We start from the raw sequence: 57671 nt of genomic DNA, 5'->3' as shown, positions 1-57671 counted from the left end.
GGTGTTCAAGTGTTTTTGCGAGTCAATAACCACATGGGTAACAGTGCCAACGGAGTCGTGGTAATAGTTTACGACTTTGTCCAGTTCACTATGATTTGATAAGGCGATCAACCTAGAGTCAACCGATGAGAGTTTTATATCTCTGTTCGATAGCAGCGTAATCTTGTTGGTGTTTGCAGTATTTAAGAGTAGGTGCTCAGATGCCAAGCTTGTTGCGATAGTTGTCATGTCTCAAACTTCTTATGTTCATTGATGGGTAAGAAGTGGGATCTTTTGTTATTTATATATACATAAGAGAAATCCCACTTTTTAGCAGCATGCGATGCATGCTAAGAAAGCGAGTTATGCAGCTAGCGCTGTATAATAAGTCTCTTCAAATAACGATTGACGTCTTTCGACTAGTTCAGAAACAAGATCTCTCAGGTCTTTACCAAGAGCCATTGCAGCGATTATGGAGTCGATTTCGTGAGAGAGAAAGCCAACGGAGTTCGCACCCAGGGGGATCGAAGGTGGGAAAGTACCATCATTGATCTTGCGGTGAAGAGTTGCTTTGGAGAATGGAACACGTGCTAGAACGTCATGCTTACGTTCGATCTTGAAGTTATTGCTCATAGAAAACCTGTGTTTTTATGCTTATTAATCAAGCGGTTGTTGAAATTTAGGTTTTTAAAACTATGAGTACTAGTGCTCAGCGAAATGCTATTAAATGAGCGATAAAAAAGTAGGTAATAAGTTGCTATCGATAAAGTAGCAAACTTCAAGTTTAATTTAGTTTCACTTTCTCCTTTCAAGTCAGTCGGTTGATACAGAGTGAGTCTCTGAACGACGCAGAGAGACTAGATCGAATATCTTAAGTCTGTAAAGAAAAGCCATGAAAATTACATGGCTATTGTGATTTGTGTCACGTGGTGGTGTTTAGTTATCCAATATAGGCTTTGCGATAGTATTAGCACTTTTGGCTGCGTCATGGATGAAATTGCTCCACCATTGCATGATTTCTCTTCTCTCATCCAGATATTGGGCGTTGTTGTAGATATCTCGGATCGTATTTTTATCAACATGTGCCAAAGACAGTTCGATAGCATCTCGATTAAAGCCCTGTTCGTTTAAAGCTGTACTACCAATCGAGCGCATACCATGACTGACTAGTTTCCCCGTCAATCCCGCTCGCTTCAGAGCTGTGTTAACGCTCTGGGTGTTAATATGCCCGCTTTTACTAGTATCGCTGGCAAATACATATCTTTTTCCCTTGGAAATCGGCTCCATGAACCGAAGAAGTTGTATGGTAGCATCTGAAAGTGGGATTTTATGAACTCTGCGGCTTTTCATCTTTTGCTCAGGGATGATCCAGAGTCTATTGTCGAAGTCTATTTCATGCCATTGAGCTTGAGCGCTCTCTGATGGTCTAGTCAAAGTATGAAGCTGAAACTCAAAAGCACATCGCGTCATTAGCTTGATGTTCGCATTTGACATTGAATTCATTAGTACTGGAAGCTCATCAGGGGCGAGCGTTTTCATATGCTCAACTTTAGGCTTCTTGAATGCGTCTTTAATTCCTTGCAACGGGTTTGAATGTATAACACCACAGTTCACTGCGAAAACCATGATATCATTCAAGCGCTGACAGACTCGTTTAACTGTTTCTAATGAGCCTTTCTGTTCTAGTGGCCGTAGTTGCTTAATAACAGTAGGAGCAAGAAGATCGCGAATCGGTAGCTGCCCTAGATTTGGAAAAATGTGGAGCTCTAGTGAGCGCCAGATATCTTTTGCATAACCGAGAGTAATGGAGTGTTTTTTAACTTCGAACCATTCTTTAGCGACATGTTTTAACGTTGTTTCAACTGCTAATTGTTCGGCAGTCGCTTCATTGTTTCGATGAGTCTGTGGGTCGATTTTTTCAGCGACAAGCTGGCGGAATTCTCTGGTTTTCACCCGTGCTGACGCTAGCGTAATATCGGGATAGATACCAAGACCGATATTTTTTCGTTTCTTGGTAACAGGGTGCATGTAGTTAAATATCCAAGACTTTGTACCGTTTGGTTTGATACGCAAAAGTAAACCATTACCATCGCCAAGACTGTATTCTTTATCTTTAGGTTTTGCTTTACTCACTTGTGTGGGTGATAAAGGTTTGACTATTCTCGCCATTTTTATTTCTTCCTTGCTTAATGTAACACTGAAAGTGATGTTCTAAGAGTCGTGTTACATTGAATGTTACTTCATGGAAGAGATTAGATGAAATTCAGTGAGACGCCTTGATACTGATCAATTAAGACTTTTCAAGGGTTTAAAACCAAAAACGGGACGTCCTGAGACGTCCCGATACACGTGTTTGGTGGAGCTGGCGTGTGTCTCACAGGTGGGCGTTTCTGTTTGTTTTTGTAAATAAGTTTTTGATTTTAAATGTTTTAATTTTGAGCTTGGTGGAGAGTGTAACACCCGTGTGGCTCACTTTTCAAGTTTTGTGTGGCTCACCTATGAACACGCATTTCGCTTGTTTATTTTCAGGTGTTTCGATTGAATGAAGACCGTTTTCGGACGCCAGTTCAACTCCCAAAAACAAAAACAGTCAAGTTTGACTCATGGTTCTATCTTAAAGTCAACAAAAAGATCAAAAAAGTTCTTGACTAAGGATATGTTTATTGCTAGTATAGCGTCCACAGTTTGAGAAGAGACATTCTTCCAAACACACTATGTTTAAGTGGTAGTGAATTGTTCTCCACTTTTACACCAAAATAAGCAAAGACGACTTCTTTTCATTGCCATTGTGTGCAATGAATAAAGTTCAAAAAATTGTAAAGACATTGGGTTTGCCTCAGTGTTTTGCTTTGAGATTAAATCTGTCTTACCGATACAGATCTGTCTTGATATTTTTGAACACGGTTTTCTCTGCTTTAACACTGGTTGTAAAAGAGGAGAAAACCAATGAAAAAACCATTAACCCACATTGCTCAATGCTTGCTTTGCCAAGCTCATTCAAAACACAATACTACTCGTATTGTCACTCACTTTATCGATCACGTTCATATCGCTATTACCTTTACTGGTAAGGCTCGATCACGTCTGACGATTAGCATTTCATTTATCTTCCCTTTTTATTTTTGGTCTCCGCCATAATACAAAGTTAATTTTTTAATATTTTTATTTAATACACATTTTAAAAAATAACGCCTGTATGGGGTGGGGATTGTTACAACCAAAAATTGACTAATTGGAGAAGAAAATATGTCATATAACCTTTATAAAACTAAGTTTGAAACAGCAAGAAACAATTACTTTATAACTAGGGAGTTAAAAAAACTATATGGTAAAAATAATTATTCATTCAGGGATTTTATTAACATACATAAAAAGTATTGTATTTTACATGAACAAGGTGAAATTGATTTAGGTCATGATAAACCTCATGAGTATGTTTATTTTATGCTTGAAGAAGCTTATTGGGAGTCAAAAGGAAGACAAGTTGTTTTTATCGAAAATAAGGAATTATTTCAAAGTTTGAAAGGTTCAAAGTTTGATAACTTTAATAATGTCGATTTTGATTTTCCATACAAAACATTCTCTATATGCTTTCCTAGTGGCTGCTACTTATCTGGAATGGAGGTTAAAAATTGTTTGGTGAGTATTATGACCGTAAGAGAGTTATTAAAGATCTGGGAGGTAGATAGTAATGATTATAGTGAAGAGTGTTTAAATAGGACACATATTAATGTTTATACAACTATGAAGTGCGGAGATATAAGAAGTATTAAGCTCGACACCGAAGATCTTACCCAGTTGAACAATAAAAGTGAACCAGGTTATGAGCTTTTTAAGTTTGTTTTAAAGCTATTTGCTTATCACTCTGCAACGGAAGGGAAAAAATTAGTGAAGGGTTTTCCCAAGTCTTGCATTATCGCACCAAAAGATAAAAAACTGAGTCAATACAAACCATTGAGAGTGAAACCGACTAATAAGAAACACGAAAAAATAAGAGGGGGTAAAAAGATAAAGTATAGAGTTCCTTATTTTAGGAACTTAAAGGCAGACAGATATTACAAAGGTGACTATCAAAACTGCAAGAAGGGCAGTCGCTGGGTGTTTGTCAGAGAAGTAAATAAAAGCAATTCTATCAATTCAATGTTGAATTAATAATATTAAACAAGAGGAAGTAATTATGAGTAATATACAGATATTTAATGCGGATTGTCGTGATATTTTGAAAAACTTACCCGATAACAGTGTGGATTTGATTGTGATTGATCCACCTTATTTGCTGGAGAACACAAAAACAGGTGGAGGGAGTAAACTCAATAACTCTCTTCAAAATATATTTGATAAGCTTGAAGAGAACAATCTAACTAATGGTTTTGATATGAGAATATTAAACGAGTTGGTAAGGGTTAATAAAAAAATCAATATGTATCTATTTTGTAATAAAGCCCAGTTACCAATGCTTATGAGTTATTTTGTAAATGGTAAAAAGTGTAGCTTTGATTTGATTAAATATCATAAAACTAACGCTGCGCCTACATTTAGTAATAAATATAACTCTGATACGGAATACGTTCTTTATGTTAGAAAGGGGGGCTACTGTAAACCAGCTTGTTATGAAGACGCTTCGACATTATATCAGGACGCAATGAATACAGGCGAAAAACACCGTTGGGGACACCCTACTGTGAAGCCCTTGCCATTGGTTGAGCGATTGATCAGAAACAGCAGTAAAGAAGGTGATACTGTGCTCGATTGTTTTCTGGGTAGTGGCACCACAGCAGTCGCTTGTAAGAAGTTAAACCGTGATTTTATCGGTGTTGAAAGCAATAAAAAATACTTTGATATAGCCATTAATCGAATCAATACAAAGGAGAACAAAAATGGGACGAATTGAGTATAAGTCAAATGTTAAGTCTAATTGCTGGCATTGCCATTCTAACGATTGCGATTTGACTGATTTTAAAACTGGGTATGGAAGAGTATCCGCCGTCGTCACCTGCAATGTGTGTTTCGCTAAACAGATTCTTAGTTATGAAAGTCCTCGTGCAGTTATGATTACGCAAAGTGATAAAACGGTATATAGAGAATGTATTCAGAAAATTGAGCTGTGGTCGTTAAATACGCTCCACAACCAATGGCTCAATAAGGTCGAACAATCGGGAAAGGTGAATGAAGAAACCGCTGAACAAGTCGTTCGTGATTTTGGTGTGACATACCCGTTAGAAATCTTTCACCTATTGCCGAATTACGCCAGATTATTGGTGGTTGAGAGCTTGGACTGGCACGACGAATTATCGCTTCAAAACCTTTATATGATTGAAGACGAGCTGCGGAATGAAGCCGAGACGACGTATGATTTAGGTTGGTTTATCGACGTCATTTTACGAGAGAGGGGAATACTCTAAACGACATTTCAACGGATTGCAGCAAAGCCCATTTATGGGCTTTTGCCGTTCTTGGACGGTCATACGCTCAGTCCAGCCCTACGACCCACGCCAATGTGCTTTTTTCGCTCTTCTTGACACGCTGATTTTTCTGACGTTATCAGTCGTTCAATTTCTCTCGAAAGGCTTTTGCTCAACTCATTACTCACTTCCACTCTTTGGTCTGAATCGGTCACTAATTCTATGCCGTTGCTTAAATATCTGACCCCGATAATCGACTGATTCACTAAGAGGTTGAGAGTCGGATCAAAACTGGCTTCATCACAAATTACTTTCTGTAAAGCCGTTTGGCTCTGCTGTGAAAAATCGAGATAGTGAGTTTCTTGTTGTAGCTTTAATTTGTGCTGCTCAACACGGTCAGAAATGTAACTTTGTGCTTGTTTGGCTTGCTTGCACACTGATAGCAAAGCTTTCTTTTGATCAGCAAATTGCTGCGTCCAGCTTTCCAGATATTCAGCGTGAGAATGGAACGTTTCTAAGCCTTGATCAAGACACATAAAAAGTGTTGCTGTCTCTGCAATAAGCTCTTCTTTTGCATACGCTTGAGAGCCAAATGGATTGCCTAACTTTCTGCCCAACTGTTTGCCCGACTGTTTGCCCAACCTTGATGGATGACCCGTGCTGTGGCTGATCTCATGAAGAATCAGAGCAAAACGTGCTTTGTCACTTTTAAACTTCTCTCTTGGTGGTATGACGATATGGTCTTCTTTAACGCTGTAATAGGCTCTGTCTTCGTCTTTTTCAATGACAGGCACTCCCATTGCTTCGATAATCATTTTTGCCTGATTGACAAACGCTTGGTCTTTTTCTGACTCAACCATTGTCTGCTTGGCGAGAGCATCTTGTTTGGCAAAATAAGGCTGCTCGTCAATATAGGATTGCGGCAATAGGTGTTTGATTTTCTCTAGGGCGAAAACTCTATATCCCTTTAAACCACGTCTTAACTCAAAGCCGTTGTCTCGCATTTCTTTAAAGCTCATACCCTTAGTGAGCTTTTCGAATTGCGCTTTGCTTATCCTCTCACCATCTTTCTTGTAGTTTTCCAGATATTTAACGACGACGCTTTCAAGTTTAATGCCTTTTAGCGGCTTATTTGGTTCAAAGTCCTCGGATTGCGTTGGTAGCTGGTCTTTGTGTTTTTCAAGCAGCTCTTGGGCTTGTTTAAACGTGGCGTATAAAGGGATTTTGGTTGCCATTTTTTGTTGGTCAGCTAAGAGCATAATAATGTTTATACCGCTGTATTGGTTTCCAAAAAAACTGATAGGTAAGGCGTTAAGCGTAGAGCGATAGAATGACACGTCTACGTCATTATCTGAGGTTGGTTTTTCCCCTTTCGGCTTTGAAAAATAGTCGAATAAACGGTCAAGTATTTGGTCTTGCTGGCTCTTTTTTGCGGTAGTGCTGCCAGTTGCACTCAGTCTTTTCTTTGTCATTGATACACTCCTTTTAGTGGGTATATCGATGTCATATCATTGATTTATTTTTATTCAACTTATTGAAAATAAGTGCTTTTATTTATTTCAGTAGGTAAAGGGATTTTGAGTCTTTGTTCGCTTAAAAAATTGCTCTGAGCTTGTTAAGGGCTCGTTTTGTGGTATCACGAATAGAGAAACAGGAAGAAAAGCAATGAGAGAGCAGTATACTGAAAAAATGATTCAAAAAAGCATCGCTTTACTGGAAGCGAAACCCGAATTATTCGAGCAATTTTTGGCATTTTCAGCCCGTAAAAACGCAGAGGATGATAAAGCTTATATTCAAGATTTGTTTAGGTTTTTCTATGAGCAAGACGTGATACGTCCAGAGCTTATTCTTGATAAGACGCACGTGTTAGGTCGCAATCTTTTAGCCAGTATTGAGCAGTTCAATCTATTTAAAGCAGCGTTGATTGAGTATCAGAATGCCGAGCAAATCGGTTTGTATCTCGCTCAATACGATTTGGGATTGAGTGATTGGATTTTCAACACGGACGCACAGGCGATGAAGCTCAATCCAGACAGGAAAAATGACTTAAACCTCAGCTTACTCAACAACAATGTCGTTATTGGAACTGATATTGATATTTCTTTGCTTGACCCGTTTAATAACAGCGACCCTTTTCTGGCTCAATTCAACGATAGACCATTACCAACCTGTGATTTCTCTTCTTTCTATCCAGCGGAATGGAATGACGGGGTATTGAGCTTGTCTGCTGTTGCTGATTTAGCTTGCAAAGGTGAAGAAACACCTGTCCATATTTCAAAGCAACTTCAAGCTTACAGGCAACGACAAACGCAGCTTGTTGAGCTGGATAAAAAGATTAAGCAATTAGCGCAGCCCGTATCTCCCTCACATTACTATCAAGAAGGAAAGTCTCGACCTTTCGCTATGCCAGAATTGATCGGCAGTATTGATCATATCGTGCTCGATAAAATCCCAAGCAGTGACGAACTTCTCAATGCTTTACTGGCTTGTCAAAGTAAGCATATCAGTGCTTTTCCTTATACTGTCCAAGGGGTGTCAAACTTGAAAAAGGCAGTAGCGGTGATTGAACGTGATCAGTTGTTCGATGTGAATGCGGTGACTTTCTCGAAGAAGATCGACCAACGTGTGATTGACGCAGTCTACACCCCAGAAAAGCCACCACTTAAAGAAGAGCCGTCTTGTGTCTTTGATCTTGACCGAGAATACCAAAATGAATTGGATAAAATTAGAGAAGAGATTGCTCATATCAAGCAAAACAAACTGGCAGCACAGCCGAATCAGATCTATCCAAGGATGAAACCATGACAGTATTAGAGTTGCTGACACTGAGTTATTTTAGTCCTGTTTTTGGGGCAGATATGGAGCGTGTAGATACTCAAAGACAGAGGGAAGAGGCTTTCATTCAAGCGTTTCTATCCGCTAATCAACCTTTCGTGAACAGTATGTTTGAGCAAGTGTTAAAACAAGTGGAAAGCGACCTTTTACTGCACAATAAAGCCGTGGATCAATCGTGTTTAGCTGAGGCGATGAATGTGGTGTTCGATACCTATCTACATTGTCAGTTTGTGCTTCAAGACAAACCGCTCTCATATTGGTCAGAGTATCGAGAGCAGGACGCAGAAACGCTGTTACACAGATTATTGAGTGATCTTGCTCTGACGAAGCTTTATGTGGCGTGTGAGAGCGTCGTGCAGCAAGCGTTTTTACTTCCTGTCTCGACACAACCTAAAAGCCGCAAACCACGCTTAAAACGAAAACCTTAATTTGGGGTTAATCTTTCTCGGTAGGTTCACCCTGAGGACTTGCTTAATCACTTGAATCAGCCTGAAAGAGCGTTAGTATGTTTAAAACCTATAACCGAATTATGTGCTTATGATTGTCTTTAATTGCACCAAAGCTGCTGCTGATTTTTTTACCGTGACTCGAAGTGGTGAAAAACTCACTTGCCTAACACCAGCACCAGATAAAACAATTACAGAGTCGATAGAAAAAGATCTTTCTCGTGTGAGTTTTAGTTATGATGATGACTTAAAGCGAACAGAAGGTTTTCAATGGCAGTGGGTGGTTCATTGCGTTTCAATAAAGCGTAAAAAGTATTTTCTTGTTATGGACTTTGATACTCGTTATTGCTTGGCTTTTGCCGCAGGGAAAAAAGGCGACGAGATCCACTTCTTGAATCAGTTTGAAGAGCAGCTTAAAGCTAATTTTCGCTATTTTATCGATGTAAACCAATCTTCTCAGGAAGTTGCATCAGAGTTTATTGATACGTATGACCGATACATTCAGTCGGTAGCTTTTCATAAGAGAAATGATCGAAGTGTTCAGGCTCATTTAAATGAAGTAGCTTGGCATTTTGAAGGTTTATGCAGCGAAGTTGGTATGCTCTCCAATCGGATGGATTTTTTACGTTTTAGCGTTACCGCTGGCAGTATCCCAAGAAAAAAGAAGGGAGATAAATCTTACTTCTACGCAAAAGATAATTTTTACCAATTTTGGTTCGATCACTTTCAAAGTAGTCGTGAAACTGCGAACAATAATGTGATTGAAATGTCGAATTACCGATAACGTTACCCAGAGTTAATTGCCTGTGATAAACAGGCTTTGATGATAAACAATTCAGGAAACGTAATGCGTAGATTGTCTCTTTTAAAGCACGGAGTTGTGTTGGTGAAAATCAAATCAAAGCTCATTGCTTCCAAGACTAATGTTTCAAAATCACGGTCAGTCTCGTGCTGGTAAAAGGATTGAAACTGATTATAGATTGCGTCTAAGCAATAGTCATAATCCGTCTCGTTCTGGTAGTAAATGACTTTGAGAAGGCTTGTTACAGAGCGATAATCTATCCCGACAAGGCGCAATTCTTGTTTGAAGCGTTGCCATAACACCGTATTGGCTTTAGCGTATTGAATTGCTGCAAGCAATGGTTTGGCATAGACGCTTAAAACGATATGAAAGCGAGAGTGTTGCTCCACCATTAAATCAAACACCTCGTCATGGCTGTAACTGCGATTGATATCAATGTGAGTATCTTGATAAATCTGTGATGTGAGCCTTTTATATTCATTCGCTTGCGCCTTTCGTGCGTCTCGAAAGTGCTTTCGGTTACTGGCTGTGCGACGTTTTTTCAATTGGAGCTGCCAATATTGAGTCAGTCCAGTTAAATAAACCACGTGTCGGTATTGTTTGAGAAACGCTGAATAATCTTTACCTGTAATGGCGTATACGTGTTCTATGTCGAGAATGGACGTGTAGTTGTTCAGTTGATTTAGCAGCGGCTTCACTTGTCACCTCGCTTCAATATCTCTTGAATGATTTCGCTGACTTCTTTTTCATAGGCAATGGCTTGCTGGGCCTGATACTGGTGCAATAGCGGTTTAAAAAACTGTATCAAAAATAGTGAATCAGCGTCGGAAACCGAATCACAACTGAGTAATAGGCGTCGGTAATCAGAATGCCTGATAATTGGCAGTTGTGGCTTTGAGCGGAAAAACTGGCGATTGAAACTCTCTTTGGGTATTCGCTGCTTCTTTAATGCTTGTTCAAACAGGCTCTTAAAGTCGCTGTCATTGATAATGAAATTAATGACGCCTGATACGTCACCGTTGTGTAATTCATCCTCTATCTGATTTAGTGTGTCATTCATTACTCCTCCTTCAATTGGCTCTCTATATCTCTTACCACGACTAAGTTAATTTGCAATATTTCAGGGCTGTGGTAAGTCGATGGTATGGAGCTAAGACAGGAGGAACGGCATGAGTAGGCAGCGATTTTTTAGTGAGATAGAGCAATTAAACCAACATAAAGATTTTGAAGGTTTGAGGGTCGAAGAGAGAAATAATTACGAATTGGTGATCACTCAATTTCCCGACAAACTCAAAAACGCACAATCAGCAACGGGTGTAAAACAGAGGTTAGCCCTTGTTACTCATAAGCTTACGCAACTTTCTCAACGATATGATTTACCTTTTGTCGTGCACTATTCAAAGGTAGACATTGACCGTCTATATCAGCAGATAAAACAGAATCACTTCGCCTTATTCCATTTCAATTCTTCGTCACCAATGCCAAGTCGCTGCACGTTCACTGTCACCAGTGAGTTTTTAAAAGGCTGTCGTGACTATCTTCACATAGATTGGAGAAGGGCGTTTACAGCGGATTTATTGCGTTTTGAAGGGCAAACGCTGACGCTGATTTCTGAGGAGGGGGAGCTACTTTTCTGCAACGATGATCAAGGCGAGATTAGTAAGATTGAAACTCAAACGCTCTATGCGCTTATGTATGTGATTAATAAACACTGCGATACCCATTATTGGATTAATCATATTCTGCCTGTTGAGGTTCGTCTGGCTATGGAACAAGGAGCGAAGCGTCAATTAGAAACGATAATTAAGCCCCTGCGAGATATGCCAGAAATCACGAGACTGTATCAACAGTCGCAGTTTAATGTGGATTTGAATGTGTTTTGTAAAGCGGTGATCTCTGCTATCAACGTTATTCCAAGTTTCAATGCGCTTGACGATTTGCGCTTAGACAAAAACAAACAAGCTTCTATTGATGCGTTGAACACTGCGTTAGATTGCATTGGCTGGGAGCAAAGTATGCTGGCACAAGATTTCAAATCAGCAGTCAGGCTCTATCAAGCGTGGGTTGAGCTACTGGCATTCAAGCTTAGTGACTATCTGGACATTTATCATACAGAATGTCTTGATAAGTCAATGTATTCAATAAAGCAATATTCTAAGCCAAGGTCACGAGGTAAGGCATAAATAACGATAGATTAGTGGTTTGGTAGTGGTTTATTTGGGTTCAGTACACTTTTTTATTAATACTGCGTTTTGTAAAAAAATGTGATTAGAGATAGCTTTTTCTTTCTGTTGTATCAGCTAAGCTAAAATTAAATAAAATTAGAGTAAAAGCTTGCTATGAAAGGGAATCATTTATTAAAAGTTTTTTATAAAACACGCAATGGGTCGGGTGTTGAGCTTGCTTCTCTGAGTGGAAAAGGACATATGGAGTCTGTGGCGCAATGGTTGTTAATCAAAAGAGATAAAGGGCAAACACCCTTTTTCTTAGCATTGTGTGATCAAGAAGGTGAGTGTATTGATGCTAAATATATTTCCGATGTGACGGTTGCCAATTTGCTGGAAGGCTGGGGAGTGCCGTTACTGACTCCTGAGTAAAGTGGTGTGGTTAACTCGTTTCCTAATCGCCGATTTTTGATTGTCAATTTGGTTAGCAATTCGTTGACGCTGCGCTTCGTTGAGGCGAGAAGAATCAAGCAAATGTAATCCTGTTGCGTTGGTGAATCTGAACTTATCAGGCGTCTTCTTACTGTATTTTTGATAGTTCTTTTCAAAGCGTTTTAGCTCGGATTCTAACCTTTTGTCTATCATTGCTTGCAGCGTTTCGTCTTGTTCCATACCAGGGTAAGAGACTTGCACTTTTTCACTGTATTTGTCGCCTGAGAAGATAAGCTCAACGTGTAAATGTCTCAGTGCTCCAACGTTTGCCCTCTTATTGACAGGGCTTATCACAAGGATTTCATCGCTGGCAAGTGACTTCGCTTCTTCAAGTAGCATAGCGTTCAGAAGTTTCGCAGAAGCCTGTGGGTTAAGCATACTGATGCTGATAATGGAATGATTGTCGTCTATGCGCTCAATATCAACCAGTGCACAGCCTTTCTCATTAAATAGTGTGGTGTGGTTACCTTCTTCTCGAACTTCTATGCCGAAGTGCTCAAACAACCGTCTATGACGTTCAATAGAGAAGTGTTCTTGATAGATATCATTAAATGGCTCACTAAGACTGACGGTCACCTGCTTACGGTAGTTAACGTGTTTTGGCATCAAGCTCATTAACTCCGTCTGATGCGCTAATATATCAGCGGCTTCGAGGCTGAAAGTATCGGCTAACGCTTTACCAGATAACGCCTTAGAGCTAAACAGTGAAGCGTTGTATTTTGTCGCTCTGATAGTGGACTGCTTTGTGTTTGCGAGTTTGTGAAATGATAGGTGCTTTTGTTTGTTGAGGTTGATAACAATACCTGTGTTGAGACAACGTTGATAAAACACACGGAAAGCGTCTTTTTGAGCTTGATTATGCTGGCTTGGTGGTAATTGACGTAACTCTCTTTCTAACGCTGATTTCACGGCTTTAAGGTTGTTTAGCAGCACCGTTTCCATTTTCTGAATGGTTGGTGTGCTGTGGCGTTGGTGCTGCTTTTCAAAATGCCACTGCTTGGCAAATTGACGTAACGAACGTTTTAAAGCTCGATTAACAAAGGTGTCGATATTCAGTGCAAGACTCAATCCTTCCTGTTTTATTTCAACATGGTCGTTGGATAGGACAGACAGTAAAATCCCCATTTGTTGAAGTGTGTTGATCTTGGTAGCGAGAGGCTCATTACTCTCTAATGTGGCATAAATACGCTGCTCTAACGCTCGAAAATCCGCTCTGACTTGTCGCCAGTTTTCAGATCTTTTTAAGAGTTGAGACAGATATTTTTTCCTGTGGTTAACCCCTGCCTGTTGTGCTTTTCCACTGGCTACATTTTGTTCTAATAATGGGAACTGCTTTTCAATTTGTTTATGCGCAATACGCTTTGTTTCAGAGAAAAAGCGTGGGTTCATGTATCGCTTTGTTACAGGGTCGTATGCGTGGCTATAGAAATGAATGTGTGGGTTGGTTTCATCTTCAATATGAAAGTTTGTAACAAGTTCAATCGCTTCTGGTTTGGTCTTGCTGCCTTTGATTTTTTGCTCTTTTTTGATCTGGTTATAGTAGTTCGCTAAGAAGTGACGAGTTATATCTTCTATGGCTTGTTTGACTCGCTCAGTGTTGTTGTTTGACGCTTGTAGTAAGCGTTGATATTCGTCTTGGGTAAAGCTCAGTGAACCTTGATAATTAAAGAGATTTTTTGTGTCTAAACATTCTTGATACTCGTCGAGTTGATTGGCTTTACGGCTACGTTTGACGTAGTGTTGAATAATATAGCGGTGTTGACTCAGGCAGTAGTCATTGACTAGCGTTGATAAATCCGCTCGATTCAGTGTCATGCCCTTATGACTCAGTAACAGTCCCAAGTTAGGCTGAGACGGATCAATTGAAAAAGATAAGTCCGAGCGTTTTAGGCTGTAACACTTGGTCTTTTTATCAGTGATAAGATAAAGAATATGGTTGCTCAGTGAGCCTGTGTTTTTGCCTCTTCTTCTGTTGTCGCAGCTAAAAGCGACTTTCTTCATTTTTACGATCATCAGTTAACATCCTTGTTTACTGATGTCATAGCATTAAACGTTTTCTTGTCAATGTGTTAGCGATTTTTGCAGTGTAAGAGCGGTAAACTTTACTTGCTGCATTAACTTAATGATCTCTTCTCTATAGTGTGAGATATGACAGTGCTTAATGGCTCGATTCAGTTCGCTCATAACTTGGTGAGTTGTAGTGGGAGCGGAATTAGATTCATTGTTGATAACGGCAAATCTCGCTGATTTCACTAATGAGGCGAGCTTTTCTAATTGCGTCATTGACGTTTGATTTGAAAAAGTGCTTTTTAACTGGTTTAACCCTTGGATCAGCGTGTGCTTTTCTTTTGCTTTGAGCGATAGCGTGTCGATTTGAAAATGCGCTATGTTGATTATTGATACGGCTTCTTTTTGAGCATTGGTAAGAGCGAAGGGTAGAAACTGCGACATTGAGCGGTGAAACGCCTGTTTATTGTAAATCGTGATTCGACGTTTTGTTCTTCTACTTTTTGAAGCCAGTGCCTTATCAATTTCAGAAAAATGATCTTTTATGAAAGCAGAGTTTTTATCCAGTGGTTGGGGTGTGTGACTCACTTGTTCAAAGTCTGATTTGATTAATGCGTCGTTGAGTAAATGGAGGTAGGTCGGTAAAAAAGCTCGGTCATTGACCGTGAGCGATTGAGCGGCTTGAGCGAGAGCCTCAGCATTATCAAAATCCTTTGGATTAAAACCAGAGTTTACCGATCTTGACCAACCTGAATGAAGGGTGTCATTTAAGCGTAAAAGTTGTTGTGCGTTAGGGCGAAACAACGTGGATTGCGGAACGGTCTTTTCCCTATTTTTAACGTGTAAAGTCAGCACGTCATTTTGAAATATGGCATTGATCAATTGTGTCTTGTATTGATAGCCACAACGCTCAGTCAGTTGAGCGAGATAGATTTCAAAATCTTGATTCGTCGTGTAGTGGAAGAACATATCTCACCTCAGAAACAGCGTTTATGGGCTATCTGCGAGCGGTGAATCGTTCGAGGTGTATCAAGTGTCGGTAAGACTCGGTTAAACAGTGGCAGCTTGCTGTGATATTGACGAAGCTGAGTGTTAAGTTTTGGTGTGGTCGTGGTGTATTTAAGATCGTGGTTGTGAAACAGTTTCATAATTCTCCTTTTTTCTCTGATATCTATTTTCATACCACACAATGAAGCTTTAGCAAGTGCATTCAATCTTAAACGACTGGTAAGGAGTCAACCATTTTAAAAATAATGTTGGTTGGGTTGGCTACGATACGCTCACGCAGTGACGGGCGTAACAACCCTTGTCTTGCAATGGTTTTTGATAATGGTACTGATAGATTTTTTCTTTACTTTGGAAGAATGACTTACGCCCGAAATGATCTGGGTGTAGTGTGTGATAAAATGTCACTTGTTGGTGTGGACAGTTAAACAGGCTGAGTCGATTGAGTCGTAATGGAGGTGAAGGTTATATGGGTGTTCAAGAGTTGTATGATCAGGCGGTTGAGCTACTGGCAAAGCGTGATTATTCGTCGGGGGATTTACGCTATCAGCTTAGTTGCTTGGCTGAAAGTGGCACGGTTGCGCAAGTTATGGAGAAGTTACTCTCTCACCATTATGTGAATGACGAGCGGTTAATTGAGCGTGAAATTGAGAAGCAGCTTTTAAAACGTCATGGCAGTGCCAGAATCAAGCAAGAGCTTAGAAAGAAAGGGTTAGACTCGTTACTTATCGAACAGGCGTTGGAAGATTTAGACGTAGACTGGTTTGAGCTTTGTCTTGAAGCAAAACAGAAAAAGTTTGGCGAAGCGAAGCCAAAGGATATGAATGAGAAAGGTAAAATGATTCGATATTTGCAATATCGAGGACACGCTATGTCCTGCATTATGGAAACTCTGAGTGATTGATAGACAAACTCGGTTTAGTTTTTCATAATTACCGCCTTTTTATCTCAGTAAGAAATACCATGTCTGAAGTAACGATCATTGATAAGCAAAACCTTATTGCCACTTTAAAGCTGATGCTTGAACCAACAAGAGCAGAGAGACACGCTACACCTGATATTTCGTGGGTTGTGCCAATGGTAAGAGATGTGCTGTTAGAAGAAATGATTGTTCATACACGAGGTAATCAGGTAAAAGCGGCTCGTCAATTGGGCATTAATCGTGGAACATTACGCAACTATCTTGCTCAGTTTGACGAAGTGCGCTATCGCTAACCGCTCTTCATACTCACAAAATGCCACGGTTTAGGCTGGAAGTTTCGGTTGAGGTGCTATGAGCTACTCAATTTTCGTTATGGCTTAAAATCGCTTAAAAACGGTCATTGCGTAGCGGTGCTTTAACCGATTCAGTAGCAGTGGCGTTTTTATTCCACTTTTGACAAAGCAAAAGTCATCGACTCTGCGAGTCTTAATCTCTGGCTCAACTTAGAGGCATTGATTGTGTTTTTCTTTTCTCAGCCTCCGAGCGCAGCGAGTCAAAGAGAGTAAAACGGGTTGGTGCTGCAAGACTCACCTTCGAAAGACGATTTGACCGTCAAACCTTACCTTTCTTTTCAAGCACAACGGGAAAACCTGACTCGGTCAGTTTTCTTATAGCTTAAAAAACCTATTTTTAAATACTCGATAGAGGATTTAAATGAGTTACATTATTAAGGTGTAGACACTTCACCACAAATTAGCGTTGTTATAGCGGACAGTTTAACAGTCCCTGGTGACAGTGCTCCAAACACTCATTTGAGACTTTGCCTCTTGATCCAGCATTAAAATATTTTGTTGTGATTATTTTCACTTCTGCTCTTGATTTTTATTTTAGATATGGCATCACATTAGGAGAAAAGCACAAATAAGAGGCAGTTCAACACGATTGAAGATTGACAGTAAATCGCTATTTTTAAAGGCAAAAATCTAAATAAACGCTCTTTATCTTGTGACTTTTCACCAAAAATTAAATATGGAGAGCCACATTATGAGCACAATAAACACAGGAGGATCTGAAAAGAAAATCTTAATCGTTGATCGAAGGTTGATTCACACCTATCTCAACCCAATTCAGCAACAACTCTTACCGCCTGACCAATCCATTAAATGCCTGAAACTGGCGTTTTATCTTCTGCACGTGAACCAATTGCAGAATTATTTTAATCACACCAACGTGGTTGAGCACTCTTCAGTTTCTATACAAGAGCTAGGTCGCTTCTTTCAGACTAATCACACAGTGATTCGCTCCGAGTTAAGGAAGGTTAATCACCCTTTGGTGCATATTAAATCGGTGAGTCATACACAAGTGCATTTCTCAGTAGACGTGAGTTTTTTTGATTCGATCAGGGCTATCAAAGAAGACTCAATGAGTGATAAGAAAAAGAAGAAGGATCAGTCCTATTACATTGATTTAGAGTCTATGAAATCTGAGCGTTCAGTGACTCTAATGGTGCTGAAATGGTTTAAACAGTATTACAAAGAGCACACAGCATTAGACCGAGATTTTTTGTTTCAACTGTTGGGTTTTCCTTGTGGCACGGCAACGCAGCGAAAAAATGCGGTGCGCACTTTGAAGCGTGCAGCAGAGCCGCTGGGTTATCAGTATGACTGTTTTCATTTTTGCGCTGAGAAAGCGGCAGAAACATTACGAAGAACGAAACCTAAAAAAGCGGATCGCTTTGACAAATATGTGTGTCACTTTAAGCCTAAAGCAAAACCAGAAAGCCCAGTTCCGACTCTGCCTGAATCTATGTCACAAGCGGTCATTGAAGACTGCAACGAGGATATAATTTCGCTTTACTACGCTTATGATCAATTTGCCCAAGAAAGCCCTGAGTCAGACGTTTTTTGGTGATTGTTCTCGTGTTCTGTAAAACACGATTTGAACAACAGAACTCACATTCACTCTTTGTCCGTAAAGGGGTGAAGCGATATACTGACGGATAATTTTTCTAAAAACCTGTGCAGAGCATAATAATGACGAACAACAATTTCTCTTCAACGGCAGCGTTTCTTTGGTCAGTGGCAGACCTACTACGTGGTGATTTTAAACAATCTCAATACGGTCGTATTATTCTTCCATTTACGCTTTTGCGTCGTTTGGAGTGTGTGTTAGAGGTCTCGAAAGATAAGGTATTGGCAAAGTATGACACGGTCAAAGCGATGCCTTTTGAAGCACAGGAAAAAGTGCTGACCCACACGGCTGACTTTAGCTTTTACAATACGTCAAAAATGGATTTGAATAAGTTGGGTGAAACAGGCGTTGCCAGCAACTTAGAAAGCTATGTTCAATCGTTCAGTCCAAATGCTCGTGAGATCTTCGAACACTTTGATTTTTTCAATACGATTGACAAGCTGGACGAAGCTGATTTGCTTTATAAGGTAGCGAAACGCTTTGCTCAAACGGACTTGCACCCTGATACCATTAGTAATCATGGTATGGGCTTAGTGTTTGAAGAGCTCATTCGTCGTTTTGCAGAAAGCTCTAATGAGTCGGCAGGTGAACACTTCACACCGAGAGATTTAGTCCGTCTTACTACCTCACTGGTTTTTTCCCACGATGACGATTTACTTACCCAATCTGGTTTAGTGCGTTCAATTTACGATCCGACGGCTGGTACTGGTGGTTTCCTCTCTTCTGGTATGGAGTATGTCTTTGAGCTGAATGAACGTGCAGCTTTATCAGCATTTGGTCAAGAGCTTAACCCTGAGTCATACGCCATTTGTAAAGCTGATATGCTTATCAAAGGTCAGAAAGTCGATAACATTAAACTGGGTAACACCTTGTCTAATGATCAACTACGCACCGATAAGTTTGATTATATGCTGTCTAACCCTCCATTCGGTGTGGATTGGAAGAAGATTCAGAAGTCCATTGTTGATGAACATAACGACAAAGGATTTGAAGGTCGATTTGGAGCAGGTTTGCCTCGTGTGTCGGATGGCTCACTGCTGTTCCTTATGCACTTAATTAGCAAAATGCGACCGCTGACGGTTGAAGAGAAAGCCAAAGGCAATGCGTCTCGTATTGGTATTATCTTGAATGGCTCTCCATTGTTTACAGGTGGTGCTGGCAGTGGTGAGAGTGAAATCAGACGTTACATTCTGGAAAATGATTTGCTTGAAGCGATTGTCGCTCTCCCAACTGATATGTTCTACAACACGGGTATTGCCACCTATGTTTGGATCTTATCGAACAACAAAGATGCTAACCGTAAAGGTAAAGTTCAGTTAATCAATGCGTCAAAAGAGCGACCAAAAAATGGTGGTCGTGGTCGCAGTGGCGGTGGTGAATCAAAGGAGACTGTTGAACACGTCTTCTATGACGCAATGCGCAAGTCATTAGGCAGTAAGCGTCGGGAGCTTACCGAGGACGGTATTGAGACTATCGTAAAAACGTATGGTCAGTTTGCCTCGAATGCGTTCAGTAAGATTTTTGATTATAAAGCGTTTGGCTACCGTCGTATCACGGTTGAGCGTCCACTAAAATTAGCCATTTATCCAAAAGACACAGTGCGCCTTGAAGCTCTTCAAGCGGATAAAGCGTGGGTCAAATTAAGTGAAACGGTGCAACAAGCCGTATTGAATGCCCTAGCAGCGTTTACCGAAGAGAAACTGCTTTCTCGTGACCAGTTCTTGAACCAACTGACAGCAAAACTTTCAGGTGTGAAGCTCAGTGCAACGCAACAAAAACTGATTGTGAAGCATTTGGGTGAGCATGACGATGAAGCACAAACCTGCTTGATTAAATCGGGTAAAGATAAAGGTAAACCAGAAGCCAACCCCGATTTACGAGATAACGAAAATGTGCCACTGACTGAAACCGTTGACGAATACTTTGCTCGTGAAGTGCTTCCGCACGTTCCTGACGCTTGGATTGATACTAGCAAAACAGACGACAAAGACGGTGAAGTGGGTATTGTGGGTTATGAAATCCCGTTCAACCGCCACTTCTACGTCTATGAGCCACCGAGAGCATTAGAGGATATTGACGCCGACCTCGACGCAGTTTCAAAAGAAATTATGCAGCTACTTAATGAGGTGCATTCATAATGACAGGTCGTTATAAAGCATATTCTGACTATAAGGAATCAGGGGTAGATTGGATTCCAAACATTCCTTTTTCGTGGAAAGTAACATCCCTGCGCCATTTAATTTCTTCCGTAAGAAATGGCTCTACTGAGACGCAGCTAGAAAAGTCCGAGGAATTAGTAGCAATATCAAGAATCGAAACTATATCAACAGGTGAGATAAATATGGATAAAACGGGGTTTGTTAACCCTAAGCTTATCCCTGAGTCATTCAAATTGAATGTTGGTGATCTACTTTTGTCACACATAAATAGTTTACCTATGGTTGGAAATGTTGCTCAAGTTCAAAAAAATCATTTGATTTACCACGGTATGAACCTGCTTAGACTTATTCCAAAAGATAGCGTCTCATCAAGATACTTATATTGGCAACTAAAGAGTGACTATAGTCGTAGAGCAATAGAATCAATTGCTAAACCAGCAATAAATCAAGCTAGTGTCAGCACTGAATCTTTAAAGGCACTTCAATTGTTATACCCGAGTATTGCTGAACAACAAAAAATCGCCAACTTTCTCGATCACGAAACCGCCAAAATCGACACCTTAATCGCTAAACAAGAAAAACTGATTGAGCTGCTAAAAGAAAAACGCCAAGCAGTGATTTCCCACGCAGTGACCAAAGGTTTAAACCCTGATGCACCAATGAAAGATTCGGGAGTTGAATGGTTGGGTGAAGTGCCTGAGCATTGGAATATATTAAAGTTTGGTATTACAAATAAATCGGCAGAATTAGGTGGCAATTATAACTCAGGGGAAGGTGAAGAAGGTTTGCCTTTAATAAAGATGGGCAATCTAGGAAGAGGTGATATCTCCCTTAAAAAAATAGAATATCTTCCAGTTGAAGATAATTTTGATAAAGCCCACCTACTCAACTGTGGTGATTTTCTATTTAATACAAGAAACAGTTTGGACTTAGTCGGTAAAGTTTCAATTTGGAAAAATGAGTTGCCAAGAGCATTATATAACTCGAATGTTCTACGTATTTCGTTTGAACCAACATTGGTATCGTCGTCACAATATATGAGTTATTTATTGAACTCAGACCTAGGTTTGAGTCAGCTCAGGCTTATTGCTAAAGGGACAACTAGCGTTGCTGCAATTTATTACAAAGAACTAAAATCAATTTCTTTCCCGTTACCAACATTAAAAGAACAGGAAGAAATAGTCGAATATGTGGAAAAAAATATAGAAAAGCTTGATGAGCTAATCAAGCAGTCACAAAAATCAATTCAGTTGATAAAAGAGCGCAAAACAGCTCTTATCTCAGCCGCAGTAACAGGGAAGATTGACGTGCGTGATTGGCAAGGAGAAGCCTGATGAGTCAAGAAAAGACTGTTAGAGAACTGCAATTTCAAAACGATGTCCTTGACCAAATGCAGTCACAAGGTTGGTTGTTGGGTGAATCGAGCAAATACAACAAAGAATTGGCTCTGTATCCAGAAGACGCTGAGGCATTTATCAAACGCACTCAGCCCCAACAATGGGAAAAGCTGGCGCAGCACTACCCAAATACAGATAGAAACGGGGCGGCAACCAGAGACGCTTTGCTCAAATCGTTAGAGCGTGATTTAAAGAACAAAGGCACATTATGGGTTCTGCGTAACTCCGTTAAAGATCGTGGCGCAAAACTGCGTTTTTGTGCCTTTAAGCCCGATCATGACCTCAACCCCGAAGCTATCGCTCAATATGAGCACAATATTTTACGTGTCGTGCCTGAGTTGGTTTACTCACCGAATGGTTATGACGGTCGAATTGACTTAACGCTATTCGTCAATGGTATTCCTGTGGCGACTTGTGAGCTGAAATCGGAGTTCAAACAGTCGATTGATAATGCCAAAGTCCAATATATGAAAGACAGGCAGCCAAAAGATCCAACGACGAAAAAAGCTGAACCGTTGTTAACGTTTAAACGTGGTGCATTGGTTCACTTTGCGGTGAGCCAATACAATGTAGCTATGACGACTCGTTTAGCAGGTAAAAAAACGTTTTTCTTACCATTTGACCAAGGCACCTCTGATGGTGGTAAAGGGAATGATATTCCAGCGAATGAGGCTGAGTATGCAACGTCTTATCTTTGGAATGAGATTTTTCAGAAAGATAACCTGTTACTGATTCTAGGTCGATACATTCACCTTGAAGTGAAAGACGTTGAAGAGCTTGACGGTTCAATCACTCGAAAAGAAACCATGATATTCCCTCGTTACCACCAATGGGCGGTGGTTTCAAAGCTATTGAACACGGTAGATATTGAAGGGACAGGGCAGAAATATTTAGTCCAGCACAGTGCTGGTTCGGGTAAGTCCAACTCGATTGCTTGGTTATCACACCAACTTGCCTCAAAGCATTATTATACTGATCACCCTGAGCTGGGAAAAAAATCAGGGGATAAAGTTTTTGATTCCGTCATTGTGATCACGGACAGAACGGTGTTGGATAGTCAACTGCAAGACACGATTTATCAGTTCGATCATAGTGAAGGGATGATCGCACGGGTTAATCGTGAAGAGGCGCAAGGCTCAAAGTCGAGCCAATTAACCAGTGAGTTAAAGGCGTCTACGTCGATCATTATCGTGACCATTCAAACCTTTCCGCACGTATTAGAAGCGATTCGTCAAGATTCGACGTTAGCAGGTCGAAGCTTTGCCGTGATTGCTGATGAAGCGCATTCAGGACAAAGCAGCACGAATGCACGTAAATTACGTGAAGTCTTAATGGCAGAGCAATTAGACAGTGACGAAGAGCTTGATAGTGAAGATATGCTGCGCTTATCCGTCGAAGCTCGTAAAGGCTCAAATAAATTAAGTTACTTTGCCTTTACTGCCACTCCAAAGGCAAAAACATTGCGTTTGTTTGGACGCAAACCAAAACAAGACGAGCCAGAGAGTGAAGCGAATAAGCCAGAGCCATTCCACGTGTATTCAATGCGTCAGGCGATTGAAGAGGGCTTTATTCTCGACGTATTACAAAACTACACCAGTTATCGAGTAGCGTATCAACTGGCTCACGACAACCCACAGTCGGATCAGGAAGTTGATAGCAAAAAAGCGGCTTCCAAGATGGCGAAGTGGGTTCGCTTACACCCTTATAACATTGCTCAAAAAGTGGAAGTGATCATTGAGCACTTTAATGACAAGGTAAAGCATTTGCTGGGCGGTGAAGCCAAGGCGATGGTGGTCACGAGTAGCCGTTTAGAAGCGGTGCGTTATAAACTGGCATTTGAGAAATACGTTCACTCAAAGGGCTATAACAATGTGAATGCAATGGTGGCGTTTTCTGGTGAAGTGAATGATCCCGATATTCCTGATCGCCCGTTCACGGAAAACAATATGAACCCTAACTTACGTGGTCGTGATATGCGTAAAGCATTTGATACGAACGACTATCAAGTGATGTTGGTGGCGAATAAGTTCCAGACAGGTTTTGATCAGCCTAAACTCGTTGCTATGTATGTCGATAAACCACTAAAAGGTGTGGAGTGTATTCAAACCCTGTCTCGTCTTAATCGAACGTGTAAGGGCAAAGACACCACTTTTGTGCTCGACTTTGTGAATGAGCCAGAGGATGTCCTTGACGAGTTTAAAGTGTATTTTCAAACGGCTGAACTGAAAGAACTCTCAGATCCGAATATTGTTTATGAGCTAATGGATAAGCTTAATCAAGTCGGGATTTATCAGTGGTTTGAAGTTGAGACATTTGTTGAGGCGTATAACAGCAAGCAAGCCAATCAAGCAAAACTCGCTAACGTGTGCCAAGCTCCTGTGAAACGTTTTGAAGAGCGATACAAAGAAGCGACACTGGTATTAGAGTCTGCCCAAGCGGAGCTGTCTAAGGCGAAAATAGAGAAGAACGACAAAGCGATTAAGTTCTGTGAGAACAGCGTGAAAAACGCCAAAGAAGCGAGAGATATTCTAGAAGTGTTTAAAAAGGATTTGATCTCCTTTTCTCGCTACTATGAGTTTGTATCTCAAATCGTGGATTTTAGTGATTTTGACTTAGAGAAGTTGAGTCTGTTTGCCAAGCACCTCGCTCCATTACTGCGACTGGATATTGTTGATCAAGAGATTGATTTATCAGACGTGGTAATGACACATTATCGTTTGCACGAGCAGCGAGAAGCCGATCTGAAACTCGGCTATAAGAGGGGCGAAGAGCAGAAGCATTACCTCCCAACTGATAAAGAAGGGATTGGGGCAACGCCAAAAGATCCGAAAACAGAGTTACTCAATGAGATTATTGAGCGTATGAATGATCTGTTTGTGGAAGACGGTTTGACAGAGGCAGATATGCTCAACTATGCCAATACCATTGCAGGAAAAGTCTCTGAAAATGGTGTCGTCATGGATCAGCTACGCAATAACACCAAAGAGCAAGCGATGCTGGGGCAATTCCCTGAGTCCATAACCCAAGCTGTGATAGAAAGTATGGGCGTTCACGAACAAATGGCAATGAAAGTGCTGTCGAATGACGCTGTCGCTAAAAACTTTGCAGGGCTTATGTTCGATATGCTTATGAAAGGGTTAGGTAAAGGGGCGGAAGGTTAGACTCGTTTACTTAAAGAAAAGATAAAGTCTAAGGCACTCAATTGAGTGCCTTTTTTCTTCTGTTTATCCCTTTCGTGGTTTTCTTGGCTCTTCTACATAGGGTTTAAGCTTTAATGCCTTGGTCAGTGCTTTATGAAGGTGCTTATTTTTATAAACACTTTTTTTCATATCAATCAAGGGAAGGTGGTCTCTTGACAGTGTGTTTAGAGGAGCAAACTCTCGCCACAGTTTAAAAGGCGCAATTTGACGGATCTGATGTTCCGTTAACGGCTCATACCTATCAATGGCGGTTTTTTTGAGAGTGATTCGATAGTCTTTACCGTATCGTCCTAATGTCTCGTTATCAATCTCATGACCCATAAGCTCGGCAGTCATTGCTGGGTTCTCTTCTCGCTGCTTACGCTCGTCAGCAAACGTATGACGTAAACTGTGAAACGATTTTCCCTCTGCTTTTATCTCTAATGCCGTTAAATAGCGATCAAAGGCTTTACTGGTGTTATGTCCATAACCGTCACGACCTTTGACAATATCAGGGAAGAGTAGGTCAGTTTTTAGTTGCCTACGCTTATATAAATCCTGCAAATACTGCACGTATTTAATGAAGCCAAGGCGGATCAGTGTTTTGTGAACAGGCACTTGTCGGTGACTATTAATGGTTTTAAGGGTTTTATCGTCGTCATCGTTAAAGTCAATCAACCACGTGCGGTCTTCGGTGTAAATATCGCTGATCCTTAGCTGGGATAGCTCCCCTAATCGAGCACCAAGATAGAGTCCGAGTAACGGTAACCAATGCTCATAAGTTCGGTTGTGCTTACCCCCCACGTATTTAGCGGAATTAAAAATCAATGCAAGCTCTTTGGGCGTAAATCGCTCACGTTGCTTTTTCGCCTGACGACGCTGAACGTTGTCTTTGACACGCATTCGTTCAAGAATGTTAACTTGCATATATTTACGCTGAACTGCCCAAATAAAGACACTCTTTAATCTTTCGAGGTTCTTGTTTACATTCGCTGATTTCATTGGCTCAAACGTGCCTTGCATAGCCAGCAAATCGTCAATGGACTTATCTTTAAATGCCTTCAACTTCTTTCGGTTTGGAGGCAGTTTTCGCAACGTTTCTATATAAAGGTTAGCGTGCTCATACGTGAGTTCGTCAACAAAGCGATCCCCCACAATATCAATGAAGGTGTCGTAGAACGATAAGTTCGTGGTATGCGTTTTTTCACTTTGCCATTCGGCACTTTGCTCGTCGTAGAACTTTTTGAACAGCTCAGAGACTTTCAGCATGGTTTTAGGCACAACCACAGGCTTAGAAAAAGGCTCGAAATCTTTCAAGGTGACGTCTTCGCCTTTTTCCAGTAACGCAAGCAGTTTGACAAAGTTATGGGTATCAACTTCGTTTTCCAGCGTAATGCCTTCTAAAACCAGATCCTCTCTCGGTTGGTCGGGCAAATCGGTTCGAAGGGAAGGGGCATCATCGTGAGCCATATCGCTTTTTAACAGCTCCACGACGGTGTGCGAGGCGTTTTCTCTGATCTTCTTGGCGTGGTTTTTTATTTGATTTGGGCTGGACGGGGGCGGTTTGGGCTTCTGTCTTTTCACGACCATACGAGCAATACTGACCGACGGCTCGGCTGCTGAACGACGCTCATTGGCTGCGCTTTGTTCCTGATAAGTGAATCGCTCCTTAAAAGCGATCTGCTCGATATATGGTGTGGGGTCGGACAACGACGGGGAAGAGAGCAGATCAATAATCGCAATAAAGCGATTGATTTTATCCACGTTGCTTAAATCAATATCAGAAAGCGTCAAACCCTCTAACTCAGGGAAGGTGTTAAAAGCGTATTTGATTCGACCTTTTCTTTCTAACAGAGAATAGAGTTGCTGAGTAAATTGTTGATCGAGTATGGCTTCTTTGGTGCGCTGTTCGAGCATCAATTTACGCTTCATTTCGGGATCTATGTCTTTAAATACGGATAACTCTCTTTCCATCGATTGTTGTCGCTCCCTAATTTGGGTAAAGAGCAAATCAAACATCACCTTGTGCTCTCTTGCTTTGACGAGAGCGTCGGCTTTGCATTTTGTGTGAAGGCTTATCTTCACTTCCTTTTTTGCTCTGGGAATGAGCGTAATGATATCTAACGGGGTGCGTTGACGAAAGTAGAACGTGTGATATCTGCCAAGTTGAAGGTAGTTGAGTTTTTGCATTGTGTGTCTCACCTGTGTGGCTCACCTGCAAAATCGCCGTGTCTATCTCCGTTTGCTTGAAAAGCGGATACAAAAAAGGCTTGTAAATCATTGATTCACAAGCCTTTTTTCTTTCCAATTGGTGGAGCTGGCGGGAGTTGAACCCGCGTCCAAAAATCATTCATCATTGGTACTACATGCTTAGTCGATCTTTAATTTCACCAGCAACCTGCGAACCGACACGCTAGTTAAAGGCTAACCTGAATTATAATTCGCGCTTTTCCTCTCAGGTGGGAGAAGCCACGCTAGCTAGTTTGGGTTTGATCTCTTATTGGTCCCCGTCTTACGAGCGGAAGCTAGGGTAAGAGAGCTCTGAGCAGGTTATTAAGCTGCTAGTGCGTAGTTTTCGTCGTTTGCGACTATTTTTTTGCGGCTTTTAACGTGGCCAACCGCCCCACGGCATGCACCTCAGACTTCAAAATTCCTGTCGAATCCTAAATCAGCCCCAAGTGTTATTTGCATAGTACCAGAAAAGCTTACCCTGTCTAGCACTGTGCGTTTAAGTGCTTAAAATTAACGCAAATTACTCTTCATAATTCGTGCTTTATCTCTCGCCCAATCTTTTTCTTTCATATCAGTACGTTTATCGTGCAGCTTTTTACCTTTCGCTACGCCAACTTTAATCTTCGCCCAAGAGCGAGACCAGTAAAGTGCGGTTGCGACAAGTGTCATGCCTTCACGGTTAATACGACCGATAAGGTTATCGAGTTCTTTTCTCGACATCAGGAGTTTACGGATACGTGTTGGGTTCGCCACGATATGAGTACTCGCTTGAGTAAGCGGAGTGATCGTCATACCACTGATGAATGCTTCGCCATCTCGGATGTAAACGTAGCTTTCTGCGATATTGGTTTTGCCTTCACGTAGGGATTTTACTTCCCAGCCTTGTAGCTCAAGCCCCGCTTCTATCTCATCATCGATGAAATATTCGTGGCGAGCTTTCTTATTAAGCGCAATGGTATTACTACCGGCTTTTGATTTTGATTTATTCTTTGCCATAATGGCCTCATTATACGGATTGCGCCCTAGTTGGGGAATCCTTTTTATTTGCGCTCTGGCCCAATACAATTAAAATTGCAGTTTGTGTTAATGTAACGCTGTCTTTAACAGGAGTCTATATGCCAAAGGTTACTCGTTCAGCATTAGTGTCGTTTAGTGCCGACCAGATGTTCAGCTTGGTCAATGATGTTGCTCGTTATCATGAGTTTTTGCCAGGGTGTTCTGGTTCACGTGTGATCGAATCTTCAGATTCAGCTATGGTGGCTTCGGTTGATGTATCTAAAGCCGGTATCAGCAAAACATTTACTACGTCTAACCGCTTAGCGGATGGCGCTGAGATCTTGATGGAGCTGGTGGATGGCCCATTTAAGAAACTGCAGGGTGGTTGGTATTTCACTCCGCTCGATGAGCAAGCGTGTAAGGTTGAGCTTAAGTTGGAGTTTGAATTTTCTAGCCGAATGATTGAAATGGCATTTGGTAAGGTTTTCAATGAGCTGACGAGCAATATGGTCAGTGCTTTTACTCAACGCGCGAAACAGGTTTATTAAGCCATGACTATTGAATCGGATATGATCCACGTAGAGGTTGTGTTTGCGCTTCCGCACGAACAGCGTGTGTTTACCTTGGTGGTGAACAAAAATGCGACTGTGGAAGAGATTATTGCGCAGTCTGGTGTTTTGGAACTGTATCCAGAAATCGACTTAGCGAAAAATAAGGTTGGCGTGTTCAGCCGTAACGTTAAGCTAGATGCGACGGTTCGTGATAAAGACCGTATCGAAATCTACCGTGCACTGTTAGCCGATCCAAAAGAGATTCGCCGTAAGCGTGCTGAGCAAGCGAAAGCAGCAGTGGCTAAATCGTAATGCCAAACAAATTTAACTAAGAAGAGAGCTCGCTATATTGGCGAGCTTTTTTGTGCCTGCGGATTAGACAACGGACCTAATTTGTTAGCAGATATTAAAAAGCCCGCTCATTGAGCAGGCTTTTGCGATTCATACTTTTTCGACTGATAGCTTTGTCGACTGATAGCTTTATCGGCTAAGAGCTTTGTTGACTGGAAAGCTTTGTTGGTTGAAAGCTAGCGAAGGCTTTCGAAGAACTCATCACTGGCTTCAAAATCACCATTGATCGTTACTAAAGTGCCAGTGGCATCAAAGTTCACGACTAGGTTTTTCTGAATCGGGTCTTCATGGCCTTTTTGGTGGTGGTAAATGTAGTACCACGTATCTGGGTAGCCATTTTCGATAAGCATAGGTGAGCCCATAACGTAACGAACTTGTGTTTTTGTCATGCCAAACTTGAGCTGGTCGACAGCTTCCTGTTCAACATAGTTACCCTGATTGATGTCAATTCGATAAACCAACTTCTCTAATAGAGAGCAACCGGTCAACATTGTTAGTGCAAGTGGAACTGCAACTAACCACTTTTTAATTCGCATAGTTTGAGATCTTTCTTCGCTAAAATACTGCCTGATAATAAACAAGCTCCAGCAAGAAGTAAAAAGCTCCTTGCGCTTTGAGCTTGTTATGACTGGCAATTTTGAATTAAGTTGCAAAATTGCCAAGATTTTTCGGTAAATTATCAGAAAGTTGCTGAATATGTAACCTAAGCTGCGATTAATAACTCTTTTGCGTTGGCAAGCGTCGATTCGGTAATCTGGCTGCCACCAAGCAGTCGAGCAAGCTCTGAAACGCGTTGTTGCTCATCAAGCGTGTGCATTTGAGTCTCGGTTTTACCTGATTTCGTGTTCTTCGCTACAAACAGCTGTTGGTGGCCGCAACCGGCAACTTGAGGTAAGTGAGTCACACACATCACTTGCGTAGATTCCCCCAGCTTACGTAGCATTTTTCCGACAACCGCAGCGGTTGGTCCACTGATACCCACATCGACTTCATCGAAAATCAGGCTTGGTGTATCTACTTTTTGCGCTGTGATCACCTGAATCGCTAATGAGATTCGTGATAACTCACCACCAGAGGCCACTTTCGCAATTGGCTGCATCGGTTGGCCTGGGTTGGTCGAAACAATGAAGGTCACGTTATCCATACCCAGTGGAGAAGGGTGTGTGTTGGTGTTGTTCACTTCAATGGCAAACTGCGCTTTTTCCATGCTCAGTTCGTGCATGCTTTGCGTGATCAGCTTGTTGAGCTCTTTTGCGTAACGAGTTCGAGACTTATGAAGCTTCTCTGATTTAGCAACGAACGATTGGTATTGGTTTTCTACCTCGTTGGCTAATTCTTCCAATTTTTCATCAGAGCAATCAAGCGCTTCAACTTGTTGTAGTAAGTCTTGATGGTGCTTATACAGCTCTTCAGGTAACACGTGGTGTTTACGAGACATCGACATCACTTTAGAGAAACGCTCCTCAACGTAAGCCATACGGCCGGGATCAACATCAATGCTGTCTAGGTATGTTCTTAACTCGTTGTTGGTTTCTTCAATCTGAATAATGGCTTCGGAAAGCAAGTTTGGTAACTCGGCTAATCTTTCATCTAGCTCAGCTAGCTGAATTAAGGAGTTATTGGCCGATTGCAGAATACCAAGCGCATTAACTTCTTCGCCCTCATAAATAAGCTCGATAGCTTGCTGACAGGTTGTGGCCAGTTCTCCGCTATTGGAGAGGCGCTTATGCTCTTGTTCGAGGTCTTCATACTCTTCCTCCCCAATAGACAGCTCATTTAACTCTTTGATTTGGTATTCAAGAAGTTGTTTTTGAGCTTGGTTTTGCTGGCTATTTTCACGTAACTCTTTTAAGTGGTTATCCGCTTGTCGCCACGCTTGATAAGCATTACGTGTCGATTTCAATAGGTTCAAGTGGCCTGCGTATTGATCAAGCATGGCCATTTGGTAATCGCTTTTCATCAACTGATGATGCGCGTGTTGACCATGGATGTTGATCAGCAGTTGTCCAAGTGATTTCAATTGCGAAAGAGGGACAGGGCTACCGTTGATGAATGCACGAGAACGACCTTCTTTTGAGATGGTTCTGCGCAGGATGCACTCACTGCCATCAAGCAATTCGTTGTCTTCTAACCAGCGGGTAGCATGCAGATTGTTCTCAAGTAAAAAAGCGGCACTGACTTCGGTTTTTTCTTCACCTTGTCGAACCATTCCTGCATCGGATCTTCCCCCAAGGCACAAGCCTAAAGCATCGATAGCGATAGATTTACCCGCACCAGTTTCCCCGGTGATTGTTGTCATGCCTTTAGAGAGTTCTAGCTGTAAAGACTTAACAATAGCGAAATTATTAACACTTAAATGAGCCAGCATTTTTATTTACCTGTATAACTGAACAATACTGTATATAAGCTCAGTATATACTGTTTCTTTATACAGTAAAGTCGACAGGTGAAAATTTTTTGCGACAGCTCTCAGAATTGAGCTTGTCTGTAGATCACTGAAACCGCTATAGATTCCCAACTCAGTCGTCCCTCCCTCTTGGGAATGACGATGTGGCGGATTGACGTAAAGATAGAGATAGTGAGCTTTAATCGGCAATAAAAAAGGCTGACGAACGTCGTCAGCCTTTCAAAATCATTCGCTTTTCACTTAGAACAGCTTACTCGACCAGCCTAGCTTGTTACGTAGAACGTGGTAGTAGTTGTAGTCTTTAGGATGGATCAGTTTGAGCACATTTGGGCTTTGGTAAATGTGGATCTCATCGCCAGGAGAAACAGGCAGTGAGATTTGACCATCGCAGCTGACTTCCTGAGTTCCACGGTTATCAGGCGATACAATCAGCTTGATACGACGTTTTCCATCCACCACAAGTGGGCGGCTTGAAAGGGTGTGCGGGAACATTGGCACGAGTGAAATAGCATTTAGGCTTGATGACAGGATAGGGCCGCCGCCAGAAAGCGAGTAGGCGGTAGAACCTGTCGGTGTTGAGACGATTAAGCCATCAGAGCGCTGTGAGAAGGCGAAGCTGTCATCGATGTAGACTTCGAACTCGATCATGTGCGCGACTTGGCCGGGGTGCAGTACAGCCTCATTAAGGGCTGCATTGTGGCTTTTTATCTGGCCGTGACGATGAATTTCCGTTTCAAGTAAGAAGCGCTCTTCTTCCATGAACTCGCCTTTGAGTACATCAGTAAGCGCACTCTGGAAGTTTTCAGGGTTGAGATCGGTTAGGAAACCAAGGTTGCCTCGGTTAACACCAATTACTGAAATGTCGAAACGTGACAGGATTCTAGCGGCACCGAGCATATTTCCGTCACCACCGACCACAATAGCGAGATCGGCGCGTTTACCTAATTCAATCAGGCTAGAAAAATGTTCTTTTGGGATGTCGTCTAAAATAGTGGCGAGTCTGTCATCAACAAACACTTGATAACCCTCAGCACTTAACCACTGATAGAGCTCTCTATGAGTCTGAATTGCTTGCTGATCTCGAGGTTTACCGATAATGGCGATGACTTCAAATGGCTTTTTCATAACGTTTCCAAACGAATTAGGCTTGAATCAAAATTCTTCATCCCCATAATAAAGGCAAGTTGAACGTCTATGCGAGTGTTTTATATCAATTTGGGGCGCAAACACGCCTGTCACTTGCATTGAAAACGAATTCTGGAGATATCATGAGCAACGAAGAAAACAAAGTAACCGAAGCAGAGCTAGATCAGATCATCGCTGAAGCTGAGAAAGTTGAAGAAGCTGAACTGAATGAAGACGCTGCTGATGAGCAGGAAGCAAAAATCGCTCAACTGGAAGCTGCACTGCTTTCTAGCGAATCTAAAGTGAAAGAGCAGCAAGATTCTGTTCTTCGCGCGAAAGCTGAAGTTGAAAACATGCGTCGCCGTAGCGAACAAGAAATTGATAAAGCGCGTAAATTCGCTTTGAACAAGTTTGCTGAAGGTCTGCTTCCTGTAATCGACAACCTAGAGCGTGCAATGCAAGCAGCAGACGCTGAAAACGAAGTGGTTAAGCCACTGTATGAAGGTGTTGAACTAACGCACAAAACGTTCGTAGACACAGTTGCTAAGTTTGGTCTTAAAGAGATCAACCCTGAAGGTGAAGCGTTCAACCCTGAATTCCACCAAGCAATGTCTATTCAAGAAAGCCCAGATCACGAATCAAACACAGTTATGTTTGTGATGCAAAAAGGCTACGAACTAAACGGTCGTGTGGTTCGCCCAGCGATGGTTATGGTTGCTAAGTAATGACGAATTACGTTGCCAAGTGATTGACTGGCGTATTGACTGAGTCAGTCGCAGCGACAAAATAAATCACTGGTTTGCGTAAAATAAAAAGAGAGGCATAGGCCTCTCTTTTTTGTGCCTATAACTTGAGAGTCCACGTAAATAAGCATTAAAACCGCATTAAGAATGTCGTTCTTTTTATTTCATTCAGATCAGCGATTTAGAGTTTTGTGTTATGAAACTTGTTGTGATTGAGTAAATGTTTTGATGTCACATTTGTGATGTTTTTGTAAATAAATACTTTTAATTGTTATCTTTGTATGTAAAATCCACTGCCATATAGCGATTTTGGTCGCATATATAACTATAAAAGTACAAATTTTAAACACAACAAACTGGAGAAGAACGATGGATAAATCGCTCTCAAGTAAAATTTTTGTAGGCTTGTTCGCCGGTCTACTTATTGGTACTGCTATTCAGTACCTATTCAGCGGTATTGCTATTTTTGATACGTATCTACTTGGCGCTGCCGAAGGTGCTGGTGGTATGTTCGTATCACTTATCAAATTGCTTGTAGTTCCTCTTGTATACGTATCTATTGTTTGCGGTATTGTTGAGCTAAAAGATATTCGTTCATTTGGTCGTCTTGGTGGTAAAACCTTTGGTCTTTACATTATTAACACCATCATCGCGATTTCAGCAGCGCTAACGATTGGTCTTATTTTCCAACCAGGTGCAGGTGCGAACCTTGCGGGTACGGTTTCTGAGACAATTGCGCTTACAACAACTGAAACACCAGACATCTTCTCTCTTGTTGTTAACATCGTTCCTAGCAACCCTGTAGAAGCGTTTGCAAGCGGCGACATGCTACAAATTATCTTCATGGCAATTTTGACAGGTCTTGCTATTCAAGCACTTGATTCTCGTGGTGGCCCAGCTATCAAGACATTCAAGATGGCTAACGAAATCATGATGAAGCTTATCGGCCTAGTAATGAGCTTGGCGCCTTACGGTGTATTTGCTCTGATGATTCAACTGGGCGCAACACTGGATGCAGACACGCTAATGTCAGTTGCTGGCTATGTGGCGCTTGTGGTTGCAATGCTTGTGTTCTGGATTTTCTTCTTCTACCCAATGATGGTTGGTTCATTCACTGGTATTTCTCCAAAGCAGTTCCTACGTGCAACTCGTGAGCAAGTGCTATTCTCACTATCTACAGCAAGTTCGAATGCAACAATCCCAGTAACAATGCGTACTCTTACTGACAAACTAAACGTATCTAAGTCAGTAGCAGGTTTCGGTGTACCACTAGGTGCAACAATGAACATGTCTGGTGTATCTATCTACATCGCACTAGCAACTATGTTCGTAGCAAACGCGTTTGGTCAGCCAATCAACACTGCTGATATCTTCACTCTAGGTCTAACTATCTTGCTACTGTCTATCGGTGCGGGTGGTGTTCCTGGTGGTGGTGTTGTGATGGTGGGTGTTCTATTGCACCAACTAGGTTTGCCACCAGAAGGTCTAGCGATTGTTGCTGCTGTAGACCGTATCTGTGACATGTTCTGTACTTCTTCAAACGTAGTCGGTGATACAGCGGTTAACACTATCGTTGCTAAATCTGAAAACGAAATTGGCGTTGAAGCTAACGAAGAAGCTGAGCTACAAAAAGCAGAAGCTTAATTTTTAATTAAGACTTGATAACTGCGAAGCCCCGCTCAATCAGAGCGGGGCTTTTTTGTCTCTGCTGATCGGTGTTCGGGCTATCTGCTGGAGGGTCAAAAGAGGAGGCTGTGTTGGTGCGAAGTCTCATTTTTTCTTTTTACTTGCGCTGAATTGGTCATCAGTTTTCAATATTTAATATAGATCACATATAATAATACAATATTATTTTATTGTTCTGACAACCTACATTATGACGACATAAAGGAAACCAAATAATGAAGTTGTCTTACCTTAGCTTACTGACTGCTAGTCTCTTAGCGGCTCCCGCTCTCGCTTCTAATCACGATATTGGTCAAGAGTTCAATCTTGATCCAGCAAAAGCGCCTGCACAAAACTTCGATTTATCTAAATGGAAAATTAACCTACCGGAGCTAACAACAGAAGGCTCTAGAAAAGGCAAAACATTGGAGATCGGTAAGCAAGAGTTGTCGAATGTAGACACACCTTACGTTCATCCTAAATGGTTCTACACTGATGCCGAATCTGGCGCGATGGTGTTTGTGGCTCCGAATACAGCACCAACGACACCAAACAGTAAGAATACTCGTAGTGAACTAAGAGCGATGCTGGCAGACAGCTACTCGGCGCCGAGCAACAACTTCGCGATTTCAAGCCATGAAAATGCAGAAGAGTTTGGTTCTATCGGTGGTCAAATGACGGCAACACTTTCTGTTGATCAAGTAAGTACCAGCGGTAGCTACAAAAAAACAGGCGCATTCTCGGTAGTGATTGGCCAAATTCATGGTTCAGACAATGAGCCTCTGAAAATTGTTTACCGTAAACTGCCGGAGCATGAGCATGGTTCGTTAACGTGGAACTATGAATTAAACCCGCCGACAGAGATGAAAAATGCGAAGGATGAAAACGGAAAGAAACTTCGTAAAGACATTCGCCATGATGTGTTTGGTCAATACAATCTGAAAAAAGGCAGCTCGGATCCTGCTGATGGTATCAAGCTAGGTGAAGTGTTCTCATACGATGTGAACATCAAAGACAACATCATGCACTTAACCTTTACTAAGAATCCAAACTCAGCCGATCCAATTGTGAAGACGTATGATGTTGATTTGGCTAAGGGTAAATATCAGGGGCATGATATCGACCTTGGTTATGGACAGGACTGGATGTACTTCAAGGCGGGCGCATACAATCAATGCAACACCAAAAAGTCGAGCTCTGCCTGTGAATGGCGTGGTATGGAAGCGGGTGATTACACTCAAGCGAGCTTCTACCAGTTAGTGCTTAATCAATAACATGGCTGAATCAGTAATCATTTGAATAATATTTAACTGATTAATATCTATTTGAAAAAGACCTTCTACATGAAGGTCTTTTTTTATGGCATTTGGAATAGGGTTGAGGTTTCAATGTGGCGACAAATGCGAGACTTTCTCAACATCGGACCCTTAATTGGCAAGGGATCGGTCACTTTTTACCTTTATGTAAAAAGATACGGGAAAAAATAGATTTTTTTTACTTATTCCCTTGAAAACCAGTTTGCAGCCCTTATCTATGGTGCATACGAAAGCAAATTACATTTGCACTTAAATTTTGTGTATTAGGGTTGAATCCCTGATTACCGCCCCCCACATATGTGGGTATAGCAAAAACTAATATAGATTATATTTCGGAGATAGCCTGATGGGTCGAATCATTGGTATTGATTTAGGTACTACTAACTCTTGTGTTGCTGTTTTAGACGGCGACAAACCACGCGTACTAGAAAATGCTGAAGGCGAACGCACAACAGCATCGGTAATCGCATACACTGACGGCGAGACGCTAGTTGGTCAACCTGCGAAACGTCAAGCAGTTACTAACCCTCAAAACACGCTATACGCAATTAAGCGTCTAATCGGTCGTCGTTTTGAAGATGAAGAAGTTCAACGCGATATCGAAATCATGCCTTTTAACATTGTTAAAGCTGATAACGGTGATGCATGGGTTGAAGCGCAAGGCCAAAAAATGGCTGCTCCTCAAGTATCTGCTGAAGTTCTTAAGAAAATGAAGAAAACAGCTGAAGACTTCCTAGGTGAAGAAGTAACTGGCGCAGTTGTTACTGTTCCTGCTTACTTCAACGATGCTCAACGTCAAGCAACTAAAGATGCTGGCCGTATCGCTGGTCTAGATGTTAAACGTATCATCAACGAACCAACTGCTGCTGCTCTAGCTTACGGCCTAGACAAGCAAGGTGGTGATCGCACTATCGCTGTATACGACCTTGGTGGTGGTACATTCGATATCTCTATCATCGAAATCGATGAAGTAGAAGGCGAGAAGACTTTCGAAGTTCTTTCAACTAACGGTGACACTCACCTTGGTGGTGAAGATTTCGATAACCGCATGATCAACTACCTAGTAGATGAGTTCAAGAAAGAGCAAGGTATCGACCTTAAAGCTGATCCACTAGCAATGCAGCGTGTTAAAGAAGCAGCAGAAAAAGCGAAAATCGAGCTTTCTTCTACTACTCAAACTGACGTAAACCTACCTTACGTTACTGCTGATGCGACTGGTCCTAAGCACATGAACATCAAAGTGACTCGTGCGAAGCTTGAGTCTCTAGTTGAAGACCTAGTTCAACGTTCTCTTGAGCCACTAAAAGTTGCTCTAGCAGATGCTGACCTATCTGTAGGCGAAATCACTGACGTTATCCTAGTTGGTGGTCAAACTCGTATGCCTATGGTTCAAGCTAAAGTAACTGAATTCTTCGGTAAAGAGCCACGTAAAGACGTGAACCCTGACGAAGCTGTGGCAATGGGTGCTGCTGTTCAAGGTGGTGTACTAGCTGGTGACGTTAAAGACGTTCTACTACTAGACGTTACTCCTCTATCTTTCGGTATCGAAACGATGGGCGGCGTGATGACTAAGCTTATCGAGAAAAACACAACTATCCCTACTAAAGCGGATCAAGTGTTCTCTACAGCTGAAGATAACCAAAACGCAGTAACTATCCACGTTCTTCAAGGTGAGCGTAAGCAAGCGACTTACAACAAGTCTCTTGGTCAGTTCAACCTAGAAGGTATCCAACCAGCACCACGTGGCATGCCACAAATCGAAGTAACATTCGACCTAGATGCTGATGGTATCCTGAACGTATCTGCTAAAGATAAAGCAACAGGCAAAGAGCAGAAGATCACTATCCAAGCATCAGGCGGCCTGTCTGAGGAAGAGATCGAAGCAATGGTACAAGAAGCAGAAGCTAACAAAGAAGCGGACAAAAAGTTCGAAGAGCTAGTAACTGCACGTAACCAAGCTGACCAAATGATTCACGGCACTAAGAAGCAAGTAGAAGAAGCTGGTGAAGCTCTACCTGCAGACGAGAAAGCTAAAATCGAAGCGGCTATCACGGCACTAGAAGAAGTTAAGTCTGGTAACGACAAAGAAGCTATCGACGCTAAAGTTCAAGAACTTATGCAAGCAGCTCAAAAGCTAATGGAAATTGCTCAACAGAAAGCTCAAGCTGAACAAGCTGGTGCTGACGCTGGTGAACAACCTAAGCAAGACGACGATGTTGTAGACGCTGAGTTTGAAGAAGTTAAAGAAGACAAAAAATAATTTCGTTGCAGAGTAGCCTGATTTCGTTGTCGGAAGTGCTCACCTATTAACGTAGGCTCCGCGCTTCCTCCTAGAACTCAAGCTATCTGCTTAGAAATTTGTCTCAAAGACTTATTATTGCGGGCGTCAGAGGTAACTCTCACGCCCGTAAATTTGTATTTAGACTTGTCGATCTAGATAATAGCTTTATTCGGCGTTTCAGCCGGCAGAACTTTTATCTAGATTGATACACAGACTACTGAAGTGATCATTCGGTAGTAGCAATTATTTTGGTGACCTAGAACATGTCAAAACGTGATTTTTACGAAGTATTAGGCGTAAGCCGCGATGCATCAGAGCGCGATATTAAAAAAGCGTACAAACGCTTAGCGATGAAATTCCACCCGGACCGCAACCAGGGTGACGAGACCGCAGCAGATAAGTTTAAAGAAGTAAAAGTAGCGTACGAGATCCTAACCGATGCTCAAAAGAAAGCAGCTTACGACCAATACGGTCACGCAGCCTTTGAACAAGGTGGCATGGGCGGCGGCGGTGGTTTCGGCGGCGGTGGCCAAGGTGACTTCGGCGATATCTTCGGTGACGTATTTGGCGACATCTTCGGCGGCGGTCGTCGTGGCGGCGGTCAGCAGCGTGCACAACGTGGTTCAGATCTACGTTACAACATGGAACTTTCTCTAGAAGAAGCGGTTCGTGGTGTTTCTAAAGAAATCGAAGTACCAACACTTGTAGAGTGTGATACTTGTGACGGCAGCGGCGCGAAAGCGGGTTCTTCTGCACAAACGTGTGGCACTTGTCATGGCCACGGCCAAGTACAAATGCGCCAAGGTTTCTTTGCGGTTCAACAGACTTGTCCTACTTGTAACGGTAAAGGCAAGATCATCAAAGACCCATGTAACTCATGTCATGGTCAAGGTCGCAAACAGAAGACAAAAACACTTAACGTTAAAATCCCTGCTGGTGTTGATACTGGCGATCGTATTCGTCTATCTGGCGAAGGCGAAGCGGGAGAGCAAGGCGCTCCAGCTGGCGACCTGTACGTACAAGTACACGTAAAAGAGCACAACATCTTTGAGCGTGACGGTAATAACCTTTACTGTGAAGTTCCCGTAAGCTTCTCTATGGCTGCTTTAGGCGGTGAAGTTGAAGTTCCAACACTCGATGGTCGTGTAAACCTTAAAGTGCCAGAAGAAACACAAACGGGCCGTATGTTCCGTATGCGTGGCAAAGGCGTGAAAGGCGTTCGTGGCGGCGGTGTGGGTGACCTAATCGTTAAGCTAGTGGTAGAAACACCAGTTAAGCTAAGCTCTCGTCAGAAAGAACTACTGCGTGAATTTGAAGAGACATGTGGTGGCGAAGCGGCAAGCAAGCACAAGCCTAAGTCTGAAGGTTTCTTCAGCGGCGTTAAAAACTTCTTCGATGACCTAACTAAGTAATTAGGTTCTTGATAAAAATAGAAAAGCCTGCTCATGTAGCAGGCTTTTTTGTATCTGTAGATCAGGGGGAAAGAATCTCGAGAAGAAAGAGAACGAGGTTTCTCAGATAAATTCTAGAGCCCTTTGGCGGTTGCTCTTGCTACTTCCAACACGCTTCTGGTTCTGAAACCCCTGAGTGGTGTAATTCCAAGATATCGGTCGTTGAATCTAAGCACTCATCGTTTGTTTGTGGTGAAAGTGGTTCAGCCTGAATCGAATAGGTGGTGCTACTCGCAGAGATCGCTAGCGTGTACCGGCTAGTATCGGTATCGCAAAACAAACATGTCCCTCCAGAAATAACACTCTCCGCTGCCGACGCGTAGTTTCTCGTATACAGTGTTTCTATCTCCAATTGTATCTTTGTCATGTCAGCCATCGCCGTGACTCGATGCGCCTTGATTACATGGTTTGTATAACTTGGATAGGCAATAGCGCCGAGTATCCCCACGATGGCGACAGCGATCAATAATTCGATCAATGTCATTCCTTTAATGCTTAAGTTGTTGTTGTTGCATGTATTTCTTCGAATCATCGCGAGTAGTTTCCTTTCATAACTCTGTCTATTTTTCTCCGGTGGTAGCATCGGCGCAAGATTAAATACGGTTACGCATTAGATTACATAGGAATTTGGGAAATGACTCGCGGGTTTACTTTATTAGAGCTGTTAGTAACGGTATCGGTGCTGTCGATACTGATAGCGACGGCTGCCCCGAGTTTTAGCTCGGTGACTCAAACCGTCAAGATGCAGCGACTCGCCGGAGAGTTGAATGGTTTTCTCATACAGGCCAAGTCTGAATCGGTTAAAAGGAACCAAGATCTGTGGGTGCATTTCTCTATGGATAAAAATGAGGTGCAATCTACTGGAGAGTGGACGGTAAGGTTAAAGCCTACGGAGGATCTCTCCGGAGAAACGTTATTGATGTTGTCAGGCGAACCGTTTCGAGATGTCTCGTTTTCTCATAACTACACAGGCGCAAGAATTAGCTTTGAGAGTGTAAGAGGAAGGCCATCCAGAGGGACTATTTATCTTTCTCCAAACACAGCGTCTACAGACAGATTGTTGGTTAAATTATCCAGCCCCCCTGGGCGAATTAAGGTGTGCGGTGAGTCGAGTGCGCAGTATGGCTATGATGCGTGTTAGACCGATTGTGGTAGTGCCTAGTAAACAGCAAGGCACATCATTAATTGAGTTAATGGTGGCGTCTGTGATTGGTGTGTTCGCGATTTCGATTATCGGCAGTGTCTTTATAACAGGGCAGAGAATTGCCAAAGACAAAGGCATTGAATTATTGCTGCTACAAAATCTAACAAGCACTATGCAGGTCATGAAAGAGGATATCCAACGAGCGGGTTACGATGGTTCAAACGGTTACTCAATCAAGTTATCTGGCGCGAGTGACACCATTCAAGTCAGTGGCGGTGTTGCGGTTGGTTTTGTTTACTTCCGAGAGGGCTCGAGCGCAAGTAAAGATCATCGACATATCGTTTACCGTAAGAATGGTACTCGGCTACAAATATGTGAAAAAGGTACGCTTGTTGGCGAGGATCTTCTTTCTTTTAATGAAGTTACCGGATGTTATTCGCTGTTTGATGACAGCCTGATCGAGGTGGACGCATTTAGCGTTGATGCTCATCTGTTAGAGCAGAACTCTATTAAAACCACGCTTACCGATATCAGCATTACGGCCTCAATTCCAACCGCGGGTGTTTCTAAGTCGGTTTCGGTTTCCGTTAAACAAAGGAACTGGCAATGATGATGTTGAGAAACCAGCGTGGTGTGGTGACCTTGTTGATTACATCTGTGCTTTTAATTGGTGCGCTGGTGGTGACGCTAGGTTCATACCGCAGTGTTTTTCATCAGATCAAAGTGGCTCAAAATGAGGTCGAAGGTCGCAAAGCCCACTGGCGATCGGAAGGTGGCTTGGAGTGTGGCTTCACTTACATCGCTGAAAATGATCTGACTGCTATTCCCAATGATTTAATGGATTATTGTCAGCAGTCGAAAGTCGTTACGTTGGGATCAGAAGCACTCACGCCGAATATATTGGTGTCGAGTTCTGAGTCTTTATCGCTGAACAAAGAGATTAGTTTTGAAGACGCTTCGGGATTAGGAGTAATGCAAACAAATTCGAGTTTAGAATTTATTTCTGATCACAATATCGATATTAATCCTGATATTGGTCTTACTGCTGTTGATGGTATTAACGAGTGTGTCTCGGTTCGATTTTTAGATAGTGTCATCTATAAGCAAAATGGAGGAGGACGTTTGAAGACCATTACTCCAGAGTCACCTCCTTTTCCTACGTTTGAGTCTTGCGAACAAACCACCAATATTAGCAATGATGCAACCATCGACTCCGTTGGGGCGCTGCCTTCAAACTCTTTTCAATCAGATTTCAAATTCGATCCGGATATCGATACGTTCTCTAATTACTTTGGAGTGCCAAAGACGTCGGAGAACATTGACCAAATTAAGCTTGATTATCATGTTATAGACCTTATTGATCGGACAGTTGCCCCCCCTAAGCATATTGATTTGGTTGATGGTGAATATGAAGGAAATAAGTGTAGCAAAGCCATTAATGATGCCTTTTCAAGTGGGGAGAATAAGGTATGGGTTATAGGTGATTGTGTCGTTTATTCACCTGCGATTAATGTAGTTGAACCTATCCCAGGGGTTATTACGCCTCGCTCTTTAGTGATTCAGGACGGCATCGTTGCGAATGGTAACGCGAGCGTATTTGACGGGTCTTTTTATCATCTAAATGATATGACCGTATTCGATAACACTAACTCTCCCGATACTGATACCGACCTACTGAGTGGTTTATGGGCTAAAGTTCCAGATACAATTCCTATTACTGATTTAGTACAGAGTAATTCGGTTTATATTGGATTTGCTTCTTTTTTCCCTAAAGGAGGGATGTTCTTTGATTCCGTTGGTGGGTTATCGACAATTCAGGGTTCAATTAATTTGGATTATACCGGTGAATACAACCCTCATAGTGCTCCTTTGAAAGCGAAGTGGAAGCGAGGTTCATGGAATGATTTCTAAGAACTCAGGTTTTAGCTTGATAGAGGTTCTTATCTCTTTTCTGTTGATTGGTGTTGCCTCACTAGGGCTGGTTAAATTGCAGATCTACGCTGAGCAAAAATCGGATTTTGCGCTCCACAGCGTAGAGGCGCTGCATTTTGCAGAAAGGCAGATGGAGTATTATCGAACTCGGGCGTCTAATGTGAGTGGGGCGGTAGGTTTAATTCCTTTTTCGGAACTAAATCAGGCGAGTCATTGTCTCAACATAGCAAGTTCAGATCCTTTATCCGGTTTGTCGGGTTCTGCCTATGCCATGACCTGTGAAGTGATTGATGCAAACGGTGCTCTGTCTAGCGCGTTAAAAAGCATTACTGTCACAATTGCATGGCAAGATCGTATGAACCACGCACAACGTATTTACCTCGAAACTATGCTCTCCAAATACAGTGAGTTTGATTGACCCTCAAGCAAACGTTTACTGCATGCCAAGGCTCATGCCACTCCTTTTACTGATAATTTTCACTCCTCGGACATTGTTTACGTGCTAGTTAAAACTCTGTATATGGAATGGTGTTTTTTGTGTTTTTATATTGTTGTGGTTGTATGGTATTTTTGCAAAATATGTCTCCATTTATGGAAAATCAGGTGGAATCTTGTGCTTTTTAACAACGACTTTAATAGAATATGTGCTGTACCAATAGGCCGTGGTCAAAACTTATATTAGGCCTAAACAAAACAACATCACATATGGAGTTACCATGAGTAACCAAGCCGTAAAAAAAGCACCATCGACTGACAAGATCAGTGGTATGGACCGCTTTCTAAACTTCATTGAACGCGCCGGCAACAAAATTCCAGATCCAGCAATCCTGTTCTTCTGGGCTCTAGTTATTGTATGGGTAGCATCTGCACTTTTATCGAATCTTTCATTCGACTTAATCAACCCTCAAACGGGTGCTGCTCTTGAAGTAAACAACCTACTAACTGGTGAAGCGCTTGCTAGCTTCCTAGCGAATATGGTTACCACGTTCACAGGCTTCGCACCTCTAGGCATCGTACTTGTTGCTATGCTAGGTGTTGGCGTTGCAGACTCTTCAGGCTTCATTACGACTGGCCTTAAGAAGATGCTTAACTTCACGCCAGCTAAGCTACTAACGCCAATGCTAATTCTTGTTGCTATCGTGTCTCACACAGCAGCAGATGCAGGTTACGTTCTAGTCATCCCTCTTGGCGGTATCATCTTCCACGCGGCGGGTCGTCACCCTCTAGCGGGTATTGCAGCAGCGTTTGCTGGTGTATCAGGTGGTTTCTCTGCGAACTTCATCCCTTCAGGTATTGACCCGCTACTGGCTGGTTTCACTCAAACAGCGGCAAACGTTCTTGACCCTGAATACGTGATTAACCCTCTAGCGAACATCTTCTTTACTGGCCTATCTTCAGTTCTTATTGTTGCTATCGGTTGGTACGTAACTGAGAAAATTATCGAGCCTCGTCTTGCTAATACGCCAGTTGATGAAGATGCAGAAGCAGCACCTGATCTAGGTACGTTCACTGCAATCGAATCTAAAGCATTCAAGTTTGCTGGTTGGGCAATGGTTGCGGGTATTGGTCTGCTTATCGCGGCTCTAGTTCCTGAGAACTCAGCGCTTCGTTCGCCTGAAGGTGAGCTAACAGCGTTCTCTGCACCAGTTATGAAGTCTATCGTTCCTCTGATCTTCATCCTGTTCATCATTCCAGGTATCGTCTACGGCCGTGTAGCGGGTACTTTCAAGAACAGCAATGACGTAATCAAAGCAATGTCAGAGACAATGGCTACGATGGGCGCATACATTGTAATGTCGTTCTTCTGTGCACAGTTCCTATCTGCATTCGGTCAATCAAACATCGGTACTATGCTGGCACTTTACGGTGCTGAAGGCCTGAAAGCGATGGACCTTCCTGGTGAAGCAACGGTTGTTGGTATGATTCTACTAACGGCTTCAGTTAACCTGCTTGTAGGTTCGGCTTCAGCTAAGTGGGCTCTTATCGGTCCAATCCTAGTTCCAATGCTAATGGTTGTGGGTATCTCTCCTGAGCTATCTCAAGCGGCTTACCGTGTAGGTGACTCAGTGTCTAACATCATCTCTCCACTAATGGTGTTCTTCCCACTGGTTGTTGTTTACTGTCAGCGCTACGTTAAGTCGACAGGTATCGGTACTCTAGCTTCTCTAATGATGCCATTCTCGATTGCTATGCTAATCGGTTGGTCTATCTTCTTGCTAGCTTACTGGGCTCTTGGTATCCCACTAGGTATCCAAGCGCCTTACACTTACACAATGTAAGATTGAACTAAGCAAAACTAAGCTTTATCCATTGCTAAGCCCGCACCGAAATGTGCGGGCTTTTTTTTCGCTATTTTTTCTATATCCAAGACTTTTTTATATCCAAAAATTTTTATATCCAAAACAAACGCACTCAGCTTATACTCCGGATTACGGCTAATTGTTGGCCGGTAAATTTAGGAAATCCAAGCCACATGAAGATTCTGCTTTTAGTAGGGTTAATTGTTTTAAATGGTCTGTTTGCCATGTCAGAGATTGCATTGGTAGCAGCAAAAAATAGTCGGCTGAAACGCTTAGCCGAAAAACACCGCTCAGCTCAGGTTGCTCTAGAGCTCAAAGAAAACCCAACCCGCTTCCTCTCAACAATCCAAATCGGTATCACGGTAATCGGCCTACTCAGCGGTATTGTGGGTGAGGCGACGCTATCGGCTCCACTGGCCGTTCAACTTGAACTGTGGGGATTAGACCCAACACAAGCGAACATCTTGTCTACTGCGGTTGTGGTGGTAGGTATTACTTATTTCGCTATCGTTGTCGGTGAGTTGGTACCAAAGCGTTTTGCTCAGTCTCAAGCTGAAAACATTGCTGTGTTAGTCGCGCTGCCAATCTTCTGGTTATCTAAAATCGCGACGCCGTTTGTGTTTGCGTTGTCGGCTTCAACGGAAGGTATTCTTAAGTTGATGGGCCGAGGCGGTGAAGAAGATAGCGTTACTGAAGATGATATCCATGCACTTGTAAAAGAGGGCTCTGAATCGGGTGTGATTGAACGCGGCGAACAAGAGATGATTCGTAATATCTTGCAGCTTGATGATCGCCTTGTGAGCTCATTGATGACTCCGCGTCGAGACATCGACTTTCTGGATGTCGACCAACCCGTTGAGCAGATCTTAAAGAAACTGCGCTCATCAAAACACAGTGTATTTCCATTGTGCCAAGACCACCTCAATAAAGTGGTGGGTACAGTGTCAGCCAAAGCCTTGCTGAATCAGGCGGGCAATCTAAGCATTCAAGTGATCATGGGGCTGTCTCGCTCGCCGATCTATGTTCCAGAATCGATGAAAGCTCTGCGTTTACTTGGCTACTTTAAAGAGTCGGGTACCGAGATGGCATTCATTGTCGACGAGTATGGCGATGTTCAAGGTCTTGTGACTCATTACGATATCCTCGAGGCGATTGCTGGCGAGCTATCGAATAACCCGAACGATCTTTGGACCGAGCAAGTGGAAGACGGCTTGCTGGTGGATGGATTGATTCCTATCAGTGAACTGAAGAACCGTTTAGAGCTGTCGGATTTTGAGGGCGAAAGCGAGAGCTTCCAAACGTTGAATGGCCTTGTGACTTGGTTAATCGGGCGTTTACCGGATGCAGGCGAAGTTGTTCAATACCAGCAGTGGCAGTTTGAAATTATCTCTGTTGAGAACAATCGTATTGTGAGCATCAAAGCGACGCCAATAGTCGATGACACAGAAGACGCTAATAGCTAACAGTTCGACCAAGCAGCAAGCGGCAATGGTTCATTGTCTCTTGTTGTCTTAACCTCTTTATTGTTCATTATCACGAAGATTAGGTATGCTTCACCGCATACCTATTTTCGTTTTTATCCTTTGTTTTTTGGAGTTCCCTTTGTCAGACCATCAATTCACCCCTCAAGATGAAATCTTCATGCGACGCGCCATCGAGGTGGCTAAGCAAGCTGAGAGTGAGGGAGAGGTTCCTGTGGGGGCTGTATTAGTGAAAGATGGGGAGATTATCTCTGAAGGGTGGAACCGCTCGATTGGCAGCCACGATGCAACGGCACACGCAGAAATTGAAACCTTGCGTAAAGCTGGTCAAACCTTAGAAAACTATCGGCTACTCGATACCACTTTATACGTCACGCTAGAGCCTTGCCCAATGTGCGCAGGTGCCTTGCTACACAGCCGAGTAAAGCGCATTGTGTTTGGCGCCCCAGACTTAAAAGCGGGTGCTGCAGGTACAGTGTTGAATTTGTTTGAAAGCCAGGCCTCATACCACTATGCCGACGTTGAACATGGTTTGTTAGAGGAAGAGTGCCGTGAACAATTACAGGCGTTTTTCAAGCGTCGTAGAAAAGAGATAAAAGAGAAGCGAAAGCAAGAACGTCTGTTGGAAGAGCAGCGTTTAGAAGCAGAGATGAAGGCTAGCAACAAGAAATAGCAGCGTGCTTTCGGCACTCTCAATCGCAAGAGTGCCAAGCAAACTGACTGAGTAACTACATTTACTCAGCAATCATCTGCATGAAAGCGCGATTGCGCCAAATGATCTTCTTCTTATTATTTGAAAGCATACGCTTACGACGGTTTGCAGCAACGGTCTTATCAAGGCGTTTCGATTTCAGTTTCTTCATCATTTCAATGATTTCCTATTTGTCGTCTGACTTTTTAGTTTGGACTAACGATTTAATTATAGTGTTATTCGTTTGTTTGGCCTGTCGCACGCTTGGCTTAAATAGAAGAGCAGTTCTAGTCTAAAGCCAGGATCGAAGTGCAACAGAGCATAATCTTGATTGTGGTGTGCCGTTATAAGGCTCGATTGTTACTGTAATATGACACTCGAGCTCTCATCATTATTTTCCCTGTCTCTTCTCCTTATCACGTAGCGACGAAAGAAGAGTCGAAAAAAAGACAATAAAAAAGAGCAATGCTAGATGGCATTGCTCTTTTGGTTTTTATTGCGAAGGCTCAGAACTGCTTACTGTCGACTGAGCTGCGCTGATACTCGATTCAGCACCTGAGGTTTCTAAAGGTGGGATCACCACCAAACCTTCAAGGGTCGCTTCTTGTTCTTTATTGCGCTTATTTACATGGCCAATAATGCTTTGGTAATAACGGCGAATGTTTTCAACGTAGTTTCTCGCTTCATCACCACGTGCATACCCATATCGAGTTTGGCTGTAGTATTTCTTCTGTCTCAATAGAGGCAATCGGTCTTTTACATCACCCCAAGCGTCAGGATCACCACCTTGTGCTTTGGTTAAGCGTCGAGCATCCATCATGTGTCCGTAACCTACATTGTATGAGGCTAAGGCAAACCAAATCTTCTCGTGCTGAGTGATTGAATCTGGCACTCGGTTAACGATACGTCGCAGGTACTCAACTCCGCCTTGTACCGACTGCTTCGGGTCGAGACGGTTGGTTACCCCAACACTCTTCGCGGTGGGTAGTGTCAACATCATCATGCCACGAACACCCGTTGGTGAGCGCGCAACAGGGTTCCAGTGTGATTCTTGGTAGGCCAAAGCGGCAATCAAACGCCAATCAAATTCTTGAGAGTACTTTTGAAATAGCGGCGACCATTTTGGCAGCTTGCTGTCTAATGCGCGGATAAAGGCGCGTGTATCAACGTAGTCAAAAGTACCGATGTGGCCGATGTATTTCTCTTCTAGTGAAGCCAGCTCACCAGACTGTTTTAGGTTACCGAAGAACTCAATCAACAGAGCATACAGGCTTTCATCTTCAGACTTCTGCAAATACCAAGAGATAGGTTGGTCTTCTGTCAGTTCAAAAGCCAAAGCTACGTCTGGGTATAAACGTTGTGCTAGTGACAGCTCAATCGAGTCAGCCACAGTGAATAAGCGCTCGCCAGTCGAAACTTCTTTTAACAGGTCGTTGATATCAGCATTACCGACCGCATCATAGATAAAGTCATCGTGTGTTTTCTGCAGCTGTTTTAGTGTTGGCTCAAAGTGTGAGTCTTTCACTACAACCAAAGATGGCGTTAATGTGTCAGTAGACGCCGCCTCTTCTGATTCAGTTTGCGCTTTAACAAAGTCAGCCTGACGCTCATTCTCAAAATTGATCAGTTGCTCAAGGTTCCTTGGTCGCCACTGGCCTTTTTTGTATACGACCTGTTGGCTTACATAGTAATAAGCAGGCGCGGCGCGATAAGCGCGTGTCAGTTTGTTGTTTTGCGTTAAGCCGGTCGCGATAAGATCGATCTCGCCTTTCTGCAGTGCAGGGAACAAGCCAGACAAACGGTAAGCGGGTTTAACCTCAAGCTTTACACCAAGCTCCTGCGCAAATTCACGAGCTAATTCGTAATCCAAGCCAGCAGGGCCATCAGGACCGATGTAATAAGAGAGTTGGTTATTTAGGGTGCCGACACGAAGAACGCCACGATCTCGTATCTGCTCAAGGACACTTTTAGGTTCAGATTCAATCTGACATCCAGCCAACCCAAATAGGGCGATGGCGAGCAGAAGGAACTTAGACGAAAAGATGAGCGTAAATTTAGGCATCAAAATGAAATCTCGAAAAGTGGAAGCCCCTTTATACCAAACCCCGCAAGGCTGGCAAAGCAGGTTTAATTAAACAGTTGTAAAAGTGGTGATAAATGCAGCAAAAGTACCATTTACGCAGAAAGATAAAAAAAATTACGCAAACGGTTGCTTTTGGTGTTACGTCACAAAAAGAAATGCTTTATAATGCGCTCGCATTGAAGAGGTGGAATCGGCATAGGTTTGGCAACCTTCGGGAATAGCTTCGAAGAAAACAGTTAGGTTGTTCCTATAACCCACTGAATTTATTCCAATACTACCTTAATCAACTGCATAAGAGACGTAAGCACATGAGAATTTTGCGTGGCTCCCCAGCTCTATCTGAGTTTCGTGTTAACAAGCTTTTAGAGCTTTGTCGTGAATTAAGCTTACCTGTAACAGGTATTTACGCTGAGTTTGCCCACTTTGCTGATCTAACGGCAGACCTAGATGAGTCTGAAGTTGAGAAGCTAGAAAAGCTACTGACTTACGGTCCAACGATTGAAGAGCATGAACCTGAAGGTTTACTGCTGCTTGCAACGCCACGCCCGGGCACTATCTCGCCTTGGTCTTCAAAATCAACAGATATCGCACACAACTGCGGACTGGCTAAAGTGTCACGTCTAGAGCGCGGTACTGCTTTCTACATTGAAACCTCTGCTGAACTTTCTGAGCTTCAACTTGTTGAGCTGAAAGCAATCCTGCACGACCGTATGATGGAAGTGGTTTTCACTGACTTCGAATCAGCGGCGGCACTATTTACCGTTGCTGAGCCAGCTCCTTATGCGGAAGTTGACCTATTAACTGGCGGACGTAAAGCGCTTGAAAAAGCAAACGTTACCCTAGGTCTTGCACTTGCAGAAGATGAGATTGATTACCTTCTTGAAAGCTTCACTGAGAAGCTAGGTCGTAACCCGACTGACATCGAGCTAATGATGTTTGCACAAGCGAACTCAGAGCACTGTCGTCACAAGATCTTTAACGCTGATTGGACTATCGACGGCGTTAAGCAAGAAAAATCATTGTTCAAGATGATTAAGAACACTTTTGAAACGACACCAGAACACGTTCTGTCTGCTTATAAAGATAACGCAGCGGTAATGACTGGTTCTGAAGTCGGTCGTTTCTTCCCAGATCCAGAAACTCGCCAGTACAGCTACCACCAAGAAAAAACACACATCTTGATGAAAGTTGAAACGCACAACCACCCAACGGCAATCTCTCCGTGGCCGGGCGCATCGACAGGTTCAGGCGGCGAAATCCGTGATGAAGGCGCAACTGGTATTGGTGGTAAACCAAAAGCGGGTCTGGTTGCTTTCTCTGTATCTAACCTGAAGATTCCGAACTTCGTGCAACCTTGGGAAACAGACTTTGGTAAGCCGAGCCGTATCGTAACTGCTCTGGATATCATGCTTGAAGGTCCTCTTGGTGGCGCAGCATTCAACAACGAATTTGGTCGTCCAAACCTACTAGGTTACTTCCGTACTTACGAAGAGAAAGTAAACTCTCACGCAGGTGAAGAAGTACGTGGTTACCACAAGCCAATCATGCTGGCTGGTGGTCTTGGTAACATCCGTGACGAGCACGTTCAGAAGAAAGAGATCCCAGTAGGTGCAAGCCTAATCGTTCTTGGTGGTCCTGCGATGAACATCGGCCTTGGCGGCGGTGCGGCATCTTCAATGGATTCTGGTTCTTCTTCTGAAGATCTTGATTTCGCTTCTGTACAACGTGAAAACCCAGAAATGGAGCGTCGTTGTCAGGAAGTTATCGACCGTTGTTGGCAGCTAGGTGATGCAAACCCAATCGCATTCATCCACGATGTGGGCGCGGGCGGTATCTCGAACGCACTTCCTGAGCTAGTAGACGATGGCGAGCGTGGCGGTATCTTCAACCTACGTGACGTACCAAACGATGAGCCGGGCATGAGCCCACTTGAGATCTGGTGTAACGAATCTCAAGAGCGTTACGTAATGGCAGTTGCTGATAAAGATATGGCAACATTCGACGCGATTTGTAAGCGTGAGCGTGCACCATACGCAGTGGTTGGTAAAGCAACGGAAGAGCGTGAACTTAAACTAGAAGATTCACACTTCGACAACACGCCAATCGACATGCCAATGGACATCCTATTAGGTAAGACACCTAAGATGCACCGTGACGCGAAAACGCTAAAAGCAAACAACCCTGCGATTGACCGTTCTGGTATCGAGATGAACGAAGCGGTTGACCGTGTTCTTCGCTTGCCAACAGTCGCTGAGAAAACATTCCTTATCACCATCGGTGACCGCTCGGTAACAGGCCTTGTAGCTCGTGACCAAATGGTTGGTCCATGGCAGGTTCCTGTTGCTAACTGCGCAGTAACAGCGGCAAGCTACGACTCTTACCACGGTGAGGCTATGTCTCTTGGTGAGCGTACGCCAGTGGCACTTCTAGACTTCGGCGCATCGGCTCGTCTAGCGGTTGGTGAAGCAATTACTAACATCGCAGCGACCAACATCGGCGATATCAAACACATTAAACTGTCGGCTAACTGGATGTCTCCAGCAGGTCACCCAGGTGAAGATGCAGGTCTTTACGAAGCGGTTAAAGCGGTTGGTGAAGAACTATGTCCAGCTCTGGGTCTAACTATCCCAGTGGGTAAAGACTCAATGTCGATGAAGACTAAGTGGGAAGAGAACGGCGAGCAGAAAGAAGTCACATCTCCGCTATCTCTTGTTATCACTGCGTTCGCACGTGTTGAAGATGTTCGTAAGACAATCACTCCTCAACTGCGCACTGACAAAGGTAATACAAGCCTAGTTCTTATCGACCTAGGTAACGGCAAAAACCGTATGGGTGCGACAGCACTTGCACAGGTATACAAGCAGCTTGGTGATAAACCAGCAGACGTAGACAACGCAGCACAGCTAAAAGGTTTCTACGAAGGCGTTCAAGCTCTGGTTGCTAACGACCAAGTTGTCGCTTACCACGATAAAGGCGATGGTGGTCTATTCGTAACGCTAGCTGAAATGGCGTTCGCAGGTCACTGTGGTGTTAACGCTGATATTGCGGCGTTAGGCGAAGATACGCTTGCGGCACTATTCAACGAAGAGCTAGGTGCTGTAATCCAAGTTCGCAACGATGACCTAGACGCAGTACTTGCTACTCTTGCAGCAAACGGCCTAGAAACGTGTTCACATGTCATTGGTTCTGTTGAAGTGTCTGATGAGCTAGTGATTAAGTCTGGTGAGTCTGTAGTAATTGAACGTAACCGTACTGAACTACGTACTATCTGGGCTGAAACCACGCACAAGATGCAAGGTCTGCGTGATAACCCAGTGTGTGCTGACCAAGAACACGAAGCGAAGAAAGACAACTCAGACCCAGGTCTAAACGTAAAACTAAGCTTTGATGTAAACGAAGATATTGCAGCGCCATTCATCAATACAGGTGCTAAGCCTAAGATGGCGATTCTGCGTGAGCAGGGTGTTAACTCTCACGTTGAAATGGCAGCAGCATTTGACCGTGCAGGCTTCGAAGCAACTGACATTCACATGAGCGACATCCTAACGGGTCAAGCGGTTCTAGAAGAGTACAACGGCCTTGTGGCTTGTGGTGGCTTCTCTTACGGTGACGTACTAGGCGCTGGTGAAGGTTGGGCTAAGTCAGTTCTGTTTAACGACTCTACTCGTGACCAGTTTGAAAACTTCTTCAAGCGTGAAGATACCTTCTCTCTAGGTGTGTGTAACGGTTGTCAGATGTTGTCTAACCTACGTGAACTTATCCCTGGTGCAGAGTACTGGCCACGTTTCGTTCGCAACGAATCAGAGCGTTTTGAAGCGCGTTTCAGCCTAGTTGAGGTTCAGAAGTCAGATTCTGTATTCTTCAACGGCATGGAAGGTTCTCGTATGCCAATCGCAGTTTCTCACGGTGAAGGCCGCGTAGAAGTACGTGACAACGACCATCTAAACGCGATTGAAAACTCAGGTACGGTTGCACTACGTTACGTTGATAACAACGGTAACCAAACGCAGCAATACCCGAACAACCCGAACGGTTCGCCAAACGCTATCACTGGTTTAACGACGACAGATGGCCGTGTGACTATCATGATGCCGCACCCAGAGCGTGTATTCCGTACGGTTGCAAACTCTTGGTCTCCGGAAGGTTGGGGCGAGAATGGCGCTTGGATGCGTATGTTCCAAAACGCACGTAAGAATGTGGGTTAATCACTTTCTTACTAGCCGCATTAATCTAGGCTAGGTTATGCAAAAATAAAAAAGCGCAGATCGAAAGGTCTGCGCTTTTTTATTTTCAAAATTTAGGAACCAGAGCGAAAAAATTAACGTTTGCAGTTTGCTGTTCTAAAAATCTCCACTACGCTAAATGTTATGGAATCAATTTGTTAGGTCATGAATTTCTGTATGTGTGCAGGTTTGGCTATGCAAAAACTGAATCAATCATCGTGGCATAAGAGGGAACTATGAAAACAACAATCACAAAAGCAGTTGCAGTGGCAGCGATTGTCATGTCGTTAGCTGGGTGTGTCGGTAGTAACGCCGTTACTGGTAAATTAATGAAGTTCAACGTTGAGGTTGTAGATAACCGTTACGCTCGTGCAGGGGTCAACTTCTTGCTTGCTCCGGTTTATGCACTAACAACCGCAGCCGATTACATCGTATTTAACTCGATCGAATTCTGGGCGGGTAAAAACCCATTGACTGGCGCACCTCACATCTTCGATAGTAAAGTCGATACCATGATTGATGTGAACGACAGCCTTGATGATTCACTGAAAGATGCGCCACTTGGCTTCAACAATCGTCAGATTGAATGGGGTGAGATGCAGCAAATCGACGAGAACACCATTCGTATGGACATTACTTACAACGATGGTCAAAAAGCAGTACTGACAGGCGTTCGTGATGGTGACAAGGTCAGCTATTACATGGATGGCACACTAGTTTCAGAGACTTCTATTCAAGCTCTTGAGCAGCTAGCCGCAGAGAAAGCATAACCCACTCTGTTCTGCCTATATAAAAGAAAAGCCGTTGGATTTAACCCCAACGGCTTCGTAATTTCTAGCATCTAGCATCTAGCATCTAGCGCTTAGATTAGTTGTTGCTGTGTAGCTCGCTGTTTAGCTCAACAGCAGACTTGTTCGCAAGACATTCAATTTGGCCAGTGATTGAGTTACGACGGAACAGAAGGTCAGAAACGCCAGCTAGGTCGCGAGCTTTAATGATTTCTACTTCGTTGCCTTCTTTATCTAGCATGCGAACCTTAGTTCCCGCAGTCACGTAAAGACCAGACTCAACCGTACAACGGTCGCCCATAGGGAAGCCAAGACCAGCGTTTGCGCCTAGTAGGCAGTTTTCGCCGATAGAGATAACCATAGTACCGCCACCAGACAGAGTACCCATGATAGAAGCGCCGCCGCCGATGTCTGAACCGTTACCTACAACAACACCCGCAGAGATACGACCTTCAACCATGCTCACGCCAGTTGTACCAGCATTGAAGTTGATGAAACCTTCGTGCATTACTGTTGTGCCTTCGCCCACATGTGCGCCAAGACGAACACGAGAAGTGTCAGCAATACGAATACCTGTTGGTACCACGTAATCCACCATTTTAGGGAACTTGTCTACGCAATCTACAGACAGAGCGCGACCCGCAAGGCGAGCTTCGATTTGACGCTCAGCCAGCTCAGGAAGGTCGATTGGGCCTTCGTTTGTCCATGCGATGTTGTGTAGTAGACCGAAGATGCCGTCCAGTACCGTACCGTGTGGTTGTACTAGGCGGTTAGAGATAAGTTGTAGCTTTAGGAAGCCTTCAGCAACTGATGCTGGCTTCTCGTCAGTAGCAAGAACAACAAGAACAAGTGGCTGTTCAGACGCTGCCGCTTTTTCTGCGAAAGATGCGTTAGCTGCATCATCGTTTGCTGCGAATGCCTTCGCCAGTTCTGCGCTTTGTGCAGCAGAGATTTCGATAGCTTGGTTGCCTTCAGAGTAACCTGATACTTCTGCCACAGCCGCTACAAGAGCATCGCTTGGGTTTAGAAGTGGGTTAGGGAAGAACGCTTCAATGATTTTATTGTCGCGGTTTTTGGTTGCCGTACCGAAGGCTAGTGAAAAGTAAGCCATGTTGAATCTCCATGTGTTGAGTCTTGATTTTGCTATTCTAAAACAACGGCTCGAATAACAAGCGCTGCCGTTAGCAAAGTTAATTTAATTGCGTTCATCATAAAGAGAGCGCCCTCGTTATGAAAGGGCGCATTGGGATAAAGTCTGTAAAATGATATTGCTTGTCTTTCTGGAGATGTTTTTCTGCAATGAGAAAATGGTGTAGATCAACACAAATTGGCTCGTTCAATCAATTCTCTCGGTTAAATAGCCTTATCTAAACAAACAGCGCCTTATGAGCTTGTTCAATACCTTCAATCAACATCTGCATGCCGATGACAGCAAGTATCAAACCCATCATTCGGGTAATTACATTCAATGCACTTGGTCCAACGGCTTTAACGAAGCGCTCGCCGAATACAAACAATACGTAGGTTAAGGCACACAATAGACCAAACGCGACGATGGTGATGATGGTTTCGTAGATGCCTTCGGTGCTGGCAAAGTTCATCGCGGTGGCAATGGTGCCCGGTCCGGCTAATATTGGCATTGCCAGTGGCGAGACTGCGATACTGAGCGCCGCATCTTGTTGGGCGTCTGAGTTGACCTTCTCTTTCGCTTTAGAGTGCGTTGAGTCACCTTGCAGCATATGAAAGCCAATCAAGAACACGAGGATCCCGCCAGTGATGCGAAGTGCGTAAAGCGTGATACCAAAGAGGTCGAAGATGAGCTTCCCCGACACAGCAAAGGTGCTGACGATGATGAAGGCGATGAACACCGAGCGGAAAGCGATAGACTTGACCGTTTCCCTATCATTATCACCTGTTAATCCAAGAAAGATCGGTGTGTTGGCGATAGGGTTCATGATGGCAAAAAAGCCCATGAACACGGTAATGGTATGAATGATGAGCTCTTTCATATTATTCCTTTGAAAGTATGCAGTTAAATACGACAGTAGAATGTATTTAATCTTAGATACAAATAATTATTAGAAATAGATAGTAGAGCAAGTGTGAATAAAAAACAGCCAGCATAAGGCTGGCTGTTTGGTTTTAGTGATAGGTGTAGAGTTTTAGTCGTTCGTTATTGCTTGACTCTCAACTAACAGACTCCACATAACAGGCAGATTGTGGGGCTCACTTTGTCGTTATGCGTGTTGAGATTCGCTTACTGCCACAGCCAATGCAACCGTTGCACCGACCATTGGGTTGTTGCCCATGCCGATGAAGCCCATCATCGCCACGTGAGCAGGAACAGAAGAGCTACCTGCGAATTGGGCGTCAGCGTGCATTCTGCCCATGGTGTCTGTCATGCCGTAAGATGCTGGGCCTGCTGCCACGTTATCTGGGTGCAATGTTCTACCTGTACCGCCGCCTGAAGCAACTGAGAAGTAAGGCAGACCTTGGCGAGTACGCTCTGCTTTATAGATACCTGCAACAGGGTGTTGGAAGCGCGTTGGGTTAGTTGAGTTACCCGTAATACTGACATCCACTTCTTCTCTGTGCATAATCGCTACGCCTTCACGTACATCATCAGCGCCGTAACACAAGATCTCTCCGCGAGGGCCTTGTGAGAAGCGGCGACGTTCTGTTTCAACAAGTTCACCGGTTTGGTAATCGTATTGAGTACGAACATAGGTAAAACCATTGATGCGAGAAATTAAGTAAGCCGCATCTTTACCTAGACCATTTAGGATTACTTTCAATGGGTTTTGACGTGATTTGTTGACGTTGAGTGCGATTTTAATCGCACCTTCTGCTGCAGCAAAAGACTCGTGACCCGCAAGGAAGGCGAAGCAGTGACTCTCTTCATTGAGAAGACGCGCAGCTAGCGCACCGTGGCCGATCCCCACTTGGCGTTGCTCAGCAACACTGCCAGGTTTGGTGAATGCTTGAAGGCCTTCACCAATGATATTTGCTGCTTGTTCTGCGCTGGTGGCTTTGCGAAATAGCGCCAGTGCTGAGCCAAGGATATAAGCATCGGCAGCGCTTTCAAAAGCAATAGGTTGGGTATCCATCACTAACGCTTTTGGGTCGACATTGTGTGATAGACAGTATTGG

51 protein-coding genes and 1 other RNA gene (2 of these 52 cut by a window edge) are annotated in these 57671 nt (G+C 43.1%); 31 read left to right on the top strand and 21 right to left on the bottom strand.

Translation table 11 applies throughout. From position 1 onward, the window contains the following. From AB4484_RS07370 to AB4484_RS07360, 3 genes are all read right to left on the bottom strand, one after another. On the bottom strand, window positions 1-228 hold the 5' end (the start) of the coding sequence (locus AB4484_RS07370) for a hypothetical protein (protein WP_372077308.1). 2145 nt of this gene lie to the left of the window's left edge; only the first 228 of its 2373 coding nucleotides appear in the window; the start codon lies at window positions 226-228; the stop codon falls past the left edge of the window. A 114-nt stretch (window positions 229-342) separates the two neighbouring features. Next, the gene (locus AB4484_RS07365; protein WP_372077307.1) at window positions 343-612 is read right to left on the bottom strand and encodes a helix-turn-helix transcriptional regulator; all 270 of its coding nucleotides are present in this window, start codon (window positions 610-612) and stop codon (window positions 343-345) included. Window positions 613-915: 303 nt separating this feature from the next. Further along, window positions 916-2148, bottom strand: a complete 1233-nt coding sequence (locus AB4484_RS07360) for an integrase domain-containing protein (protein WP_372077305.1) — start codon at window positions 2146-2148, stop codon at window positions 916-918. 777 nt (window positions 2149-2925) lie between these two features. Here AB4484_RS07360 and AB4484_RS07355 point away from each other — a divergent pair. The 4 genes from AB4484_RS07355 to AB4484_RS07340 all read left to right on the top strand — a co-directional run bounded on the left by AB4484_RS07355 (window position 2926) and on the right by AB4484_RS07340 (window position 5381). Then, window positions 2926-3117: a hypothetical protein gene (locus AB4484_RS07355; protein ID WP_133150065.1), complete on the top strand. Its 192-nt coding sequence runs from the start codon at window positions 2926-2928 to the stop codon at window positions 3115-3117. Window positions 3118-3225: 108 nt separating this feature from the next. Continuing rightward, the gene (locus AB4484_RS07350; RefSeq protein WP_372077303.1) at window positions 3226-4131 is read left to right on the top strand and encodes a hypothetical protein; all 906 of its coding nucleotides are present in this window, start codon (window positions 3226-3228) and stop codon (window positions 4129-4131) included. Window positions 4132-4156: 25 nt separating this feature from the next. Continuing rightward, window positions 4157-4870: a site-specific DNA-methyltransferase gene (locus AB4484_RS07345; protein WP_372077301.1), complete on the top strand. Its 714-nt coding sequence runs from the start codon at window positions 4157-4159 to the stop codon at window positions 4868-4870. A 157-nt stretch (window positions 4871-5027) separates the two neighbouring features. Further along, window positions 5028-5381: a hypothetical protein gene (locus tag AB4484_RS07340; protein WP_372077299.1), complete on the top strand. Its 354-nt coding sequence runs from the start codon at window positions 5028-5030 to the stop codon at window positions 5379-5381. A 59-nt stretch (window positions 5382-5440) separates the two neighbouring features. Here the strand turns inward: AB4484_RS07340 and AB4484_RS07335 are convergent, their stop codons facing one another. Then, entirely contained in the window at window positions 5441-6853 is a 1413-nt protein-coding gene (locus AB4484_RS07335; RefSeq protein ID WP_372077297.1) for a zincin-like metallopeptidase domain-containing protein, read from the bottom strand. Window positions 6854-7046: 193 nt separating this feature from the next. On the opposite strand from AB4484_RS07335, the gene AB4484_RS07330 reads away from it, so the two are divergent. The 3 genes from AB4484_RS07330 (at window position 7047) to AB4484_RS07320 (ending at window position 9446) form a co-directional block, all read left to right on the top strand. Then, window positions 7047-8186, top strand: coding sequence for a hypothetical protein (locus tag AB4484_RS07330; RefSeq protein ID WP_372077295.1), 1140 nt, complete (start codon window positions 7047-7049; stop codon window positions 8184-8186). Continuing rightward, on the top strand, window positions 8183-8644 hold the full coding sequence (locus AB4484_RS07325; protein ID WP_372077293.1) for a hypothetical protein: 462 nt from the start codon (window positions 8183-8185) through the stop codon (window positions 8642-8644). Before AB4484_RS07330 ends, AB4484_RS07325 begins: the two co-directional genes overlap by 4 nt. A gap of 109 nt (window positions 8645-8753) precedes the next feature. Then, window positions 8754-9446, top strand: coding sequence for a DUF6933 domain-containing protein (locus tag AB4484_RS07320; RefSeq protein ID WP_372077292.1), 693 nt, complete (start codon window positions 8754-8756; stop codon window positions 9444-9446). Window positions 9447-9448: 2 nt separating this feature from the next. On the opposite strand, the gene AB4484_RS07315 is transcribed toward AB4484_RS07320, so the two are convergent. Together AB4484_RS07315 and AB4484_RS07310 are read right to left on the bottom strand one after the other, a co-directional pair. Next, window positions 9449-10162 carry a hypothetical protein gene (locus AB4484_RS07315; RefSeq protein WP_372077290.1) on the bottom strand — a complete coding sequence of 238 codons (714 nt, stop codon included), beginning with the start codon at window positions 10160-10162 and terminating at the stop codon, window positions 9449-9451. Beyond that, on the bottom strand, window positions 10159-10524 hold the full coding sequence (locus tag AB4484_RS07310; RefSeq protein WP_372077288.1) for a hypothetical protein: 366 nt from the start codon (window positions 10522-10524) through the stop codon (window positions 10159-10161). The genes AB4484_RS07315 and AB4484_RS07310 overlap by 4 nt, the downstream gene beginning before the upstream one ends. Before the next feature lie 109 nt (window positions 10525-10633). On the opposite strand from AB4484_RS07310, the gene AB4484_RS07305 reads away from it, so the two are divergent. Together AB4484_RS07305 and AB4484_RS07300 are read left to right on the top strand one after the other, a co-directional pair. Further along, a complete protein-coding gene (locus tag AB4484_RS07305) occupies window positions 10634-11647 on the top strand; it encodes a hypothetical protein (protein WP_372077287.1) in 1014 nt (337 codons plus the stop codon). A 156-nt stretch (window positions 11648-11803) separates the two neighbouring features. Beyond that, the gene (locus AB4484_RS07300) at window positions 11804-12061 is read left to right on the top strand and encodes a hypothetical protein (protein ID WP_372077285.1); all 258 of its coding nucleotides are present in this window, start codon (window positions 11804-11806) and stop codon (window positions 12059-12061) included. Here AB4484_RS07300 and AB4484_RS07295 read toward each other — a convergent pair. From AB4484_RS07295 to AB4484_RS07285, 3 genes are read right to left on the bottom strand one after another with little or no spacing between them, the layout of a single operon-like run. Continuing rightward, entirely contained in the window at window positions 12044-14134 is a 2091-nt protein-coding gene (locus tag AB4484_RS07295; protein WP_372077283.1) for a hypothetical protein, read from the bottom strand. The two genes, AB4484_RS07300 and AB4484_RS07295, sit on opposite strands and share 18 nt — an antisense overlap. A gap of 48 nt (window positions 14135-14182) precedes the next feature. After that, window positions 14183-15097, bottom strand: coding sequence for a hypothetical protein (locus AB4484_RS07290; protein WP_372077281.1), 915 nt, complete (start codon window positions 15095-15097; stop codon window positions 14183-14185). 8 nt (window positions 15098-15105) lie between these two features. Further along, window positions 15106-15276, bottom strand: a complete 171-nt coding sequence (locus AB4484_RS07285) for a hypothetical protein (RefSeq protein ID WP_372077279.1) — start codon at window positions 15274-15276, stop codon at window positions 15106-15108. Between the two features lie 299 nt (window positions 15277-15575). Here AB4484_RS07285 and AB4484_RS07280 point away from each other — a divergent pair, with 299 nt between their 5' ends. From AB4484_RS07280 to AB4484_RS07255, 6 genes are all read left to right on the top strand, one after another. Beyond that, the gene (locus AB4484_RS07280) at window positions 15576-16037 is read left to right on the top strand and encodes a regulatory protein RecX (RefSeq protein ID WP_372077277.1); all 462 of its coding nucleotides are present in this window, start codon (window positions 15576-15578) and stop codon (window positions 16035-16037) included. 59 nt (window positions 16038-16096) lie between these two features. Further along, window positions 16097-16348, top strand: a complete 252-nt coding sequence (locus AB4484_RS07275; protein ID WP_372077275.1) for a helix-turn-helix domain-containing protein — start codon at window positions 16097-16099, stop codon at window positions 16346-16348. Window positions 16349-17099: 751 nt separating this feature from the next. Beyond that, entirely contained in the window at window positions 17100-17966 is an 867-nt protein-coding gene (locus AB4484_RS07270) for a hypothetical protein (RefSeq protein WP_372077273.1), read from the top strand. A 122-nt stretch (window positions 17967-18088) separates the two neighbouring features. Further along, window positions 18089-20164: an N-6 DNA methylase gene (locus tag AB4484_RS07265; protein ID WP_372077271.1), complete on the top strand. Its 2076-nt coding sequence runs from the start codon at window positions 18089-18091 to the stop codon at window positions 20162-20164. Further along, window positions 20164-21519 (top strand): restriction endonuclease subunit S, encoded by a 1356-nt coding sequence (locus AB4484_RS07260; protein WP_372077269.1) that lies wholly within the window; start codon window positions 20164-20166, stop codon window positions 21517-21519. Before AB4484_RS07265 ends, AB4484_RS07260 begins: the two co-directional genes overlap by 1 nt. Then, on the top strand, window positions 21519-24743 hold the full coding sequence (locus tag AB4484_RS07255; protein ID WP_372077267.1) for a type I restriction endonuclease subunit R: 3225 nt from the start codon (window positions 21519-21521) through the stop codon (window positions 24741-24743). Before AB4484_RS07260 ends, AB4484_RS07255 begins: the two co-directional genes overlap by 1 nt. Window positions 24744-24806: 63 nt before the next feature. Here the strand turns inward: AB4484_RS07255 and AB4484_RS07250 are convergent, their stop codons facing one another. The 3 genes from AB4484_RS07250 to smpB form a co-directional block, all read right to left on the bottom strand. Then, complete coding sequence (locus tag AB4484_RS07250) at window positions 24807-26951, bottom strand: tyrosine-type recombinase/integrase (protein ID WP_372077265.1); 2145 nt, start codon at window positions 26949-26951, stop codon at window positions 24807-24809. 119 nt (window positions 26952-27070) lie between these two features. Beyond that, window positions 27071-27437, bottom strand: a transfer-messenger RNA (tmRNA) gene (ssrA, locus tag AB4484_RS07245). A 66-nt stretch (window positions 27438-27503) separates the two neighbouring features. Beyond that, window positions 27504-27989 carry an SsrA-binding protein SmpB gene (smpB, locus tag AB4484_RS07240; RefSeq protein ID WP_004735156.1) on the bottom strand — a complete coding sequence of 162 codons (486 nt, stop codon included), beginning with the start codon at window positions 27987-27989 and terminating at the stop codon, window positions 27504-27506. 119 nt (window positions 27990-28108) lie between these two features. Between smpB and AB4484_RS07235 the strand changes: the two genes are divergently transcribed. Both AB4484_RS07235 and AB4484_RS07230 read left to right on the top strand, forming a co-directional pair. Then, window positions 28109-28537 carry an SRPBCC family protein gene (locus AB4484_RS07235; protein ID WP_050653316.1) on the top strand — a complete coding sequence of 143 codons (429 nt, stop codon included), beginning with the start codon at window positions 28109-28111 and terminating at the stop codon, window positions 28535-28537. A 3-nt stretch (window positions 28538-28540) separates the two neighbouring features. Further along, window positions 28541-28852 carry an RnfH family protein gene (locus tag AB4484_RS07230; protein WP_248402491.1) on the top strand — a complete coding sequence of 104 codons (312 nt, stop codon included), beginning with the start codon at window positions 28541-28543 and terminating at the stop codon, window positions 28850-28852. Window positions 28853-29067: 215 nt separating this feature from the next. Here the strand turns inward: AB4484_RS07230 and bamE are convergent, their stop codons facing one another. From bamE to nadK, 3 genes are all read right to left on the bottom strand, one after another. Then, window positions 29068-29427: an outer membrane protein assembly factor BamE gene (bamE, locus tag AB4484_RS07225; protein WP_004735159.1), complete on the bottom strand. Its 360-nt coding sequence runs from the start codon at window positions 29425-29427 to the stop codon at window positions 29068-29070. Window positions 29428-29594: 167 nt separating this feature from the next. Then, entirely contained in the window at window positions 29595-31259 is a 1665-nt protein-coding gene (recN, locus tag AB4484_RS07220) for a DNA repair protein RecN (protein ID WP_017059862.1), read from the bottom strand. Between the two features lie 279 nt (window positions 31260-31538). Next, on the bottom strand, window positions 31539-32423 hold the full coding sequence (nadK, locus tag AB4484_RS07215; protein ID WP_017066747.1) for an NAD(+) kinase: 885 nt from the start codon (window positions 32421-32423) through the stop codon (window positions 31539-31541). Window positions 32424-32566: 143 nt separating this feature from the next. Here nadK and grpE point away from each other — a divergent pair, with 143 nt between their 5' ends. The 5 genes from grpE to dnaJ all read left to right on the top strand — a co-directional run bounded on the left by grpE (window position 32567) and on the right by dnaJ (window position 39840). Beyond that, the gene (gene grpE, locus AB4484_RS07210) at window positions 32567-33148 is read left to right on the top strand and encodes a nucleotide exchange factor GrpE (protein WP_017069543.1); all 582 of its coding nucleotides are present in this window, start codon (window positions 32567-32569) and stop codon (window positions 33146-33148) included. A gap of 387 nt (window positions 33149-33535) precedes the next feature. Beyond that, a complete protein-coding gene (locus AB4484_RS07205) occupies window positions 33536-34810 on the top strand; it encodes a dicarboxylate/amino acid:cation symporter (protein ID WP_019823920.1) in 1275 nt (424 codons plus the stop codon). 257 nt (window positions 34811-35067) lie between these two features. Beyond that, a complete protein-coding gene (locus AB4484_RS07200) occupies window positions 35068-36105 on the top strand; it encodes a polysaccharide lyase family 7 protein (protein WP_193840484.1) in 1038 nt (345 codons plus the stop codon). 388 nt (window positions 36106-36493) lie between these two features. Next, entirely contained in the window at window positions 36494-38407 is a 1914-nt protein-coding gene (gene dnaK, locus AB4484_RS07195; RefSeq protein ID WP_017059868.1) for a molecular chaperone DnaK, read from the top strand. 284 nt (window positions 38408-38691) lie between these two features. Further along, a complete protein-coding gene (gene dnaJ / locus AB4484_RS07190; RefSeq protein WP_372077262.1) occupies window positions 38692-39840 on the top strand; it encodes a molecular chaperone DnaJ in 1149 nt (382 codons plus the stop codon). 139 nt (window positions 39841-39979) lie between these two features. Here dnaJ and AB4484_RS07185 read toward each other — a convergent pair whose 3' ends face one another. After that, window positions 39980-40462, bottom strand: a complete 483-nt coding sequence (locus AB4484_RS07185) for a type IV pilin protein (protein ID WP_372077261.1) — start codon at window positions 40460-40462, stop codon at window positions 39980-39982. A 51-nt stretch (window positions 40463-40513) separates the two neighbouring features. Between AB4484_RS07185 and AB4484_RS07180 the strand changes: the two genes are divergently transcribed. From AB4484_RS07180 to tadA, 7 genes are all read left to right on the top strand, one after another. After that, entirely contained in the window at window positions 40514-41020 is a 507-nt protein-coding gene (locus tag AB4484_RS07180) for a GspH/FimT family pseudopilin (protein ID WP_372077259.1), read from the top strand. Next, window positions 41001-41633, top strand: coding sequence for a PilW family protein (locus tag AB4484_RS07175; protein ID WP_372077257.1), 633 nt, complete (start codon window positions 41001-41003; stop codon window positions 41631-41633). Before AB4484_RS07180 ends, AB4484_RS07175 begins: the two co-directional genes overlap by 20 nt. Then, the gene (locus AB4484_RS07170; protein ID WP_372077255.1) at window positions 41630-42934 is read left to right on the top strand and encodes a hypothetical protein; all 1305 of its coding nucleotides are present in this window, start codon (window positions 41630-41632) and stop codon (window positions 42932-42934) included. The genes AB4484_RS07175 and AB4484_RS07170 overlap by 4 nt, the downstream gene beginning before the upstream one ends. Beyond that, complete coding sequence (locus tag AB4484_RS07165) at window positions 42924-43373, top strand: prepilin-type N-terminal cleavage/methylation domain-containing protein (RefSeq protein ID WP_372077253.1); 450 nt, start codon at window positions 42924-42926, stop codon at window positions 43371-43373. Before AB4484_RS07170 ends, AB4484_RS07165 begins: the two co-directional genes overlap by 11 nt. 298 nt (window positions 43374-43671) lie before the next feature. Beyond that, window positions 43672-45234, top strand: coding sequence for an AbgT family transporter (locus AB4484_RS07160; protein ID WP_248339404.1), 1563 nt, complete (start codon window positions 43672-43674; stop codon window positions 45232-45234). 194 nt (window positions 45235-45428) lie between these two features. Further along, window positions 45429-46718, top strand: a complete 1290-nt coding sequence (locus AB4484_RS07155) for a hemolysin family protein (protein ID WP_248384715.1) — start codon at window positions 45429-45431, stop codon at window positions 46716-46718. Between the two features lie 85 nt (window positions 46719-46803). Continuing rightward, the gene (tadA, locus tag AB4484_RS07150) at window positions 46804-47409 is read left to right on the top strand and encodes a tRNA adenosine(34) deaminase TadA (protein WP_057623811.1); all 606 of its coding nucleotides are present in this window, start codon (window positions 46804-46806) and stop codon (window positions 47407-47409) included. A gap of 61 nt (window positions 47410-47470) precedes the next feature. Here tadA and AB4484_RS07145 read toward each other — a convergent pair whose 3' ends face one another. Continuing rightward, complete coding sequence (locus AB4484_RS07145; protein WP_017059878.1) at window positions 47471-47602, bottom strand: hypothetical protein; 132 nt, start codon at window positions 47600-47602, stop codon at window positions 47471-47473. 318 nt (window positions 47603-47920) lie between these two features. Then, the gene (gene mltF, locus AB4484_RS07140; protein WP_048614314.1) at window positions 47921-49489 is read right to left on the bottom strand and encodes a membrane-bound lytic murein transglycosylase MltF; all 1569 of its coding nucleotides are present in this window, start codon (window positions 49487-49489) and stop codon (window positions 47921-47923) included. A 329-nt stretch (window positions 49490-49818) separates the two neighbouring features. On the opposite strand from mltF, the gene purL reads away from it, so the two are divergent. Further along, window positions 49819-53715: a phosphoribosylformylglycinamidine synthase gene (gene purL / locus AB4484_RS07135; protein WP_372077250.1), complete on the top strand. Its 3897-nt coding sequence runs from the start codon at window positions 49819-49821 to the stop codon at window positions 53713-53715. A gap of 254 nt (window positions 53716-53969) precedes the next feature. Further along, window positions 53970-54503 (top strand): DUF3332 domain-containing protein, encoded by a 534-nt coding sequence (locus tag AB4484_RS07130; RefSeq protein ID WP_048608024.1) that lies wholly within the window; start codon window positions 53970-53972, stop codon window positions 54501-54503. Window positions 54504-54600: 97 nt separating this feature from the next. On the opposite strand, the gene dapD is transcribed toward AB4484_RS07130, so the two are convergent. From dapD to AB4484_RS07115, 3 genes are all read right to left on the bottom strand, one after another. Further along, on the bottom strand, window positions 54601-55632 hold the full coding sequence (dapD, locus tag AB4484_RS07125) for a 2,3,4,5-tetrahydropyridine-2,6-dicarboxylate N-succinyltransferase (protein ID WP_048608022.1): 1032 nt from the start codon (window positions 55630-55632) through the stop codon (window positions 54601-54603). A gap of 256 nt (window positions 55633-55888) precedes the next feature. Further along, a complete protein-coding gene (locus AB4484_RS07120) occupies window positions 55889-56530 on the bottom strand; it encodes a MarC family protein (protein ID WP_048614308.1) in 642 nt (213 codons plus the stop codon). A gap of 228 nt (window positions 56531-56758) precedes the next feature. After that, a protein-coding gene (locus AB4484_RS07115; RefSeq protein WP_122081914.1) for a GGGtGRT protein crosses the window boundary here: on the bottom strand, window positions 56759-57671 show its 3' portion. Its footprint extends 77 nt past the window's final position; the window shows 913 of its 990 coding nt (coding positions 78-990); its start codon lies off the right edge, out of view; the stop codon is at window positions 56759-56761.

The organism is Vibrio sp. 10N.261.46.A3, from assembly GCF_041472995.1.
Lineage (GTDB): Bacteria > Pseudomonadota > Gammaproteobacteria > Enterobacterales > Vibrionaceae > Vibrio > Vibrio coralliirubri.
This window is presented reverse-complemented; position numbering and strand designations above follow the sequence as displayed.

Coding starts and splice junctions, on each gene's coding strand:
- mltF (WP_048614314.1), bottom strand. CDS start 49,489: ATGCCTAAATTTACGCTCATCTTTTCGTCTAAGTTCCTTCTGCTCGCC.
- nadK (WP_017066747.1), bottom strand. CDS start 32,423: ATGAAAAAGCCATTTGAAGTCATCGCCATTATCGGTAAACCTCGAGAT.
- AB4484_RS07160 (WP_248339404.1), top strand. CDS start 43,672: ATGAGTAACCAAGCCGTAAAAAAAGCACCATCGACTGACAAGATCAGT.
- smpB (WP_004735156.1), bottom strand. CDS start 27,989: ATGGCAAAGAATAAATCAAAATCAAAAGCCGGTAGTAATACCATTGCG.
- AB4484_RS07355 (WP_133150065.1), top strand. CDS start 2,926: ATGAAAAAACCATTAACCCACATTGCTCAATGCTTGCTTTGCCAAGCT.
- recN (WP_017059862.1), bottom strand. CDS start 31,259: ATGCTGGCTCATTTAAGTGTTAATAATTTCGCTATTGTTAAGTCTTTA.
- AB4484_RS07155 (WP_248384715.1), top strand. CDS start 45,429: ATGAAGATTCTGCTTTTAGTAGGGTTAATTGTTTTAAATGGTCTGTTT.
- AB4484_RS07200 (WP_193840484.1), top strand. CDS start 35,068: ATGAAGTTGTCTTACCTTAGCTTACTGACTGCTAGTCTCTTAGCGGCT.
- AB4484_RS07305 (WP_372077287.1), top strand. CDS start 10,634: ATGAGTAGGCAGCGATTTTTTAGTGAGATAGAGCAATTAAACCAACAT.
- AB4484_RS07335 (WP_372077297.1), bottom strand. CDS start 6,853: ATGACAAAGAAAAGACTGAGTGCAACTGGCAGCACTACCGCAAAAAAG.
- AB4484_RS07165 (WP_372077253.1), top strand. CDS start 42,924: ATGATTTCTAAGAACTCAGGTTTTAGCTTGATAGAGGTTCTTATCTCT.
- purL (WP_372077250.1), top strand. CDS start 49,819: ATGAGAATTTTGCGTGGCTCCCCAGCTCTATCTGAGTTTCGTGTTAAC.
- AB4484_RS07185 (WP_372077261.1), bottom strand. CDS start 40,462: ATGCTACCACCGGAGAAAAATAGACAGAGTTATGAAAGGAAACTACTC.
- dapD (WP_048608022.1), bottom strand. CDS start 55,632: ATGGCTTACTTTTCACTAGCCTTCGGTACGGCAACCAAAAACCGCGAC.
- AB4484_RS07235 (WP_050653316.1), top strand. CDS start 28,109: ATGCCAAAGGTTACTCGTTCAGCATTAGTGTCGTTTAGTGCCGACCAG.
- AB4484_RS07345 (WP_372077301.1), top strand. CDS start 4,157: ATGAGTAATATACAGATATTTAATGCGGATTGTCGTGATATTTTGAAA.
- AB4484_RS07360 (WP_372077305.1), bottom strand. CDS start 2,148: ATGGCGAGAATAGTCAAACCTTTATCACCCACACAAGTGAGTAAAGCA.
- AB4484_RS07320 (WP_372077292.1), top strand. CDS start 8,754: ATGATTGTCTTTAATTGCACCAAAGCTGCTGCTGATTTTTTTACCGTG.
- bamE (WP_004735159.1), bottom strand. CDS start 29,427: ATGCGAATTAAAAAGTGGTTAGTTGCAGTTCCACTTGCACTAACAATG.
- AB4484_RS07230 (WP_248402491.1), top strand. CDS start 28,541: ATGACTATTGAATCGGATATGATCCACGTAGAGGTTGTGTTTGCGCTT.
- AB4484_RS07260 (WP_372077269.1), top strand. CDS start 20,164: ATGACAGGTCGTTATAAAGCATATTCTGACTATAAGGAATCAGGGGTA.
- AB4484_RS07250 (WP_372077265.1), bottom strand. CDS start 26,951: ATGCAAAAACTCAACTACCTTCAACTTGGCAGATATCACACGTTCTAC.
- AB4484_RS07270 (WP_372077273.1), top strand. CDS start 17,100: ATGAGCACAATAAACACAGGAGGATCTGAAAAGAAAATCTTAATCGTT.
- AB4484_RS07180 (WP_372077259.1), top strand. CDS start 40,514: ATGACTCGCGGGTTTACTTTATTAGAGCTGTTAGTAACGGTATCGGTG.
- grpE (WP_017069543.1), top strand. CDS start 32,567: ATGAGCAACGAAGAAAACAAAGTAACCGAAGCAGAGCTAGATCAGATC.
- AB4484_RS07285 (WP_372077279.1), bottom strand. CDS start 15,276: ATGAAACTGTTTCACAACCACGATCTTAAATACACCACGACCACACCA.
- dnaJ (WP_372077262.1), top strand. CDS start 38,692: ATGTCAAAACGTGATTTTTACGAAGTATTAGGCGTAAGCCGCGATGCA.
- AB4484_RS07175 (WP_372077257.1), top strand. CDS start 41,001: ATGGCTATGATGCGTGTTAGACCGATTGTGGTAGTGCCTAGTAAACAG.
- tadA (WP_057623811.1), top strand. CDS start 46,804: ATGCTTCACCGCATACCTATTTTCGTTTTTATCCTTTGTTTTTTGGAG.
- AB4484_RS07340 (WP_372077299.1), top strand. CDS start 5,028: ATGATTACGCAAAGTGATAAAACGGTATATAGAGAATGTATTCAGAAA.
- AB4484_RS07310 (WP_372077288.1), bottom strand. CDS start 10,524: ATGAATGACACACTAAATCAGATAGAGGATGAATTACACAACGGTGAC.
- AB4484_RS07255 (WP_372077267.1), top strand. CDS start 21,519: ATGAGTCAAGAAAAGACTGTTAGAGAACTGCAATTTCAAAACGATGTC.
- AB4484_RS07145 (WP_017059878.1), bottom strand. CDS start 47,602: ATGATGAAGAAACTGAAATCGAAACGCCTTGATAAGACCGTTGCTGCA.
- AB4484_RS07120 (WP_048614308.1), bottom strand. CDS start 56,530: ATGAAAGAGCTCATCATTCATACCATTACCGTGTTCATGGGCTTTTTT.
- AB4484_RS07265 (WP_372077271.1), top strand. CDS start 18,089: ATGACGAACAACAATTTCTCTTCAACGGCAGCGTTTCTTTGGTCAGTG.
- AB4484_RS07170 (WP_372077255.1), top strand. CDS start 41,630: ATGATGATGTTGAGAAACCAGCGTGGTGTGGTGACCTTGTTGATTACA.
- AB4484_RS07325 (WP_372077293.1), top strand. CDS start 8,183: ATGACAGTATTAGAGTTGCTGACACTGAGTTATTTTAGTCCTGTTTTT.
- AB4484_RS07365 (WP_372077307.1), bottom strand. CDS start 612: ATGAGCAATAACTTCAAGATCGAACGTAAGCATGACGTTCTAGCACGT.
- AB4484_RS07300 (WP_372077285.1), top strand. CDS start 11,804: ATGAAAGGGAATCATTTATTAAAAGTTTTTTATAAAACACGCAATGGG.
- dnaK (WP_017059868.1), top strand. CDS start 36,494: ATGGGTCGAATCATTGGTATTGATTTAGGTACTACTAACTCTTGTGTT.
- AB4484_RS07330 (WP_372077295.1), top strand. CDS start 7,047: ATGAGAGAGCAGTATACTGAAAAAATGATTCAAAAAAGCATCGCTTTA.
- AB4484_RS07275 (WP_372077275.1), top strand. CDS start 16,097: ATGTCTGAAGTAACGATCATTGATAAGCAAAACCTTATTGCCACTTTA.
- AB4484_RS07130 (WP_048608024.1), top strand. CDS start 53,970: ATGAAAACAACAATCACAAAAGCAGTTGCAGTGGCAGCGATTGTCATG.
- AB4484_RS07350 (WP_372077303.1), top strand. CDS start 3,226: ATGTCATATAACCTTTATAAAACTAAGTTTGAAACAGCAAGAAACAAT.
- AB4484_RS07290 (WP_372077281.1), bottom strand. CDS start 15,097: ATGTTCTTCCACTACACGACGAATCAAGATTTTGAAATCTATCTCGCT.
- AB4484_RS07295 (WP_372077283.1), bottom strand. CDS start 14,134: ATGATCGTAAAAATGAAGAAAGTCGCTTTTAGCTGCGACAACAGAAGA.
- AB4484_RS07205 (WP_019823920.1), top strand. CDS start 33,536: ATGGATAAATCGCTCTCAAGTAAAATTTTTGTAGGCTTGTTCGCCGGT.